Source organism: Microbacterium trichothecenolyticum (assembly GCF_041938625.1).
Lineage (GTDB): Bacteria > Actinomycetota > Actinomycetes > Actinomycetales > Microbacteriaceae > Microbacterium > Microbacterium trichothecenolyticum_D.
The window spans coordinates 912,818-969,523 of sequence record NZ_CP169427.1; the positions used below are offsets into that span (position 1 = coordinate 912,818).

General features: G+C 70.8%; 51 protein-coding genes (2 of these 51 only partly in view). 21 read left to right on the top strand and 30 right to left on the bottom strand.

From position 1 onward, the window contains the following. The 3 genes from ACEYYH_RS04160 to ACEYYH_RS04170 all read left to right on the top strand — a co-directional run. Positions 1–467 carry the 3' portion of a mechanosensitive ion channel domain-containing protein gene (locus ACEYYH_RS04160; RefSeq protein ID WP_374977007.1) on the top strand. Its footprint begins 967 nt before the window's first position, so 467 of the gene's 1,434 nt are visible here — the last part of the coding sequence; its start codon lies off the left edge, out of view; its stop codon occupies positions 465–467. 194 nt (positions 468–661) lie between these two features. Beyond that, complete coding sequence (truA, locus tag ACEYYH_RS04165) at positions 662–1,522, top strand: tRNA pseudouridine(38-40) synthase TruA (protein ID WP_374977008.1); 861 nt, start codon at positions 662–664, stop codon at positions 1,520–1,522. Positions 1,523–1,603: 81 nt separating this feature from the next. Continuing rightward, the gene (locus ACEYYH_RS04170; protein ID WP_374977009.1) at positions 1,604–2,170 is read left to right on the top strand and encodes a hypothetical protein; all 567 of its coding nucleotides are present in this window, start codon (positions 1,604–1,606) and stop codon (positions 2,168–2,170) included. Here ACEYYH_RS04170 and ACEYYH_RS04175 read toward each other — a convergent pair. Together ACEYYH_RS04175 and ACEYYH_RS04180 are read right to left on the bottom strand one after the other, a co-directional pair. Further along, positions 2,148–3,323, bottom strand: a complete 1,176-nt coding sequence (locus ACEYYH_RS04175; protein WP_374977010.1) for a hypothetical protein — start codon at positions 3,321–3,323, stop codon at positions 2,148–2,150. The two genes, ACEYYH_RS04170 and ACEYYH_RS04175, sit on opposite strands and share 23 nt — an antisense overlap. Beyond that, entirely contained in the window at positions 3,320–5,002 is a 1,683-nt protein-coding gene (locus tag ACEYYH_RS04180) for a sensor histidine kinase (RefSeq protein ID WP_374977011.1), read from the bottom strand. Before ACEYYH_RS04180 ends, ACEYYH_RS04175 begins: the two co-directional genes overlap by 4 nt. Positions 5,003–5,261: 259 nt before the next feature. Between ACEYYH_RS04180 and ACEYYH_RS04185 the strand changes: the two genes are divergently transcribed. Further along, positions 5,262–6,674 (top strand): glycosyltransferase, encoded by a 1,413-nt coding sequence (locus tag ACEYYH_RS04185; RefSeq protein WP_374978155.1) that lies wholly within the window; start codon positions 5,262–5,264, stop codon positions 6,672–6,674. Between the two features lie 182 nt (positions 6,675–6,856). Here ACEYYH_RS04185 and ACEYYH_RS04190 read toward each other — a convergent pair whose 3' ends face one another. The 3 genes from ACEYYH_RS04190 to ACEYYH_RS04200 all read right to left on the bottom strand — a co-directional run bounded on the left by ACEYYH_RS04190 (position 6,857) and on the right by ACEYYH_RS04200 (position 9,386). Then, positions 6,857–7,762, bottom strand: a complete 906-nt coding sequence (locus ACEYYH_RS04190) for a response regulator transcription factor (protein WP_374977012.1) — start codon at positions 7,760–7,762, stop codon at positions 6,857–6,859. A gap of 128 nt (positions 7,763–7,890) precedes the next feature. Continuing rightward, positions 7,891–8,889, bottom strand: a complete 999-nt coding sequence (locus tag ACEYYH_RS04195; protein WP_374977013.1) for a glycoside hydrolase family 6 protein — start codon at positions 8,887–8,889, stop codon at positions 7,891–7,893. A 53-nt stretch (positions 8,890–8,942) separates the two neighbouring features. Continuing rightward, on the bottom strand, positions 8,943–9,386 hold the full coding sequence (locus ACEYYH_RS04200) for a hypothetical protein (RefSeq protein WP_374977014.1): 444 nt from the start codon (positions 9,384–9,386) through the stop codon (positions 8,943–8,945). Positions 9,387–9,534: 148 nt separating this feature from the next. Here ACEYYH_RS04200 and ACEYYH_RS04205 point away from each other — a divergent pair, with 148 nt between their 5' ends. Continuing rightward, positions 9,535–10,278, top strand: coding sequence for an endonuclease/exonuclease/phosphatase family protein (locus tag ACEYYH_RS04205; protein WP_374977015.1), 744 nt, complete (start codon positions 9,535–9,537; stop codon positions 10,276–10,278). Positions 10,279–10,450: 172 nt separating this feature from the next. Continuing rightward, entirely contained in the window at positions 10,451–12,223 is a 1,773-nt protein-coding gene (locus ACEYYH_RS04210; RefSeq protein ID WP_374977016.1) for a DUF4012 domain-containing protein, read from the top strand. Positions 12,224–12,485: 262 nt separating this feature from the next. Here ACEYYH_RS04210 and ACEYYH_RS04215 read toward each other — a convergent pair whose 3' ends face one another. The 4 genes from ACEYYH_RS04215 to ACEYYH_RS04230 all read right to left on the bottom strand — a co-directional run bounded on the left by ACEYYH_RS04215 (position 12,486) and on the right by ACEYYH_RS04230 (position 17,199). Further along, positions 12,486–13,331, bottom strand: a complete 846-nt coding sequence (locus tag ACEYYH_RS04215; protein WP_374977017.1) for a hypothetical protein — start codon at positions 13,329–13,331, stop codon at positions 12,486–12,488. Positions 13,332–13,405: 74 nt separating this feature from the next. After that, positions 13,406–13,975 carry an LPXTG cell wall anchor domain-containing protein gene (locus tag ACEYYH_RS04220; protein WP_374977018.1) on the bottom strand — a complete coding sequence of 190 codons (570 nt, stop codon included), beginning with the start codon at positions 13,973–13,975 and terminating at the stop codon, positions 13,406–13,408. Positions 13,976–13,985: 10 nt separating this feature from the next. Then, the gene (locus ACEYYH_RS04225; protein ID WP_374977019.1) at positions 13,986–15,773 is read right to left on the bottom strand and encodes a DUF4012 domain-containing protein; all 1,788 of its coding nucleotides are present in this window, start codon (positions 15,771–15,773) and stop codon (positions 13,986–13,988) included. A 43-nt stretch (positions 15,774–15,816) separates the two neighbouring features. Then, positions 15,817–17,199: a polysaccharide biosynthesis tyrosine autokinase gene (locus ACEYYH_RS04230; protein WP_374977020.1), complete on the bottom strand. Its 1,383-nt coding sequence runs from the start codon at positions 17,197–17,199 to the stop codon at positions 15,817–15,819. 33 nt (positions 17,200–17,232) lie between these two features. Here ACEYYH_RS04230 and ACEYYH_RS04235 point away from each other — a divergent pair, with 33 nt between their 5' ends. Further along, on the top strand, positions 17,233–18,612 hold the full coding sequence (locus ACEYYH_RS04235; RefSeq protein ID WP_374977021.1) for a PqqD family peptide modification chaperone: 1,380 nt from the start codon (positions 17,233–17,235) through the stop codon (positions 18,610–18,612). A gap of 139 nt (positions 18,613–18,751) precedes the next feature. After that, positions 18,752–18,904 carry a hypothetical protein gene (locus tag ACEYYH_RS04240; protein ID WP_374977022.1) on the top strand — a complete coding sequence of 51 codons (153 nt, stop codon included), beginning with the start codon at positions 18,752–18,754 and terminating at the stop codon, positions 18,902–18,904. Here the strand turns inward: ACEYYH_RS04240 and ACEYYH_RS04245 are convergent. Together ACEYYH_RS04245 and ACEYYH_RS04250 are read right to left on the bottom strand one after the other, a co-directional pair. Further along, complete coding sequence (locus tag ACEYYH_RS04245; RefSeq protein ID WP_374977023.1) at positions 18,894–19,853, bottom strand: nucleotidyltransferase family protein; 960 nt, start codon at positions 19,851–19,853, stop codon at positions 18,894–18,896. The two genes, ACEYYH_RS04240 and ACEYYH_RS04245, sit on opposite strands and share 11 nt — an antisense overlap. A gap of 20 nt (positions 19,854–19,873) precedes the next feature. Beyond that, positions 19,874–21,304, bottom strand: a complete 1,431-nt coding sequence (locus tag ACEYYH_RS04250) for a DUF222 domain-containing protein (protein ID WP_374977024.1) — start codon at positions 21,302–21,304, stop codon at positions 19,874–19,876. A 233-nt stretch (positions 21,305–21,537) separates the two neighbouring features. On the opposite strand from ACEYYH_RS04250, the gene ACEYYH_RS04255 reads away from it, so the two are divergent. From ACEYYH_RS04255 to ACEYYH_RS04265, 3 genes are all read left to right on the top strand, one after another. Continuing rightward, positions 21,538–22,032, top strand: coding sequence for a VanZ family protein (locus ACEYYH_RS04255; protein WP_374977025.1), 495 nt, complete (start codon positions 21,538–21,540; stop codon positions 22,030–22,032). A gap of 469 nt (positions 22,033–22,501) precedes the next feature. Continuing rightward, a complete protein-coding gene (locus ACEYYH_RS04260) occupies positions 22,502–23,347 on the top strand; it encodes a hypothetical protein (protein ID WP_374977026.1) in 846 nt (281 codons plus the stop codon). 7 nt (positions 23,348–23,354) lie between these two features. Continuing rightward, on the top strand, positions 23,355–24,149 hold the full coding sequence (locus ACEYYH_RS04265; protein WP_220292339.1) for a caspase family protein: 795 nt from the start codon (positions 23,355–23,357) through the stop codon (positions 24,147–24,149). A 25-nt stretch (positions 24,150–24,174) separates the two neighbouring features. Here ACEYYH_RS04265 and ACEYYH_RS04270 read toward each other — a convergent pair whose 3' ends face one another. The 3 genes from ACEYYH_RS04270 to gmd form a co-directional block, all read right to left on the bottom strand. Beyond that, the gene (locus ACEYYH_RS04270; protein ID WP_374977027.1) at positions 24,175–24,537 is read right to left on the bottom strand and encodes a hypothetical protein; all 363 of its coding nucleotides are present in this window, start codon (positions 24,535–24,537) and stop codon (positions 24,175–24,177) included. Positions 24,538–24,731: 194 nt separating this feature from the next. Continuing rightward, positions 24,732–25,715, bottom strand: a complete 984-nt coding sequence (locus ACEYYH_RS04275) for a GDP-L-fucose synthase family protein (RefSeq protein WP_374977028.1) — start codon at positions 25,713–25,715, stop codon at positions 24,732–24,734. After that, positions 25,712–26,755, bottom strand: a complete 1,044-nt coding sequence (gene gmd / locus ACEYYH_RS04280) for a GDP-mannose 4,6-dehydratase (RefSeq protein WP_374977029.1) — start codon at positions 26,753–26,755, stop codon at positions 25,712–25,714. The genes ACEYYH_RS04275 and gmd overlap by 4 nt, the downstream gene beginning before the upstream one ends. Before the next feature lie 207 nt (positions 26,756–26,962). Between gmd and ACEYYH_RS04285 the strand changes: the two genes are divergently transcribed. Next, positions 26,963–27,238, top strand: a complete 276-nt coding sequence (locus ACEYYH_RS04285; protein ID WP_374977030.1) for a hypothetical protein — start codon at positions 26,963–26,965, stop codon at positions 27,236–27,238. A gap of 54 nt (positions 27,239–27,292) precedes the next feature. Here ACEYYH_RS04285 and ACEYYH_RS04290 read toward each other — a convergent pair whose 3' ends face one another. The 6 genes from ACEYYH_RS04290 to ACEYYH_RS04315 are packed head-to-tail and all read right to left on the bottom strand — an operon-like array spanning position 27,293 to position 34,182. After that, positions 27,293–28,603, bottom strand: a complete 1,311-nt coding sequence (locus ACEYYH_RS04290; RefSeq protein ID WP_374977031.1) for a UDP-glucose dehydrogenase family protein — start codon at positions 28,601–28,603, stop codon at positions 27,293–27,295. A 23-nt stretch (positions 28,604–28,626) separates the two neighbouring features. Then, positions 28,627–29,316, bottom strand: coding sequence for a 4'-phosphopantetheinyl transferase family protein (locus tag ACEYYH_RS04295; RefSeq protein WP_374977032.1), 690 nt, complete (start codon positions 29,314–29,316; stop codon positions 28,627–28,629). Then, the gene (locus ACEYYH_RS04300; RefSeq protein WP_159846759.1) at positions 29,309–29,563 is read right to left on the bottom strand and encodes an acyl carrier protein; all 255 of its coding nucleotides are present in this window, start codon (positions 29,561–29,563) and stop codon (positions 29,309–29,311) included. Before ACEYYH_RS04300 ends, ACEYYH_RS04295 begins: the two co-directional genes overlap by 8 nt. A gap of 19 nt (positions 29,564–29,582) precedes the next feature. Further along, positions 29,583–30,671 (bottom strand): acyl-CoA dehydrogenase family protein, encoded by a 1,089-nt coding sequence (locus ACEYYH_RS04305; protein WP_374977033.1) that lies wholly within the window; start codon positions 30,669–30,671, stop codon positions 29,583–29,585. Next, on the bottom strand, positions 30,668–32,410 hold the full coding sequence (locus tag ACEYYH_RS04310; RefSeq protein WP_374977034.1) for an acyl-CoA dehydrogenase family protein: 1,743 nt from the start codon (positions 32,408–32,410) through the stop codon (positions 30,668–30,670). Before ACEYYH_RS04310 ends, ACEYYH_RS04305 begins: the two co-directional genes overlap by 4 nt. Continuing rightward, on the bottom strand, positions 32,407–34,182 hold the full coding sequence (locus tag ACEYYH_RS04315) for a fatty acyl-AMP ligase (RefSeq protein WP_374977035.1): 1,776 nt from the start codon (positions 34,180–34,182) through the stop codon (positions 32,407–32,409). The genes ACEYYH_RS04310 and ACEYYH_RS04315 overlap by 4 nt, the downstream gene beginning before the upstream one ends. Before the next feature lie 218 nt (positions 34,183–34,400). On the opposite strand from ACEYYH_RS04315, the gene ACEYYH_RS04320 reads away from it, so the two are divergent. The 4 genes from ACEYYH_RS04320 (at position 34,401) to ACEYYH_RS04335 (ending at position 39,064) form a co-directional block, all read left to right on the top strand. Next, a complete protein-coding gene (locus ACEYYH_RS04320; protein ID WP_374978156.1) occupies positions 34,401–34,964 on the top strand; it encodes an acyltransferase in 564 nt (187 codons plus the stop codon). Next, positions 34,961–36,157 carry a glycosyltransferase gene (locus tag ACEYYH_RS04325; protein WP_374977036.1) on the top strand — a complete coding sequence of 399 codons (1,197 nt, stop codon included), beginning with the start codon at positions 34,961–34,963 and terminating at the stop codon, positions 36,155–36,157. The genes ACEYYH_RS04320 and ACEYYH_RS04325 overlap by 4 nt, the downstream gene beginning before the upstream one ends. A gap of 181 nt (positions 36,158–36,338) precedes the next feature. Next, positions 36,339–37,862 (top strand): sugar transferase, encoded by a 1,524-nt coding sequence (locus tag ACEYYH_RS04330; protein WP_374977037.1) that lies wholly within the window; start codon positions 36,339–36,341, stop codon positions 37,860–37,862. Positions 37,863–37,888: 26 nt separating this feature from the next. Next, positions 37,889–39,064, top strand: a complete 1,176-nt coding sequence (locus tag ACEYYH_RS04335; protein ID WP_374977038.1) for a glycosyltransferase — start codon at positions 37,889–37,891, stop codon at positions 39,062–39,064. A gap of 136 nt (positions 39,065–39,200) precedes the next feature. Here the strand turns inward: ACEYYH_RS04335 and ACEYYH_RS04340 are convergent, their stop codons facing one another. Genes ACEYYH_RS04340 through ACEYYH_RS04365 form a run of 6 tightly spaced genes read right to left on the bottom strand, consistent with a single transcriptional unit; the run spans position 39,201 to position 45,388 of the window. After that, the gene (locus tag ACEYYH_RS04340; RefSeq protein WP_374977039.1) at positions 39,201–40,184 is read right to left on the bottom strand and encodes a glycosyltransferase family 2 protein; all 984 of its coding nucleotides are present in this window, start codon (positions 40,182–40,184) and stop codon (positions 39,201–39,203) included. 41 nt (positions 40,185–40,225) lie between these two features. Then, a complete protein-coding gene (locus ACEYYH_RS04345; RefSeq protein ID WP_374977040.1) occupies positions 40,226–41,170 on the bottom strand; it encodes a glycosyltransferase in 945 nt (314 codons plus the stop codon). Beyond that, a complete protein-coding gene (locus tag ACEYYH_RS04350; protein WP_374977041.1) occupies positions 41,167–42,033 on the bottom strand; it encodes an SGNH/GDSL hydrolase family protein in 867 nt (288 codons plus the stop codon). Before ACEYYH_RS04350 ends, ACEYYH_RS04345 begins: the two co-directional genes overlap by 4 nt. Beyond that, positions 42,030–42,875 carry a glycosyltransferase gene (locus ACEYYH_RS04355; RefSeq protein ID WP_374977042.1) on the bottom strand — a complete coding sequence of 282 codons (846 nt, stop codon included), beginning with the start codon at positions 42,873–42,875 and terminating at the stop codon, positions 42,030–42,032. Before ACEYYH_RS04355 ends, ACEYYH_RS04350 begins: the two co-directional genes overlap by 4 nt. An 8-nt stretch (positions 42,876–42,883) precedes the next feature. Then, a complete protein-coding gene (locus tag ACEYYH_RS04360) occupies positions 42,884–44,461 on the bottom strand; it encodes an O-antigen ligase family protein (RefSeq protein ID WP_374977043.1) in 1,578 nt (525 codons plus the stop codon). Positions 44,462–44,491: 30 nt separating this feature from the next. Further along, on the bottom strand, positions 44,492–45,388 hold the full coding sequence (locus ACEYYH_RS04365; RefSeq protein ID WP_374977044.1) for a hypothetical protein: 897 nt from the start codon (positions 45,386–45,388) through the stop codon (positions 44,492–44,494). 228 nt (positions 45,389–45,616) lie between these two features. Here ACEYYH_RS04365 and ACEYYH_RS04370 point away from each other — a divergent pair, with 228 nt between their 5' ends. From ACEYYH_RS04370 to ACEYYH_RS04390, 5 genes are read left to right on the top strand one after another with little or no spacing between them, the layout of a single operon-like run. Next, positions 45,617–46,861, top strand: a complete 1,245-nt coding sequence (locus tag ACEYYH_RS04370; protein ID WP_374977045.1) for a glycosyltransferase family 4 protein — start codon at positions 45,617–45,619, stop codon at positions 46,859–46,861. After that, positions 46,848–47,774 (top strand): glycosyltransferase family 2 protein, encoded by a 927-nt coding sequence (locus tag ACEYYH_RS04375; protein WP_374977046.1) that lies wholly within the window; start codon positions 46,848–46,850, stop codon positions 47,772–47,774. Before ACEYYH_RS04370 ends, ACEYYH_RS04375 begins: the two co-directional genes overlap by 14 nt. Continuing rightward, entirely contained in the window at positions 47,771–49,120 is a 1,350-nt protein-coding gene (locus tag ACEYYH_RS04380; protein WP_374977047.1) for a wax ester/triacylglycerol synthase domain-containing protein, read from the top strand. Before ACEYYH_RS04375 ends, ACEYYH_RS04380 begins: the two co-directional genes overlap by 4 nt. After that, on the top strand, positions 49,117–49,692 hold the full coding sequence (locus ACEYYH_RS04385) for an acyltransferase (RefSeq protein ID WP_374977048.1): 576 nt from the start codon (positions 49,117–49,119) through the stop codon (positions 49,690–49,692). Before ACEYYH_RS04380 ends, ACEYYH_RS04385 begins: the two co-directional genes overlap by 4 nt. 4 nt (positions 49,693–49,696) lie before the next feature. Continuing rightward, positions 49,697–51,397 carry a S8 family serine peptidase gene (locus ACEYYH_RS04390; protein ID WP_374977049.1) on the top strand — a complete coding sequence of 567 codons (1,701 nt, stop codon included), beginning with the start codon at positions 49,697–49,699 and terminating at the stop codon, positions 51,395–51,397. Positions 51,398–51,661: 264 nt separating this feature from the next. On the opposite strand, the gene ACEYYH_RS04395 is transcribed toward ACEYYH_RS04390, so the two are convergent. The 4 genes in view from ACEYYH_RS04395 to ACEYYH_RS04410 are tightly spaced (at most 14 nt apart) and all read right to left on the bottom strand, a layout consistent with a single transcriptional unit that may run on beyond the window. Continuing rightward, a complete protein-coding gene (locus ACEYYH_RS04395; RefSeq protein WP_374977050.1) occupies positions 51,662–53,239 on the bottom strand; it encodes a lipopolysaccharide biosynthesis protein in 1,578 nt (525 codons plus the stop codon). Between the two features lie 10 nt (positions 53,240–53,249). Next, on the bottom strand, positions 53,250–54,797 hold the full coding sequence (locus ACEYYH_RS04400) for a hypothetical protein (RefSeq protein WP_374977051.1): 1,548 nt from the start codon (positions 54,795–54,797) through the stop codon (positions 53,250–53,252). Positions 54,798–54,811: 14 nt separating this feature from the next. Continuing rightward, positions 54,812–56,098 (bottom strand): hypothetical protein, encoded by a 1,287-nt coding sequence (locus ACEYYH_RS04405; protein WP_374977052.1) that lies wholly within the window; start codon positions 56,096–56,098, stop codon positions 54,812–54,814. Next, positions 56,095–56,706, bottom strand: partial view of an acyltransferase family protein gene (locus tag ACEYYH_RS04410; protein ID WP_374977053.1) — the 3' portion only. 438 nt of this gene lie beyond the right edge of the window; the window shows 612 of its 1,050 coding nt (coding positions 439–1,050); its start codon lies off the right edge, out of view — the gene reads right to left on this strand; its stop codon occupies positions 56,095–56,097. Before ACEYYH_RS04410 ends, ACEYYH_RS04405 begins: the two co-directional genes overlap by 4 nt.

The window sequence follows — 56,706 nt, forward strand, 5'->3', positions numbered from 1 at the left end:
CCGCGCGCCTGCAGGACGCGCTGCGGCAGATCGCCCCGTCGCTGAGCCTCGCGCCCGGTGAGGCCGAGTCGCTCGCCGCCCACGCGCGCCTCGAGCGGTACTGCGCGGGTGAGTCGCTGATGCGGCCCGGCATCGTGCCCCTGGAGACGCGCTTCATCCTCGCCGGATCCGTCGTGCTCGGCATTCCGACCGAGGACGAGGGATTCGTGCAGGTGGGAGTCTTGGCTGCCGGTGACGCCGTCGGCCTCACCGCCCTCTCCCGCACGCCGACCATCTCGCGGGCACTCGCGACGAGCGAGGTCGATGTCGTGGTGGTGCCGGTCGCCGCGCTCGACGACATCGTGCGCGCGCACCCGGTGGTCGCGCGCGAGATCGTGCGCGAGAGCGAGAACCGGCTGCGCCAGGCCGCTGCCGCGCTCGCCGCGGTCGGCGAGACGCTGCCTCGCGGCCGCTTCGTCGTCGGCTGATGCCGGGACCACCACTTGCGGTGACGCTGGCTCTCCGCCGGTGCCGACGCGCGTCCCCGGCCGACGGAATGCTCTCACATCGTCAATGAACTTCCGGCTCACACGAGGACTGCTCGGGCCGAGAGTAGGTCGTGTGAGTCGGAAGTTCATCGTGCTTTTCGGCACGTTCCGGCCCCCGCAATAGGCTGGAGTCCGTGCGGATCCGCCTCGACATCGCCTACGACGGCACGCATTTCCGTGGGTGGGCGCGCCAGCCGGGGCTGCGCACCGTCCAGGAGACGCTCGAGGCCTCCCTCGCCCGCGTCGTCGGCGGAGAGACCCGCCTCGTGGTCGCCGGGCGCACCGACGCGGGCGTGCACGCCACCGGCCAGGTCGCGCACGTCGACCTCGACGACAGCCAGCAGCAGCGCATGCTCGCGCGGCACGCGCGTCCGGCTGCCGGTGTCCCCACCGCCGAAGACCGCGCCGCCGCGCTCGCCGCGCGCATGACCGGCGTGGTCGGCGCCTACTCAGACGTCGCGGTCACCGGGTCGCGCATCGCTCCCGAGGGTTTCGACGCCCGCTTCTCGGCCGTGTGGCGCCGCTACGAGTACCGCATCGGCGACACCGTGACCGGCTACGACCCGCTCGAGCGCCATCGCACCACCTCGGTGCGGGCGGCCCTCGATGCGGAGGCGATGGATGCTGCGGCCCGGGCCCTCATCGGACTCCACGACTTCGCCGCCTACTGCAAGCCGCGCGAAGAGGCCACCACGATCCGCACGCTGCTCGAGTTCGACTGGCATCGCGACGCGGCCGGCGTGCTCATCGCGAACGTCAAGGCCGACGCGTTCTGCCACAGCATGGTGCGCGCGCTCGTCGGGGCCTGCGTCGCGGTCGGCGAGGGCAGACTCGATGTCGAGGACGTCGTCGACATCCGCGATGCGCAGGAGCGTGTGCCCGAGGTGAAGGTGCTCGCGGCACGCGGACTGACGCTCACCGAGGTGGGCTACCCGGCCGACGACCTGCTCGCGCAGCGTGCGGAGCAGACCCGCGCGCGGCGCGACCGCGAGTGACCCCACCCGCTAGACTGACCGGACGTTTTTCCGGCGCGACTCGGGGGTTTTATGCGCAGGTGGAACCGGTACGCCGGTGTCGTGACGATCTCGCTCGTGGGCATGGTGGCGCTCGCCGGGTGCGGGCCCGCGCCGTGGGAGGAGGGCGCCGGAGGCAGCACCCCGACCCCGACGTCGACCACGATTCCGACTCCCGTGCCGAACGACCTCTCCGGCGGCGCGACGCAGCGCGAGCTCACCGCAGGTGCGGTCGCCGCGACGATCGACTACTGGTCGACCCTGTCGATGGACCAGTGGACGCCCGAGGCGATCAAGCCCGTCAGCATCTCGTTGATCGCCACCGTCACCCCGGACGACGGCCAGAAGGTGTACCTGCAGCGCGCGACCATGACGGCGATCCCGTCGACGCCGACGGGTGCGCTCGACGCGCTCGAGCCGCAGATCGACGCCTCCACGGTGAGCCCCGGGTACCTCGTGCTGGATCCGTACAGCTACTCGCAGACGTTCAACGTCGGGCCGGTACCGGCCGAGGCGACCTTCGTGACGCTGCAGTTCAGCTACGACTTCCTGGTGCAGACCACGCCGACCTCGAGCGAGTACGCCAAGCAGACGGCGACCGACACGCTCACTGTAGCTCTGACTCACTGATCAGGCGGTTGACGATGGTGGCGCCGACGCGCTCCCATCGGTCGCCGCCCTTGCCGCTCGCGACGCGCGCGGCCTCGCGGCCGGTGTACACGAGGGTGTCGAGATCGTACCCGAGCACCGAGACCGGTGCCCAGCCGGCGCTCGCCGTCGGGCGGATCGGCAGCGCCCCGTGCACGTCGAGAAGTGTCACCCGCTCGAGGGTGGTGCGCAGCAGGTCGCGCACCACGGCATCGGGCCGGGGCACGAGCACGACGACCGCGCCCGCCGAGGGCGATCCCACGTCGGACTCGGCCGGGAACGCGGCCCGCACCTCGTCCTCGAGCCGCTCCGACAGGGTCGCGAACGCGGCCGCCCCCGCGGTCTGGCGGATGTCGGCGGCATCGTCGAGGCCGAGGTAGACGACCGACCATGGCTCCGAGGTCTTCTGCGCCCGCGCCAGGCGGTCGCCGGCGGTGCGCTCGAACTGCTGCCACGCCGTGGAGACGGTCGCGGCGCGGCCGAGCCCGCTGTCGCGTGCCGTGGTGCCGACCACCGCGATCAGCGCGCAGGCCACGTACACCAGCATCCCGATCGACGAGATCAGCCGCACGAGCTCGAAGTCGTCGCCGCCCGACGGCGGGTAGACGAGTCCCGCGAGCAACGTGCCGACGCCGGTGACGAAGAATGCGATGGACACGATCACGAGCGGAAGCAGCAGGCGGTCGTTGCGCCGTGACGAGGCGCGTGCCCAGTCGAGGACGAACAGACCCGCGAACACGGATGCCGCGAAGAAGACCGTGCGGTACGCCACCGTGAACCACGCGAGGTCGCCGACGATCGCGAGCGAGAACGCCGATGCCGCGGCCATGGCCGCACCAGCCCAGACGTGCGGACGCAGCCCCCACGCGGCGCGGAAACCCGACCACAGGAACGCGGGAGCGCCCATCAGCGCGCCGAGCGACGCACGCCTGAGTGTCTCGATGCCCGTGACGTCCCCGGCGACGACGCCGTACGTGGCGAGCATCGCGAGAGTGAAGGCGATGCTCCAGTAGAGCGTCGGGAGACCGGGGCGCACGAGGAACGCGATGCCGATGGTGAGCATCGTCGCGAGCGTGGTGATCACCGCCTGCGCGATGCCGAGGTCGACGCCGGCTCCGGCGATGAGGTCGGTCATGCTCGTCCTTCTTCGTCACGCCGGGCCTCCGGCACAGCGGCGGAGTCCCCGGCCAGCTCGCCCGCCAGCGGGAGGCGGATCGTGACGGTCGTGCCCACGCCCGCCTCGCTGTCGATCGAGAGCGTGCCGCCGTGGGCGAGCACGATGTCGTTGCTGATGCCGAGCCCGAGGCCGGTGCCGCCGGACTGCTTCTTGGCCTCGGCGGTGCGGAAGTACGGAGTGAGGATGTGGGGCAGGTCCTCAGAGGCGATGCCGATGCCGGTGTCGGCGACCGACAGCACGACGAGGTGGTCCTCGACGGCGCCCGTGATGCGCACGCGGCCGTCTCGCGGGGTGTATTTGATGGCGTTGCTCACGACGTTGTCGACGACCTGCCGCAGCCGGAAGCCGTCCGCCGTGATCGGCAGCGTCTCGTCGGCCCGCACGTCGATCGAGATGTCGCCCGAGAGCGCGGTCGGGCGGAACGAGGCGACCGACTCGAGCAGGATCTGACGCAGGTCGATGTCGTCGACCTCGTCGCGGAACGAGAAGCCCCGCTTCGAGGTCGTCCCCAGCGTCTGCACCATCGTCAGCATGCGGTCGCTCGCCGCGACGATCGACTCGAACCGCTCGCGCGTCCGCGGCGTGAGGTCGTCGAGCTCGAGAGCGAGTTCCGCGTTGCCGATCATCACGGTGAGCGGGTGCTTCAGCTCGTGCGAAGCCATCGCGGTGAAGCGCTCCCGCTCGCGTTGCGCGTAGGTGAGGGCGGTCACGTCATGGACCAGGAGAAGGACGCTGGAGCTTTCGCCTCCGCCCGCAGCGAGGCGCTTGGCGGTCACCGAGAGCGCGCGCCACTCGCCGTCTGCGGTGAACAGCCACACCGAGGCATCCGTGAAGGTCTCACCGCGTGCGGCGCGGGCGAACGGCCGCTCGGAGAACGGCACCGGCATGCCGCGCCGCCCGGTGTACTCGACGGAGCGGGCGGGCAGTGTCGGGTCGAGCGGGTCGAGGCCGTACAGGCGCGAGTACGCGTCGTTGACGGCGAGCACGGAGCCGTCGTCGGAGATGCGCGCGATACCGGTGTCGACGCCGTTGAGGATCTCGCTCGTGCGCCGCTCCTGGTCGGCCCTGCGCATGTAGGTGGCGGTGAGGCGATCGGCCTGCCGTTTCAGCAGCCGTCGGAGCGACCGGGTGCGGCGCAGCGCCAGGTGGGCGGTGATGCCGATGAAGGTCAGCGACAGCAGGACCACGAAGGCGCGCAGCGGGGCCAGGCTGCCGGTCGAGAGCGCCGAGTCGACCAGGAGGATGATCCCCACCGTGGCGAGCAGGGCCGCAAGGGCGGCCGCCCGGAAGTGCATCGCGACCCACATCACCGGGAAGCCCCACAGGTAGCCGAGACGCAGCTCCGTACCGCTGGACATCAGGCCGATCGCGAGCGCGTCCGCGAACGGGATTCCGAGCACCGCGGCGGAGGGAAGCCGCGACCATGGTAGCGCCAGGGTGACGATCGTGAGGACGACGACCCCGAACATGCCCACGAGGAAGTTCCACCGTGCGAAGAGCGCCGGCTGCAGGGCCATCACGAGGATCGTGGTGATCAGCACGCTCGCGGCGAGGACCAGCTGCGTGAGCCAGATCGACCGGGTGCGACCGTCGGGCGCGCCCACGGCCAACGTGCCTTGTGCAGCCCCGGTAGCCATAGGCCGATTCTATTGGCCCTGCCATCGGGCATTTCGGCGCCGAGCCGAAAGGGGCAAGCGCTCTCTTGCGAATGCCTTGCGCAAACCTTGCGGTTCCGTTCGCGGTCTCTCGGAGGGGCCTTGCGGTCGGTGGGAGAAGCTCTTCATGTGCCGGAGACACCGGCCGAGAATCCGAAAGGCGAGGATCGTGACCGACATCGTCCCCCTCACCCGCAGCAAGCGGACGCAGCACGGTGGCGCGACCGCTTCGCTCGAGGACATGACGACCGTTCATGCCGTCCACGGATTCGCCGACGACTTCGAGGCCGTCCTCGACGACACCTCGGTGCACCGCTCGACCATCGGCTGCGTCATCCCCGCGTACAACGAGGAGGAATCGATCGCGCAGGTGATCGAGTCGCTGCTCGGCCAGACCCGCGTGCCGGACGTCATCCACGTCGTGGTCAACAACACGTCTGACGCCACCGTCATGCTGGCGTCGCAGTACGCCGGCCCCCACGAGGTCGTGACCGAGCTCGGCGAGCAGTTCACCGAGGTCTTCGTCCACGACATCGGCAAGAACCCCGACAAGAAGGTCGGCGCGCTCAACTACGGCTACACGCTGGTCGAGGGTTACGACTACCTGCTCGGCGTCGACGGAGACACCGTCGCCGACCCGAAGGCGGTCGAATACCTCGAGGCCGAGGCGACGAGCGACACCCGCATCGGCGGCATCTCGGCGATCTACTCGATCGACGACAAGCCGATCAAGGGCGCTCTCGCGAAGTTCCTCACGACCGGTCAGCGCTCCCAGTTCGCGGCCTTCAACCTGCACAACCTGCTCCGCGGCCGCAACATGGCCGTGCTCGGCGGCCAGTTCTCCATCTTCTCGACGCACGCCCTGCGCGACGTCATGAAGGAGAACCACCAGTCGACGCCGTGGGTCAAGGACTCCGAGGTCGAGGACTCGTTGCTGTCGCTGCAGATCAAGAGCGCCGGCTACCTCACCAAGATCAGCCCGTTCGCCCGCGCCGATGTCGGCGGCATGACGACCCTCCGGGCGCTCGACGCACAGCAGGTCAAGTGGACCTACGGTGCGATCGAGCTCATGTGGCCGGGCCAGCGCGGCGACACCAAGGGGCAGCCGTTCCACCCGAACCTGCGCGTCCGCTGGCTCGAGCACTTCGACATGCTCATGAACATGTTCGTGCGCGTGGCGTTCATCACCCTGCTCGCGGCATCTCTGTCGATCGGTGCGTTCGTCTTCTCCCCCTGGTGGCTGATCCCGCCGGCGGTCGCGATCGCGCTCAACACCCGCATGGCCATGACCATGAACAACCGCAACTGGCGTGATGTCGTGTTCGGCCTGACGCTGGTGCCGGCCGAGGTCTACATGTGGATCCGCTGCAGCCACTTCGTGCGGTCATGGACGCGGTTCCTCTCGCGCAAGAAGGTCGACAACTGGGCCATGCAGGCCAAGGCCGAGCGCGGCGGCGGTTTCGGTCACTGGACGCCGCTCATCCTCGCGGTCGCCGTCATCGCCGCGATGGTCGCGATCTGGATGATGCTGCCCGTGATGGTGCAGTCCACGGTCCTCTGGATCGGCTGGCCGATCGTCGGCGTCGTCACGGTGCTGCAGACGCTGACCATGTTCTTCAAGCTCATCCGTCGTCATCACGGATACAAGGTCTGACCCGAACCCGAAACGGGTCAGAACTGGGGAAGCGCCGCGGCTGGGGAGCACGGCGCAGGGGGAGGAGGTGAGGGGCCCGCCTGGGGAGGGACGGGCACCCTCACCGCACACTGTGGAGGCATCCGCTCTGTCTGGGGCAGAGGGGATGCCTCCGCCGCGCGTGACGGTTCAGACAGGCCGGTTCACGCGTCCGAGGTGAGCCGGTAGCCTACGCCGCGCACGGTCTCGATGTACCGGGGGTTCGCGGCGCTCTCGCCGAGCTTGCGTCGCAGGTTCGTCATGTGGGCCTCGACGGCGCGCTTGTCGGCGTCGCCCACGAAGTAGCTCGTGACGTACGACTCGCCGCGCAGCACGAGCGTGAGGTCGGCCTTGCTGCGCACGCGCCGCTTCGACTCGAGCAGTGTCGCGAGCAGGTCGAACTCGGTGCGCGTGAGCTCGAGCTCGTCGCCGGCGATCAGCACGATGCGGTTCTCGGGGTGCAGTCGCAGGTCGCGGTGCGTCAGCCATTCGCCGTCGGTGTCGCCGTCCAGGGGGATGGCTACTGCGCCCGCGGGCACGATCACCGTGGCAGGTGTCGTGAGGTCGGGGTCCTCGATCGTGGGCGCGGTCGGCACGGCGGTGGTCGTCGGCCGCACACCGGGGAACGACGGACCGACGCTGCCCTGCGAGGGTGCAGCCGGCGCGGCGATCGAGCGCTCCGCGTCGGTGGTGCGGCGCCGCATGAGCGCCTCGACGCGGGCACGCAGCTCGCGCGGGCGGAACGGCTTGACGAGGTAGTCGTCGGCGCCCGCGCCGAGCCCGGCGATGACGTCGGCCTCGTCGGTGAGGCCGGTCAGCATGATGATGAACGTGTCGGACTGAGCGCGGATGCGCCGGGCCGCCTCGATGCCGTCGATGCCGGGCATGTTGACGTCGATGGTCGTGAGCACCGGCTTGTAGGTGAGCACCGCCCGCACACCGTCGATGCCGTTGCCGACCGAGACGGTCGAGAACCCCGACGACTCGAGGACCTCGGCCAGGACGTGACGGATCTCGGTGTCGTCCTCGATGATGACGGCTGTCTTCAGCTCGTCGGAAGGGGTGCTCATGCGTGCGTGCTCTCTAGGACGGTGGAACCGGATATGCGCCGATTACCGACCCCAGCCGCGGCCCCCGACGCATGCGCAAAGTACTCACGATGCTACACACAACCGGTTATGCCTGGTCGGAGATCAGATCAACCCGTGACGACGTCCCGCGTGAGCTCGACGGCGGCCTCCGGCCACCACCGTCCGGCGGCGGGTCCGCCGTTGCAGTCGCCGTCGCTCTCGCCGGGCGGCTTGATCCAGAGGTTCGTGTCGACGACGTCGTCGCCGATCGTGCCGCCGGCCTCGCCGACGAGTCGGCCGGGCGGGTTGCACCACTCGCCGTTCGAGCCGGCACCATTGCGTCCGGTGTCGATGATCGCGTGCAGACCGTCGAGGAGCCCGGCGACGTCGTGGGCGTACGCAACCTCGTCTTCGGTCGCCTCGTAGTTCGACACGTTGGTGGCGAATCCGCGGATGCCCGGGCCCCCGTCACCGCGGGACGCGCTGTCGACCTGCTCGATGAGGGCGGCCATCTCATCCGGGGCGAGCCAGTTCGAGTGCCCGCCGTCGACGTAGATCCACGTTCTCTCGGCGGCGATCGCCTGGACCGCGGCGCTCAGCTGGTCGACCCGCTCATCGACGTTGCCGCACTCGGGCGCGAGGGCGAGGCTGTCGGGCTCGAGGATCACCACGGGCGCCGTGTCGGCGGCCTCACGCAGCGCGTCCCCGATCGCGCGCGTCCACTCGACGTACGCGTCGCCGTCGAGGCCACCCGCCGAGTGGCCGCCGCAGTCGCGCTCGGGCAGACCGTAGACGACGACCGCGATGCGTGCGGACTGGTCCCGTGCCTCCGCCGCGAGGTTCGCGATGCGCTCGCCGACGACGTCGGCGGGGTCGCCCTCCGGCGTGAGCCACACCGCCGTGGGCTGCGCGCTCAGATACCTCGCCGCGGCCTGCTCGGAGCTGCCGTCGGCGGCGCGGGACGCGGCATCCGTCGCCTTCGAGAGCTCGGAGGCGACGATCTTCGTCCCTCGGCCGGGCGGCTCGGGGGCCTGCCCACGCAGGAGCGCGATGGCCGCCACGACCGCGACCACGGCCACGACGCCCGTGATCGCGAGGATCGTGATGGTCCGTCGCGAGGTGGGCACGAAGGCGAGCCTACGAGACCGGCGCCGGGGCGCGGGCGCCCCGGCGTGTCGCGTCAGGCCGTGCGGGGGCGCGGGCTGCGCACGCGGGCGGCCGGAGCGGTGCGTCCGGTCGCGAGGGAGCCGCGCCGGGCGGTGCTGCCGCGCTTCGACCCGACGAGCTGCAGCAGAGCGGCCGCGAGCGGGCTCGCCGAGGCGGCCTCGGTCTCGAAGGCGCCGGCGACGACGGATGCTGCGCGCTCGAATTCCTGCGCCTTGTCGACGGCCGCGCGGCGCTCGGCGACGACGCGGTCGGCGGCGGCGTACTCGGTGCGGAGGCACTCGCGCTCGGACTCGTCGAGTCCGGGCCGGCGCGCGGTCCGCTCGAGCGCCTCGGCGGCGCGGGAGCGCAGGGCGACGCTGCGGTGGAGCTCCCGCTCCGCCTCTTCGCGGGCGGTGCGGCTCGCGTCGAGGGCCTCGGCGAGCTCGGCGCGGACGGTCTTCGGGGATGCAGCGGTCATGGGGTCCTCCAGGATCGGGGTGCGGGTTCACGCTCGGATGCCGTGAGCCGGCACACCACTCCAGAGGCGCGGCATCCGGTTTTCGTACATAGGGACTTCCTGTCAAGGCCATCCGCTCGAAACGTCCACGGCATAGGCTGTCGTCGTCATGAAGGTCATCTCGTACAACCTGCGCAAGCACCGGGCGGCGGGGGAGCTCGCCCACCTGGTGGAGCGGCATGGCGCGGATGTGCTGTGCCTCCAGGAAGCCGACACGTCCGACATCCGCGAAGAGATCTCGGGCCTGCGGCTCGCGGATTCCACGCAGCGCAACCGTCTCGGGCTCGCCGTGTACTACCGCGAGAACACGTACCGTGCGGTCGAGGTGCGGGCGCTCGCGCTCAAGAAGTCGCTGCACGACCGCGTGCTCAAGCCCGCCGAGGAGCGGCTGCTCGGCGTCCGGCTGCACGACATCGACGAGAACACCGACCTCATCGTGGCGTCGTTCCACGCCGCGCCTCTGACGGCACTGAACTCGCTGCGACGGCACCAGATCCGCACGGCGCTCGGCGAGCTGCAGCAGCTGGGCGAGGGGCTGCCGGCGCTCATGGTCGGGGACTACAACTACCCCGTCTTCAAGGAGCGGCTGGGCCAGCACATCCGCGAGCAGGGGTACGAGCTGAACCTGTCGGACTCGCGCACGTACACCCGTTACCGATTCTTCCGCGGCCACTACGACTTCGCGACGTCGGTCGGGTTCGAGATCGACCGCGTGCGCACGCTCCCGCAGGGCCTCAGTGATCACCTGCCGATCCTGGTGACCGCCCACCCGGCTCCGGGCGTGGGTCGCGTGGTCGAGATCCCCGACCCCGAAGCGGCCACCGCGCCCGCCGGAAAGTTCGGCGCCGCCTGAGCTCGCCCCGCTCGTCTGGCCCCTGACACCAGGGGGTGCGAGGAGTACCATTGGGCGCGTGACGAGGGGGATCGTCACGCGCTCCGAACCCGAGGGTGCGCAAACTGGGGTCGTTCTCGATGTTGAGGCGACGCCTGTTCCGACGCGCCACCGGCGCGCGTGGCCGTGGATCGTGGTCGCGTTGCTCACCGTGCTGCTGGTGGGCGGCGTCGTCGCCGGCGCCTTCGCGATGCAGTTCTGGGGGGAGGCGCAGCGCGCCCGCGCCGCCGTCGAGCGGGCGGCGGCCGGGATCGAATCGCTGCGCGCCGATTTCGATGCTGCCGACACGGCGCAGCTGCGCGCCGTGACCGACGAGATCCAGGCGAATGTCACGCTCGCCGTCCGCACGGTCGACGGGCCGCTGTGGGACATCGCGACGAACGTGCCGTTCGTCGGGCAGAACGTCGACGCGGTGCGGCGCGTGACGCATGCCGTCGACGTGCTCGTCGACCGCGCGCTGCCGGCCGGGCTGCAGTTCATGGCCGCCACCGACTTCGACCAGCTCGCCGTGGCGGGCGGCGGGATCGACCTGGAGCCCTTCCGGCAGGTGCAGAGCTCGATCCCCGAGATCGCCGCGGCCTTCACCGACGCGCAGGCGATCGTCGCGCCGATCGACACGTCGACGCTGCTGCCCGAGGTGAGCGAGTCGATCTCCGACATCCTCGGGTTCATCGAGGTCGCGACGCCGGCTCTCGGCGTGGCCGAGAAGTACCTGCCGACGCTGCTCGACATGGCCGGCTCCGCGGGCACCAAGACGTACCTGCTGATGTTCCAGAACAACGCCGAGATCCGTGCCACCGGCGGCAATCCCGCCGCGAGCATGATCGTGACGCTCACCGATGGCAAGCTGGGCTACGTCGACCAGGGCAGCTCGCAGACGTTCTACGACGCGGGCACGCAGGGCAACGAGTACGTGGCGCTGCCGGGCGAGACCAGGGGGCTCTACCTGCCCACGCTGACCCGGCACTCGCAGGACTTCACGTTCACCCCCGACTTCCCGACGACGGCGCAGCTGTTCCAGGCGCTGTGGACGCATACGACGGGCGCGACGTTCGACGGTGTCATCTCGATCGACCCGGTGGTGCTCTCGCACATGCTCGCGGTGACCGGGCCGGTGACGCTCGGCACCGGTGAGCTGCTCACCGCCGACAACGCGGTCAAGGTGCTGCTGAGCGACGCGTACGAGCGCTATCCCCACGGTGCCGACTCCGACGCGTTCTTCGCGGATGCTGCGCGGCAGGTGTTCACGCACCTCACGACGTCGTCGTGGGATCCGTTGCAGATGCTCGCGGCGCTGGAGCAGTCGGCGAAGGAACAGCGCGTGAACCTCGCGTTCACCGACCCGGCGGCGCAGGCGCTCGCCGTGGAGTTCGGCCTCGACGGCGCGCTCGCCGGGGACACGACGACGCAGACGCAGGTGGGGATCTACCTGAACGACTCCGCGGTCAGCAAGCTCGACTACCACCTCGCGACCGCCGTCACCGCGACCTGCGATGCCGCCGCGCGCACCATCACCACCACGATGACGATGCACAACGGGATCACCGACAACATCTCGAGCTACTACACGCTCGGGTACCGCAACGCGCGGCTGGGAGTGCCGCGGAACACGATGATCCTCGACGTGCTGTTCTTCGCGCCGCCCGGCGCGCAGATCACCCAGACCGCACCGGCACGGGGGGACGTCGCGCAGTGGGAGCGCAGCGGCGTGGAGAAGGGCAACACGGCGGTGAGCAAGACCGTGTTCATCGGCAAGGGGGAGACCGAGACGGTCTCGTTCACCGCCGTGCTGCCCGCCGGCGAGCTGGGTCCGCTGCGTCTGCGCCACACCCCGACGGCGACCGCGACGCCCGTCACGATCGATCCGAGCTGCAGCGGCCTCTTCCCCGCGCCCTCCGAGCGCTGAGGGAGCGAGTCACAAGCCAGGCGGAACGTCCCCGGACCCTCCCGAACCCTCGGGGGCGTTCCGTCCTTCCCAGGCAGACATCCGTAAGCCCGCTCGTTGAGCGAGCTTGCGAGTCGAAACGCGCCGCGCCCGCCGCAGACCTTGGTACTCCGCTCGTTGAGCGAGCTTGCGAGTCGAAACGCGCCGCGCCCGCCGCAGACCTTGGTACTCCGCTCGTTGAGCGAGCTTGCGAGTCGAAACGCGCCGCGCCCGCCGCAGGACCTCATCCCGCGATGATCGACGGGTCGGGGTCGCTCCACTTCTCGATTCCCTGCACCACCCAGAACGCGAAGAACAGCGCGAGCGCGATCGCTTCGACGATGAGCACGATGGGGATGCCGCTTCCGCTCACCTGTGGCAGCAGCACGACGTACGCCACGAGCACGAGCACCAGCCCCACCGCGATCGCGGTGTACAGCACGCGGAACACCGGCGCCGGAGGCGGACCCTGCCGGGGGAAGGCGCCCAGCACCGCGACCGCCGCGAACAGCGCGAAGAACGCCGTCGTGGCGATGAAGTGGGCGTTCTGCAGGAACGCGTCTCGTGCGAACGCCCATGTGAGCCCGGTCGTCGCGATGACGACGCCCGCGATCAGCAGCGACGGCCAGACTGCCGCGAGCGAGACCTGGCCGAGCGCGCCGAGCAGCAGCGCGACCACCAGCAGCAGCACGCCGAGCACGAGGTAGACGACGACGCCGTTCGCGACATCCGCCTCGTACTCGGGCGGGAAGCAGCGTCCGCTGCACGTCACGCCGACCCCGGGCACGGTGCCGGCGACCACCGTGGTCGGCACCAGTGCGATGAGCGGGGCGAACAGTGCGGCGGCGTCGAGGAGCGCCCGCTCGGTGCCGCGTCCCGACAGGGCGAAGAGTGCGAGGGAGACCGCGATCAGGGCCCCGACGAAGACGTCGCGGGCGGGGGTGTAGTAATAGTCGCTGATCGACGTCAGCCACCCGTACGTCGCCGCGGCCTGGAGGATCGCGACGAAGATCGCGACGACGGTGCCGGCGAGCCCGATCCGCAGGTAGCGGTAGGTGCGCTCGAGCGACGTCGACGCAGCGGATGCCATGGCGATCACGATAGCGGCCGGCGCCGACGGCGGCGCCGACCGGAGTCGCGGGTCAGCGGGAGTCGCGGTCCGGGTCAGCGCGTGTCGCGGGAGCGGCGCACCGCGGCGACGACCGCCAGCGCGGCGCCGGCGAGCAGCAGCGCCCCGCCGCCGATCCAGAGACCGATGGTCTGGCCCTGGTCGAGGCCCGTCGCGGGCAGTCCGTCGGCGCCGGTGATGGTGACGGCGGCCGTGCCGCCGGCCGACGTCGACGACACCGCGGCGATGTTGTAGGTGCCCGTCGCGTTCGAGGGGAGCGAGATGTCGACCGCGGCGAGCGAGCCGTCCGCGGCGGACGACACCGTGCTGCTCGCGGTGGTGATCGCGAACCTCACCATGCCGATGCGCGCGGCGGCGCCGTTCTCGCCGGTGACGGTGATCGTGATCTCCTCGTCGGGCGAGAAGGTCTCCGCAGCGCATTCGAAGGCGATGGTGCCGCCGGCCTGAGCCGTCGCGGGTGTCGTGGTGCAGGACCCCGAGGGCGGGTAGATCGTGGAGGCGTTCGCCGCCGCAGGCACCGCGAGGAGCGCTCCGAGGGCGAGCGCCGAAGCGAGTGCGATTCGGGGGAAAAGCCTGGACGTGGGGATATTCGCGATGTGGGGCATCGCGAGCAGTCTAACCGCTGCAGACCGCGGCGCCGTCGGCCGGGGGAGTCAATGTCGGGGTGGTGACCGCTTCCAGTGTCGCGGCGACGGGTTCGCTCGCCCGTGCGGTGACCGTTGCGGTCGCCGACCCGCCCGGCGGCAGGTCGATCGCGAAGCTCACGACCCGGCGTCCGTTGTGCGTGCCGCCGCCGAATCCGGTGCCGTCCGACATGGTCGCGTCGACCAATTCGAACCCCTCCGGCAGGTACAGGTAGCCGATCGTGCGGGTGATGCCCGCGGGCACGCCGAAGGCGCTGTCGCCGGTGATGTACGCGGGAAGGGATGCCGCGTCCGCGGGCGCCGTGTTGCCCACGGTGACCGTCAGCACGGCGTCGCCCGTCGCGGTCCCGGCGGCGTCGAGGGCGCAGCTCGACCACTCGAGCGCCGTCGTCGTGTTCTGGTAGAAGTCCATCTTCGAGCCGGTGCCGTCGTTGACGTAGACGCCGAAGCGCGAGGCTTCGTCGTCCGAGACCGGCAGCCCGCCTCCGAGGGTGGTGTCGGCGAGCAGGGTCTGCTCGTTCTCGTGCGTGCTCCACAGCAGCAGGCGGTCCTCGTCGCCGGCGCGGGTGAGGGCGCCGACGAGCGCGGCCGGGTCGGCGTCGCCGCTCGAGAGCCGCTCGAACACGGCGGCCGCCGCCATGGCGAAGAAGTCGTCCTGGTCGGCGGGGCGCGTGTACCGCGAATAGACGTCGTTGAGCAGGAGCTGCACGGCGTTGTCGGGCGCGAGCACGTCTCCGGTGGGGAGGGTGATCGGCCCGGTCGCCTCGAGCAGGTACGACAGCGCGACCGGGTCGAGCGAGATCACCCCGTCGACCTGCTGGCCGCCGTGCTGCCGCGCCCACATCTCGCGGGCGAGCGCACCGCTGACGGCGAAGTCGGGCACCTGCGTGACGTTCTGGATCCACCGGCCGGGCCGGTCGCCGTAGATCGCGGTCACCTCGTCGCCGAGCGGCAGCACGGACTCGTCGTACCGCGGGTAGTCGCTCGAGGATTCCTGCGCGGCGAGGCTGAGCGCGCCGCCCTCGGTGTGGATGAGCGCCATCGCGCCGGGGATCCCGCCCAGCGACCGCCACTCGGCGTTGTTCTGGAACAGCACGAGGTAGTCGCGCGGCGCGTCGGCGCCGAGCATCGACGGCAGCAGCTGCGTGGCGCGGGCGAGCGCGTCGGTGGCGACCCCCGCCTCGGTGAGCAGGCCGTCGACCTCGTCCACCGCGTCGCGGACGGGCGCGACGAGCGGGGCACGATCGATGGAGGAGACGGATGCTGCGGCCGCACCGACCCCGTCACTCGCGGTCTGCGCGGCGCCGCTGATCTGCTGCAGCGGTGCGAGGTCGAGGCGTCCGTCCTGGGGGCGGAGTGCGTCGACCTGGAACGAGGCGGCGACCTCCGACAGCGGCCGAAGCCCGGTGCTGGTGACGCCGTCGAGCGACTCGGCGACGGTTGCGACCGCGGCCAGCTGCGGTCCGACCCACGGGAGACCCTCGGCCAACGACCACACCGGGTCGGAGGTCAGGGAGTGGGCAGCGCCGGTGTCGGCGGCGAGGGCGGCGATCGCGTCGCTCGCGGCGGCCGCGTCGGAGAGGTTCTCCCGCACGGCGGCGGCCGTCTGCTGGGCGTCGCGGAGGTGGCCGTAGGCGAGGGCGCCGCGCGCCCCGATCCACACGGTCGCGACCACGGCGGCCACCAGCAGGCCGCCGAGGACGATCGCGAAGACGAGGCCCCCGCGGCGCACGGAGCGGGGCAGGGGGGAGTCGGTCACCGCTCCACCCTACGGGGCCGGTCTGAGCATCCGCTTTCCGAAGTCAGCGGGTGTCGGCTGCGGCATAGTCGCCCTGGTACTGGTAGCCGTAGTACCCGCCGTTCTTGCGCGGCACGCGGTTCAGCACTACTCCGAGCACGCGGGCGTTGGCCTTTCCGAGGTTCGCGAGCGCCTTGTGCAGCATGTCGTAGGTCGTCTTGCCGGCACCGACCACGATGAGCGCTCCGTCGGCGGCGGTCGTGAGGACCGCAGCATCCGTCACCGGAAGAAGGGGCGGGGAATCGATGATGACGAGGGCGTGCTCGGTGAGGCTCTGCACGAGCGCCTGCATGCGGTTCGAGCCGAGCACCTCGCTGGGGTTCGGCGGGATGCGCCCGGCGGTGATGACCGCGAGGTTGCGGCTCGTGCCGACGTTGTGCACGACCTCGTTGAGCTCAGCGCGTCCGGCGAGCACGTCGGTGACGCCGGCGCCGTCGGGCAGGCCGAACACCGTCGAGACCATGGGGCGGCGCAGGTCCGCGTCGAGGAGCACGACGTGGCGGCCTGCGGCGGCGAGGCTCACGGCGAGGTTGGCGGCCATCGTGGACTTGCCGTCGCCGGGGAGCGGGCTCGTGACGACGATCGCGCGGGGCGGGTTGTCGACGTCCATGAACTGCAGGTTGGTGCGCAGCTCCCGCATCGCCTCGGCGAGCGGGGCGGACGAGGAGTGCTGGCTCTCGAAGTCGGCGAGGCCGCGCTCGACGCTGAGGCCCTTGTCGACGGGCAGGGTTCCGACGACGGGCACGCCGGTCTCGCGCTCGATGTCGCGCGGGTCGCGCAGGCGCCGGTCGAGCACGTGGCGCACGACCGCGTAGCCGATGCCGAGGGCGAGTCCGACGAGCGCGCCGAGGGCGAGCGCGAGGCGCACGTTCGGCGACGACGGCGCGGTGGGCAGGCGGGCCGAGTCGCCGGTGACGAGCGTGACGGCGGCAGTGCCGGACTCGTCGGTGCCCTCCACGGTGTTGATCTGCTGCACCATGCACCCGAGCCACGACTCGGCGAGGTCACGCGCCTCTTCGGGACTCGATGCGCTCGCGGTCACCCGCACGATGACGGTGTCGAGCGGGTTCGAGACGTCGACGCGGGTGACCAGGGATTCGGGCGTCGTCGAGAGACCGAGCTCGTCGATCGCGCATTCGGCGACGGCGCGCCACGACCCGAGCTCGACGTACGACGTCACCTTGCTGCGGGCGAGCTGGTCGCCGACGAGCGACGCGCCGGTGTCGGATCCGGCATTGGTCGCCGTGACGATCCCGCTCGCATTCGCGGTGTAGACCTTGGGCTGCAGGGCGGTCCATCCCCACGCCACGGCCACGCCCAGGAGGGTGAGGATCACGATGGCGAGCCAATGCGCTCGCACGATGCGCAGGTAATCCCGCAGCTCCATGGGCGCCTCCCAGTCCCCCGTACACTACCGCCTGTGCCCCGCAACCTCGTGATCGCTGCCCTGGGAGTGCGGGCGGGCGTCGTGTGCGACGGCCTCGACGCTTCGGCGCGGGGCGCGGTCGAAGAGGCCTGGCGTGATGCGCGGACGGATGCTGCGGGGCCGGGTGACGCCGACATCGAGGTGGTTGCGGCCGCGGGTGGCAGCGTCCGTGCTCTGCTGTCGTCGCTGTCTCAGCGGGTGACGCTCGCGGCGATCGAGGCGCAGCGCGGACGGCTGTGGATGCTGCACGCCGCGGGCATCGCGCTGCCGGATGGCCGGGTGGTGGCGCTCGTGGGCCCGAGTGGTCGCGGCAAGACGACGGCGTCGCGCGTGCTGGGCGAGGAGTACGGGTACGTGTCGGACGAGACGGTGGCGATCGACGCTTCGGGCCGCGTTCTGCCCTACCGCAAGCCGCTGTCGATCATCGAGCCGGGTGAGCGGGAGAAGGCGCAGCGCTCGCCGTCGGCTCTGGGGTTGCGTTCGCTGCCCGACGCGTCGCTTCGGCTTGCTGGCATCGTGCTGCTCGATCGGCGCGAGGGCATTTCGGGTGCGATCGTCTCGGACGTCGACCTCGGCGACGCGCTCGAAGAGCTTGTGGCGCAGTCGAGCTACCTCACGAACCTTCCCGCGCCGCTCCGTACCATCGCCGCGCACGTCGCGTCGGTCGGTGGCGTGCGCCGGGTGTCGTATACGGATGCTGCGGCCCTCGTCTCCGTGATCCCCGAGCTCGCCGCGGAGTCGCCGTCGACGCCGCGGCTCTCGAAACCGGTGTCGCTGCCGCACGCCGCCGTGCATCCCGCGGGGGACCCGGTGTTCCGTCGCGTCGCGCCGCTGGATGAGCTGCACCTCGCCGATCCCGATCGCGTGGCTCTGCTCCACGTCGACGCCGATCACGTGGGCACCGTTCGCGTTCTCGCGGGCGTCGCGCCCGCCCTGTGGCGCGCGGCGGACAGTGTGGGGTTGGAGGCGTTGGTGGCCGCTGCGGTCTCGGTCTACGGCGCTCCTGGGGGTGAGGACGCCACCGTCGCCGTCGAAGCCGCCGTCGACGAGCTCGTTGCGGCGGGCGTGCTGAAGGTCGCGTCTCCGGTCAACGCTCCGGCCTCCACGCTCTGGCGGATCCACGACGACGTCGCCTGGACGGGGGAGGCACCGCGTGTGGTGGTGCTGGCGCTGGCGAATCCCGCCGCGTCGCCCCTCGCGCTCGAGGGTTCGGCTGCCCTGATCTGGTCCGCCCTCGCCGCCGGACCTGGTTGTTCCGACGACATCGTTGCGCGTGTCGCCGAGTCTGCCGAGGTGGATGGCGCCGCGATCCGGGATGACGTCGAGTCCTTCCTCGGAAGCCTCCGAGATCAGGACCTCGTCTTCACCGGCTGAAGAGCTGCATCTGGCGCTTCTTTACGTGATCCTGAGCGTCCCGCGACGAGCACGAAACAACGGCGTCGCCGATCGGCAACCCTGCGCGCATAGCGTGAGCTCGTGACGACGGCGTCGCGTACTGGGGAAAGGGTGCGAGATGGCGGGTTCACGACGACGTCGGCGGCGGCGCTACGAGATCGGGCAGGAGCCGTGGCTCCTTCGCGAATACGGCGGGGCGCCGATGTGGCTCATCTGCGGGGCGGTCGCGTTCCTCGCGGGCGTCTGCGTGCTCTGGCTCGTCATGAGCTGACGCGGCCGCGATGGGTCCAGACGGCCCGCAGTCCCGCAGGGGCGGAGCGGATGCCGCGCCCCCACCGCGCGAGCCGCGCCCGCGTGCGCCCGCGAAAAGTGTCGCGGGTCTCGGGGCGAGCGACGAGCAGGTCGCGTCGGGTGGGCCAGACCGCGCGCCACAGGATTCGGGGGCGCTCGCTCCATCGCGACTTGCGGAGCGCCAGCATCCAGAAGTAGGCGCCGTGGGATCCTGCCGTCACCCGCTCGCGCCAGTCCCGCAGGTCGCGTGATGCCAGCTCCGCGGCAGTCGGCTCCACGTGCACGCCCAGTCGGGGGAGCACCGTCTCGAGGGTGGCGACGCAGCCGGTCTCGCGGGCGAGTGCGCCGAGGTCTTCCCGCTCCTGGTCGGTGAACGGCGTGCGCACCAGCTGCTCGAGCTCGGCAAGGTGGCGCGACTGGATCGTCGCTCCGCGGAGGGAGTGCAGCCCGAGCACGAGCGCCCCGGCGACCTTGTCGAGCGCGAGGCAGTCGTGGTGCGCCAGCGGCAGCACCCACCGGTGGCGCCAGAGCGCCTCGAACACGTCTGCGGGGTCGGCGAGGAAGCCCGGAAAGAAGCTGTGCACATCGAGGTCGCACGGCCATCCATCGCGCAGGAACGTCACCGAGTGCACGGTCGTCAGTTCGCCGAGGAATCCCGACGGTCGCTTCGTCCAGCCGGATTCCGCGATCGCCTGGCACAGTTCGTCGAACCGTGCCGGCTCGACGAGCAGGTCGACGTCGGCCGACACCCGCTCTCCACGCAGCCCATGGAGGTGCAGGGCCGGCCCCTTGATGAGAAGGGCACGGATGCCGCGCCTCTCGGCCAGCGCGGACACCCAGGCAGCGGCGAGCTCGTCGGCTTCGTCGAGGCGCAGCAGTACCGTCGCGTCGGTCGCGGCCGTCGCGTCGGTCGCGGCATCGGTGGGCACGGGCCCACGATAACGGGGGTTCATGCGGCGAAGTCGTAGCGGGCGCGCCCGCCGAGGCGCGGGGTGCGCGCGGGGTCGATGTAGGCGGGTGGAATGAGCCACACTTTGGCTCGTCTGCCGGTGCCTTCGACCTGTATGTCCCACCCGTTGTCATGAACGCGGTGGTGGCACGATTCGCACAGCAGCACCCCGTTATCGAGGTCGGTGGGGCCGGCGTCTCGCGACCACCAGCGGATGTGATGCACCTTCGTGAACTGCGGCGGAAGCGCGCACCCGGCGCACCCGCCGTCGCGCTCGCCGAGGGCGAGTTTCTGGGACGTGGAGTAGAGCCGTCGTTCGCGGCCCCAATCGAGGATTTCGCTGTCGCCGCCGAGCACGGCGGGGATGATGGAGGCGCTCGACGCGAGCTTGCGGGCGGCGGATGCGGATATCGGGGCGTCGATGCCGTCGATCTCGGCGGTGCCGGTGCCTTCGCGGAGCGTCTCGAGGTCCATGCGCACGACCACCGTGACGCCGTTGAGGGGAAGGTCTTTCTCGTCGCACCCGAGGGCGTGCTCGCAGATGCTCACGAGTGCGTCGGCCTGCAACTGCGGGATCGTGCGGCGCTCAGCATCCGTCGTCTCGTCAAGAAGGGGTGTCGCGGGCGCGTCGGCTGCCGACGTCGCGCGGGCGGCTCCGGCGTCGCGGCCGGACTCGGCGGCGTCGTCGGACTCGGCGTCGCGCTGGGCGCGAAGTCTCGCGGTGACATAGCCCTCGATCGCCGCCTTGACGGGCGCGCCGCTCACGGCGTCGAACTTGCCGTTGACGATGATCATGCCCGTGCGATCCTGGCGGACGGTCAGCGCCGTCTCGGCGGCCAGGTCTGCTTCGCGTGGCTCGACCCCATCGGGATCGAGCCACGCCTCCGCGCGGAGGATGAGCTTCGAGAGCGCATCGAGGGGGAGTCCGGCGGCCTGCTCGACCAGGAGCTTCTCAGCCTGATCGACCTTCTCTGCGCCGGCACGGATCGCGACGCGGTCGAGCATCGCGATGATCGCCGACGCGGCTTGCGCTCCGATGCGGCCGTCGCTGAGACCCTGGCCGACGTGAGGGTGCCGGGCGGGTGCCTTGTCGCCCGACAGCAGCGTGCGCGGGGTCGTGGCCTCGCCGACCTTCACGAGCCGCGCGGCGTCGCCGGTGGTCGTGCCCATCGTCGCCGCGATGAACTGCGTGGGATTGCGGAAGCCCTGGATCTTCGCGAGGCTGTCGGGCCCGAGCTCGGGCCGTGACTGCCGCTGGATCTCGGACGCCACCAGCGCCTGCACACTCTCGGCGAGGCGTTTGCCGCGCCCGATCTGCTCGTTGAGAGCGAGCAGCTCCGCAGGTGTGAGCGACGCGATATCGCGTCCGTCGGGCAGGATTCCCCGCGCAACGTCGATCGCCTCGGCGAGGGACGACAGTGCGCTGGTCATGCAGCCAGAATATCGAGGACGGGCGCGAGTGTCAAACATTTATTCGAATCTATTGTTCGCGTACCAGCCCTGTCCGGGCTCTTTGTAAGCCGGAACTTCAGTAGCGAATCGGCGGTTGCTGAGGTTTCACGCGGTCACTCAAGCACGTCTGAAACATTCGAACAAAAATCGCACAGTCTCGATTGTTCTGCGCACACACCACCTCGCGAGTAGAATCGCCGCACTGCGCGGCAGTGTCGCCGGCGCCCGATCGAGGGGAGCCCGCCATCGCCGATGCACCCTCGCTCGCGCCCGCGCCGCCCTCCACCGCGGCGGTCGCAACCCTCCATCTGCGTCGCACGCAGGGGCGCGGCATCCGTCTGCTCGTCATCTACGGTGTGATGCTCGCGCTCATCGCATTCTGGCCGACACCGGTGGATCGCGGCGCATCCGACTTTCTCGATGCGATCACGCGGGCGGTGCCGTGGCTGACGTACGACGTCATCGAGACGATGGCGAATGTCGCGCTCTTCGTGCCGTTCGGGGTGCTGCTGGCGCTCGTGCTTCCGCTGCACCGCGGACTCGTCGTGCCGATCGCCCTCGCCACCACGCTGGTCATCGAGTCGGGGCAGGCGCTGATCCTCGCCGAGCGCACGCCGAGCCTGCGCGACATCGTCGCCAACGTGCTGGGCGCCACCATCGGCCTCGCGATCGTGCACCTGAGGGAGCGGCGCAAGATCCCGGATTGACGGATGCTGCGGCGCCCGCCATTTGCCGCTCCGAGCGCGTCCTGCGGCCCGACAGTCGAGAGGGATTGCCCCACTCTGTGCGGTTCGGTGCCCGCTCACGCTCTTGTGGCAACTTCGATGCGTCGCTACGATGCGGCCATCGGTCGCTGGGGCACTGAGCGGCTGAGGGGGTATGGCGCCGTGACGACGGGTCACCGGTATTCGGCGCGCCTTCGTCAACGACGACCGGGGGCGAGAAGTGACGGACGACGACACCCGAGCACCGCAGGACCATCCCGCGGAGGGCGTGCCACCAGAGCAGCCGCCGCCAGAGGAACGACCGGCGCAGCCGCCGCAGGCGCCTGGCCAACCGACGTCCGGACAACCGGCAGCGGGGCGGCCTGAACAGACCCCGCCGGCGATTCAGCACACCCAGGGTCAACCCGCGTCAGCCCAGGCTGTATCAGGCGGTGGGCAGCCGACACCGCTGGTGCTGTCGGCCACGCCGGAAGGCGGCACGGCGACGGTGGCGCCCAAGCCGCTCACCGACCTTCCGCCTGGCAAGAAGGTGACGTTCGTCGTCGCGCATCCGTCGCCGATTCCCGTTCCGGCGCTGTTCGCCGGCACGCAGAAGCTTGATTCGGTGAACTTCACGAACGACGCCAACGCCGCGACCTCGACGACATGGCAAGCGACGACGTCATTCACCGAAGCGCCCGAGCACGACCTCTACGCAAGCGTCACCGTCGGCAGCGTCATCCACCGATCGCCGCCGATCCGCGTCGCGCTCGCGAGCACTGCACCCGCCCCTCCTGCGGAGAACCCACCGGGCGCGCCGGCCGAGATCCAGATCGGCGAGTACGATCCTGAGTTCGCCAAGTGGACCGGCGGCGTATTCCGCGCACTGGCGTTCGTCGTGTTGGCGTTGGGCGGTTGGATCATCCTGTGGACCCTGCCGATGGGCGGATCGGGGTGCTGCACCGAGGTCGACTTCCAGGAACGGATCATCGCGGCCGGCAGCGTGCTCGCTCTGGTCGCGGGTGCCGTCGCCGTGTTGATGGGCGTCTGGCTGTCGGTCTTGGAGGTGAGGGGGAGGCAACGTGCGCGCGCCTTGCTCGCCGCCGAGACGACGCGAGGCGGCATCGGGCTGCCCATCCAAGACATCGAGAAGCTCGCCGCCGCGCTGAGCAAGGTGCGGGGGACGATCGCCGCCTACGTCGTGGGGGTCATTCTCATCGTTCTGGGGCTCGGAGGACTATTGGGCGGGGACGCGCTGGTGTCGTCGGGGGCGACTACGCCTGACCCGGCGGTCTCCACCCCTGCCCCACGGGATTGAGCACGCCATGACCACGCACGCGGTGCTCATCGGTGTCGAGGCGCCACAGGCACTCCGCTGGTCGTCCGGTCAGAGCCGTTTCGAGCCCGCGGCCGGCGCTCTGCGAGAGGGCGACATCGCGTTCGCGAGGCTCGACGGCGTGGCGAACGACCTCGATGCGTACGCGCGGATTCTGGAGAACTCCGAGGTCGACAGTGGTGAGCTTCAGGTCGAACGGCTCGACGAACCGGCCCGGGCAACCTTGGAATCCGTCACGACCGAGCTCTCGCGGCACGTCGATACGCAGCATCCATGCACGTGTTCGACGCTGGTGATCGTGATGGTTGGTCACGGCTTCCGGTGGATGTCGTACGACGACAGCGAGCCGGATCGCATGGACGAGCTGTTCGCGCTCTCGGATCTGCCGCTCATCGACGACTGGTGGGTGCCGTTCTGGAAAGGTGCACGGGCCGACATGAAGGCGGTCGTCATCGTGGACTCCTGCCATTCCGACTCGATCGCCTACCGCGCGGCGCCGATCGAGCCTGTCATCCACTACGACACCACGAGCGCGGGGCCGCGTCGTGTGCTGATCTCGGCGTCGATGCAGGAGCAACAGGCGCGCGAGCGTTCGTTCGGTAACAAGGTGCAGGGAGTGCTCACACGGGAGTTGCTGCGATCGTGGGACACGCCGGCGAATCGCGGAAGTTACAGCACGTGGTACGACTATGCGTCGCGATTCGTCAACAACCCGTATCAGACTGCCGTCATGCGCGTCGTGGATCCCTTCGCGAGCATGGAGCGCGAGCTTCCCTTCGTGTGATCGCTGGATCGCCGCCGGCCGGATGTCACGACCCGAAGTACTCCCGCGCCGACCGCGTGTAGAGCAGGATCAGGCCGATGATCGACAGGATGCTGCCGCCGATCGCCGACCAGAGGCTCTCGCCGTTGAACATCCCGAGCACCTCGAGCACGATGTTCGCGATGAACACGATCGTCGCGATCGTGCGGGCGGTGTGGTTGCCCCGCCAGAGGCCGACGCCGACGGCGAGGGTCACGATGCCGATGATGAGGCTGATCCACCCGACGATCGCCGGCCACGTGATGAAGAGGCCGGCGGTGATCACGAAGATCGAGCCGATGATCTGCAGGAAGCCCGAGATCCAGGCGATGATGGCGACGAGGGTGACGCCGAGCGGGCGCTGAGCCATGTGTGTCCTCCGTGGCGAGACAGAAGTCGTCTGTGTGGCTCCACCGTAGCGCTACAGGCGCGGCGAAGGGGCTGTCAACCCCGGCACAGGGATGATGCCGTCCACTCTACGGTGACCTGTGCAGCGGCTCTCAGAACCAACTCTCCCCCGAGCCTGAGGGCCGCTGCCGCGGGCCAGGTACAGCTGCACGCGAGCTACACGCGGATCGCGCCGGCGTGGTCCCGGTACCAGGCCACGGTGCGCTCGAGTCCCTCCTCCAGGGGGATCTTGGACGTCCACCCGGCCTCGGCGAGCTTCGACACGTCGAGCAGCTTCTGCGGAGTCCCATCGGGCTTGGACGTGTCCCACTCGGTCTCGCCCACGAACCCCACCACCCCGGCGATCGAGTCGGCGACCTCCCGGATCGTGACGTCGGATCCGGTGCCGACATTCACCTGCTCCGGTCCGTCGTAGTGCTCGAGCAGGTGCAGCACGGCATCGGCCATGTCGTCGGAGTGCAGGAACTCGCGCCGAGGCGTTCCGGTGCCCCAGTTCGTCACCGACGACGCGCCCGACCTCACCGCTTCGTCGTATCGGCGGATCAATGCCGGCAGCACGTGCGACCCCTGCGGCGAGAAGTTGTCGTTCGGCCCGTAGAGGTTGGTGGGCATCGCCGAGATCCACGGCAGCCCGTACTGGCGACGCACGGCCTGGATGTTCAGGATGCCGGCGATCTTCGCGATCGCGTACGCGTCGTTGGTCGGCTCCAGGCGTCCGGTGAGCAGCGAGTCCTCGCGGATCGGCTGCTCCGCGAACTTCGGATAGATGCACGACGAACCGAGGAACGCGACCCGTTCGACCCGATTCGCCAGCGCTGCGTCGAGCACGTTCGATTGGATGCGGAGGTTGTCGCTCAGGAAATCGACCGGATACGTGCTGTTCGCCAGGATGCCGCCCACCTTGGCCGCGGCGAGCACGAGGTATTGCGGCCTGATCTCGCCCAGGTACTCGAACACGTCATCGCGGTTCTTGAGGTCGAGTTCGGCGGACGTCTTGCCGACGATGTGCGTGAAGCCCGCAGCATCCAACCGGCGCACGATGGCCGAGCCGACGAGCCCGCGGTGACCCGCCACGTAGAACGTCGCGTCGCGGTCGAGCTCGCCGGGTGCGTACGAGACACCGTCGGCCGCGATGGTCATGGGCCTACCAGCGACGGCTCGGGCGTCCAGGAGGCGAGGTTGACCGAGTCGATCCACTCCGGCCGCTGGTCGAGCGCCTCGATGTCGGCGTCGACCATGAGCTTCGCGAGGTCCTTGCCGTCGAGCGTGGCCTCCCACCCGAGCTTCTCGGCGGCCTTGGTCGGGTCGCCGATGAGCGCGTCCACCTCGGTGGGGCGCAGGTAGCGTTCGTCGAACTTCACGAACTCCTGCCAGTCCAACCCCACGTGCCCGAAGGATGCTTCGAGGAAGTCGCGGATCGTGTAACCCCGGCCCGTCGCCAGCACGAAGTCCTCGGGTTCATCGACCTGCAGCATCCGCCACATTCCTTCGACATACTCGGCCGCATAGCCCCAGTCTCTGATCGAGTCGAGATTGCCGAGGTAGAGGTCCTTCTGATCGCCCGCCTGGATGCGGGCGACCGCGCGGGTGATCTTGCGCGTGACGAAGGTCTCTCCGCGCCGCGGCGACTCGTGGTTGAAGAGGATGCCGTTCACGGCGAACAGGTCGTACGCCTCGCGGTAGTTCTTCGTGATCCAGAAGCTGTACAGCTTGGCGGCCGCGTACGGCGAGCGTGGATAGAAGGGCGACATCTCGCTCTGCGGCGGCGGCGTCGCGCCGTAGAGCTCCGACGTGGAGGCCTGGTAGAACTTCGTGTCGATGCCCGACGAGCGCACGGCCTCGAGCAGGCGGACCGTGCCGATCCCCGTCGTGTCGGCCGTGTGCACGGGTTCGTCGAACGACACCCGCACGTGCGACTGGGCAGCGAGGTTGTACACCTCGTGCGGATGGATCTTCACGAGGAGGCTCACCAGCCCGGCGCCGTCGCTGAGGTCGCCGTAGTGGAGGAACAGCCTGGCGCCCGGATCGTGCGGATCGACGTAGAGATGGTCGATGCGATGGGTGTTGAAGGTCGACGCCCGGCGTATGAGGCCGTGGACCTCGTAGCCCTTTCCGAGCAGAAGCTCGGCGAGGTAAGAGCCGTCCTGACCGGTGATACCGGTGATGAGTGCACGCTTCACGTCGTACTCCGTCCCCCAGCGACGCGCGGAGGACGTTCGGGCGTCTCCGCGCAAGTCACGGATTCCGCGACGCGGGCAGCCAGGCTCTCGGTGAACCTGTCGGGAGCTGTCTCACCGTCGAGAATAGGGCGACGATACCGCAGGCTGCCCGCGGAAAACAGGCCGGGATCGATCAGCGTCACCGCAGATCGCTCTTAGGATCGAGCCATGCTCATCGGCCGCATCCGCCCTGTCGAAACCCGAACCGTCGATGTGGAAGGCCCCTCGCTCGAAGCCCTGAGCGCCGCCGTCGCCGCGCAGCTGCCCGCGGGGTGGGTCGCGACGGACATCCCGGCCGCGATGCCGAAGGGCTCGCAGCTGCTCACTTCGACCGCGACAATGGGTCGCCGTGACGGTGTCGAGCAGATCGAGGCCGACGACATGGCCGCGCTCGAGGCGAAGGTTCCGGAGGGCTGGCAGCTGCTCAGCGTCCACTCTCTCTGACACAGCGAACGCCCCTCTACGACCGACGTCGTGGAGGGGCGTTCCGGTGTCGCGTCAGGGCCGTCCCATGCCGTGGTAGGCCCAGCCGGCGCCCCGCCAGGCGGCGGCGTCCCAGCCGTTGCGGCCGTCGATGGCGACTTTTCCGCGGGTGAGGGTGGCGGCGTGTTCGGGGGTGAGGTCGCGGCGGTATTCGTCCCATTCGGTGACCATGATGATGGCGTCGGCTTCGCGGAGGGCTTCGTCGCGGTCTTCGACGTAGTTCAGCTGTGGGTGCAGGCGCCGCGCGTTCTCGATCGCGGCGGGGTCGGTGATGGTGACCCAGGCGCCGAGGCCGTGCAGGCGGACGGCGACGTCGAGGGCGGGGGAGTCGCGGATGTCGTCGCTGTGGGGTTTGAACGCGGCGCCGAGTACGGTGATGTTCTTCTTGAACACCGATCCGCCGAGCGCGTCGATCGCGAGGTCGACGGCGCGGTCGCGGCGGCGCAGGTTGATCGCGTCGACTTCGCGGAGGAACGCGACCGATTCGCCGCGGCCGAGTTCTTCGGCTCGGGCGGAGAACGCGCGGATGTCTTTGGGCAGGCACCCGCCGCCGAAGCCGATGCCGGCGCCGAGGAAGCGGCGGCCGATGCGCACGTCGTGGCCGATGGCGTCGGCGAGCTGGGTGACGTCGGCGCCGGTGACTTCGGCGATCTCGGCCATCGCGTTGATGAAGGAGATCTTGGTGGCCAGGAACGCGTTGGCGGCGACCTTGACGAGTTCGGCGGTGGCGAGGTCGGTGACGATGAACGGGGTGTTCTTCGCGACGGACGGGTGGTACACCTCGCGCAGCGTGTCCGCGGCGGCCTCGCCGGCGTCGCCGGCGGGCACCCCGACGACGAGCCGGTCGGGGTCGATGGTGTCCTTGACCGCGAACCCTTCGCGGAGGAACTCCGGGTTCCACACCAGCGTCGCGCTGGTCGCCTCGACCCGGGGGGTGAGGTCGGCGGCGGTGCCGACCGGCACGGTCGACTTGCCGGCGACGATGTCACCCGGGCTCAGGTAGGGCAGCAGTCCGTCGATGGCGGCGTTGACGTAGGTGAGGTCGGCGGCGTACCCGTCTTTCTGCTGCGGGGTGCCGACGCCGACGAAGTGCACCTTCGCGCCTTGCGCGGCGGACATGTCGGTGGTGAACCGGAGGCGTCCGGAGGCGATGCCTTCGGTGAGGATCTCCGGCAGGCCGGGTTCGAAGAACGGCGCCTCACCCTTCGACAGCGACGCGACCTTGCGCTCGTCGACGTCGATACCGACCACGTCGTGACCGATGGAGGCCATCGCGGCCGCGTGGACGGCTCCGAGGTACCCGCAGCCGATGACAGACAGACGCATGAATGCACCCTTCCGGGATGGGACTAGATCGCCCGAACAGGCGACGGAGAACAGGAAGGGGCGGCATCGACCCAGCTGACAGCGATCTTCGCATGACTCGCACCCGATGCGGGAGTCAGCACACCGCGAACGGCCACTCTGTGACGCAGAGCCGCACCGTCCACCCGCCGGAAGTCGAGCGACAGACCCGCCCCCAGCGCCTTCGCGTACGATTCCTTCACCGCCCACAGCTGCGTGAGCCACGCCCTCCGATCGGCCGGCTCCAGCCCGTCCGCCCAGCGGCGCTCGGCAGATGTGCAGAGGCGACGCGCGAGCGAAGGCTGATCGAAGACGGATGCGACGAGCTCGATGTCGACGCCGATCCGCCCGTGCTCGACCACCCCGACGACGAGCCGGTCGCCGGCGTGGGCGATGCTGACATCCAGCGTCGAATCGGCGAGCCGCGGCTTCACCCCGCGCGGAGTCGCTTCGAACCCGCTCCAGGCGCGCCGCAGGCGCACGGTGACGATGTCGCGCACCCACCGGCGCGCCGTCAGGTACGACGCGACGCGTGTCTCGTCGAGCGCGCCGAGGGTGGCGGCATCCGTTCCGAGAAGCTGCTCGACCTCGTCGACGTCGAAGCGGGACCCGACAGCGGGGATGCGGCCCGCCACGACGTGCACGCCGCGCGCGGAGACGAGCGTCCGCCGGACGTCGCCGCCGGGTTCACTCATCGGCACGCTGCCGGATGCCCTCGGCGAGCTCGCGGATCGTGGGGTGGTCCCACACGATCGTCGGGTCGACCTCGAGCTGGAACTCGTCCTCGATGTCGCCGCAGAGGGTCAGGGCGTAGACGGAGTCGAGTCCGAGTTCGGCGAGCGGTGTGTCGACGGTGAAGGCGTCGGCCTGGATCTTGCCGTAGGCGACGACGCGTCCGACGAGCCACTGCTCGATCTCGGTGGTGGTCAGCTGTGCAGGCATGCTGTCGTCCTTTCTCTTCTCACATCGGGGGGACGGTCGCGCGGGCGGGTCCGATCGCCATCTCGTCGCCGCTCGCAGCGCGGGCTTCGGCGTGCGCGACAAGGCGTGCCACGAGGTCGGCGGGAAGCGGCGGCTGCCGCCGCACCACGCGCCCTCGGATGCGCCGGAGGCACGCCTCCATCGCGAGCGGGTCGCCCGCGATCGCCTCCGTGCCGCGCGCCTGCATCCATCCGGCGACCACGGCCGCGGCCGCGGTGAGCAGCGACACCCGGTGCGCGAGCTCGAGCGCCGCGTGCGCGTCGACCGCCTCCGGGTCTCCGGCCTCCGCCGCGGTCTCGGCCGCCGCCGCGGCGAGTGCGACGTGCACCTCGATGGCGCCCGGGGCGTCCTCAGCGATCGCCGCCATGACGTCGGGCCGCAGCAGCGAGCCCGGGGCGGCAGCATCCGTATCCGAGCACCACGCGCCGAGCCCGTCGAGTGCCGCGGGAAGCGGATCCGCGAGCTCGGGCACGAGGACGGCCAGAGCAGAGAGATCGCGCACGTGCTGCTCGATGAGCTCGAACGGCGCGATGCGCGCGTAGAACGTCGAGCCGGCAAGCACCGACACCTGCTGAGCCGCCTCGGCGAGCAGCAGGCACGAGAGATGCGCGCTCAGGGCGGCGGAGACGGATGCTGCGGGGGCATGCGCGTCCGCGAGGCACACTGCCGCGCTGCTCAGTGCGTCGGCGGTCAGCGCGTCGGCGAGCGCCGCGGCGAGGAGGTTGCGGGCGTGCGGGATGTCGAGCACCGTCCCGCCGTAGAGCTCGCGGGCATGGGCGTACCGCACGGATTCGCGCAGGGCGGCGTCGAGCGCGCCGAGGGCCGCGGCGGGCACGGTGGCCCGGACGACGGTGGCGTCGGCCTCCGGCGGGGCCTCGAGCTCCGCGCCGGCCGGCGCCTCGAACCGGTACGTCCGCAGCGCGCTCGTCACCACACGACCACCCTCGGGTGCGACCACCCCGGCGGTGACCCCGATCCGCCCGATGAGCGGCTCGAGGGCGTCGAGTCCCGCCGAGACATCGCGTCCGAAGGCGGGACGTGCCCGCTCCACGCTCTCCGCGATGCTCATGAGCGCTCCGTCCACGAGTCCAGCAGCGTGACGGTGGCGCCCGCCTCGTGCACCCTGACGGCGGCGTCCAGCAGCGCATCGGCGACCGGAGCCTGCACCGGATCCGCGCCGAGGCGGTTCGCCACCCGCTGCAGCACGGCCGCGAGCCACGCGTCGCTCTCGCCCAGCGGCCCGGGGATCGCCCGCGCCCGCGCCAGGTGCACGGCGAGGGCGCACGCACCGCCGAAGACGAGCGCGAACCGCTCGGCGAGGTGGAAGGCGAGCGGGTCGGGCTGCGACTGGCGGGGCAGATCCTCGGCCTCGGCGAGCAGCGCCGCGTACTCGTCGCCGATGCGCCGCGCCGCGTCGACGGCGGCGCGCGATGTGCGGCCGTCGTCGATCGCGTCGACGAGCGCCGGCAGCGATCGCAGCAGCCGTGAGCCGTGCCGTGTCACCAGACGCAGCGCGGTCGTATCGAGCGCCTCGAACTGCGCGTCGGCGCGCAGTGGCGCGAGCACCTCCGCCAGCGGCGGAGGTGCCGCCGGGCGCAGCTGGTTCGGCAGCTCGTTGACGATCATGTTGAGGTTGACGACCGAGTTGCCGTCGAAGATGCCGACGACCCGGCTGTCGCGTGCGGCCTTCTGGAACGCGCCGAGTTCGGACGGATGCAGCGCGCCCGCGCCCTCCGTGCCCACGACGAGCGCTCGCGCCCCGAGCAGCCGGGTCAGATCGCGGAACAGCAGGTCGGCGGTGTCGGGACCGAGGAACTTCACGAGCGCGCTCACGAGCGCCATCTCCCCGGGGAACGCGTGGGCCGACCTTACGCCGACCAGCATCAGGCACTCGACCAGGAGGGCGTCGGCGACGGCCACACCGAGCGCCCGGCGTGCCACCGGTGCGTCGAGCAGGCGTCCGCGCGCACCGTCCGGCACCGCGGCGGCATCCAGCGCGGTGTTCAGCGCCCGGTCGACGGCGCCCATCGACAGCCCGGTCGTGAACGGCCGGGTCAGCTGCAGGCTCTTCAGCACGAGCTCGAGGCCGTGGCCTTCGGGGCCGACGACGGCGTCCGAACCCACGGTGGACCCCTCGAACCGGATCCCGGCGAGGTTGGCGCCGCGCAGGCCGTGGGACGAGACCTTCGGCTCGTACCCGATCGTCGCGGGATCGGCCTCGTCCTTGTCGACCAGCACGAGCGACAGCGAGCGGGGTCCGCCCCGTTCGTCGGAGCGGGCGAGCACCGTCATCGCGCGGCAGCGGATGGCGTTGTTGATCGGCCACTTCCCGCCGTCGACCCGCACGGAGCCGGCGCCGATCTGCGCGGTGGTCGCCGATCGCGACAGGTCCGAGCCGCGGCCGCGCTCTGTCAGTCCCCACGAGACGGGTCGGCCGGTCTCGACGAGGCGGGCCATGCGCGTCGCGATGGAGCCGTCGGCCACCCATGCGCAGATCCCCCCGAGGAAGGTCTTGCCGTGCGCGGCGGCGACGGTGAAGTCGCGGCGCGCGAGGTGGCGGATCATGAGGAGCGGCACGAGCGCGTCGGTCAGCGCCCCGCCGTGGGCGGCGGGGATGTACCAGCGCTGCAGGCCGAACGAGGTCACCGCGGCGAGCTCGTCCTCCGGCAACGCCGATCGCTCGTCGAGCAGCACCGATCGCCGTGTCGAGATGACGGCGTCGTCGTCGGCGGGGTCGCCGAGGAACGCGTCGAACGCGCGGACGGGTGCGAGCACGCCGAGGTCGGCGCCGGTCACGACCGCGGTCATGCCGGGACCGCCTCGAACCCGTCGACGTGCACGAGCTGCAGCCGCTGCTCGTGCAGGAGCCGGCGGGTGAGGGCGCGCTGCACCTTTCCGCTGGTGGTACGCGGCAGCGTGCCCTTGCGGATCAGCGCCACGCCCAGCGCCGGGAGCGTGAACTCGCCGCTCACCCGGGCGCGCAGCGCCGCCGTCAGGGAGTCGAGCTCCTCCGCGGTCGTCGAGGGCTCCACCTCGGCGACGATGCCGACTTCCGGCGCCGCGCCAGGGCGCTCGAACGCCGCGCTGAGGCATCCGGCTCCCAGCAGCGCGGCGGCGCTGTGCTCGAGGTCCTGCGGGTAGATGTTGCGCCCGCGCACGATGATGAGGTCCTTCAGGCGGCCGGTGATGACGAGCTCGCCGTCGATCATCGCACCGAGGTCGCCGGTGCGCAGGTACACCTCGTCGGGGAAGCCGGCAAGGGTCGCGCCGAAGTCCTCCGCCGTCTGCTCCGGGCGGCGCCAGTACCCCTGCGTCACGCTCGTGCCGCGCACCCAGATCTCGCCGATGCGGCCGTCGCGCAGTTCCACCGCCTCGGCCGGGTCGACGATCGCGATGTCCATGCCCGCGCCGGGAGCGCCGCATGGCACGAGCTGCGCGCTGCGCTCGCCGTCGGTCGCGGGGGCGATCTCGTCGCGCTCGAGCGCGTCGGCGCTGACGACGATCGCCTGCGGCGGCACGCTGTCGCGATGCGCGGTGATGAGCAGCGTCGTCTCGGCCATGCCGAACGCGGGCACGAACGCCTCGCCCCGGAACCCGGCCGGCGCGAACCGCGCCGTGAACGCCTCCAGCGTGTCGATCCGCACGGGCTCCGCGCCGGTGATCACGGTCTTGAGTGACGACAGGTCGAGCTCGGTGAGCTGCTCGTCCGTCACCAGGCGGCTGCACAGCGCGAAGGCGAAGTCCGGCCCGACGGTGTGCGTCGCGCGGTGCTCGGTGATCAGCCGCAGCCACAGCACCGGGCGCCGGAGAAACTGCGACGGCGAGGTCATGTGCAGGCTCGCGCCGGTGAAGATCGGCTGCAGGATCTGCCCGATGAGGCCCATGTCGTGGTAGTGCGGCAGCCAGCCGACGGCGACCGAGTCGGCCGTCATGCCGACGATCCCGCCGATCGCCTGCTGGTTCGCGTAGAGGTTGCCGTGCGACACCATGACGCCCTTGGGCAGCCCGGTCGAGCCCGACGTGTACTGCAGGATCGCGAGCGCCGACTCGTCGATGCCGGGCATGCTCCACTCATCCGGCGAGGCCGACGAGGGCCCGTCGACCGGGATCACGACGGCGTCCGCGATCGACGTCTCACCGGCCAGTCCGAGCCCGTCGAGGGCCCCGGGCTCGGTGAGCACGGCCTTGGCGCCGGCGTCGTGAAGGATCGCGAGCAGGCGCTGGCGCACAGCATCCGCGTTCCGCATCGCCGTGATCGGCACCGGCGCGGCCGCGACGCCGGCGTAGAGGCACGCGAGCAGCGCCCGCACGAACGGCAGACCCGGCTCGAAGGCGAGGATCGCGACGTCGCCCGGCACGAGTCCGGCCTCGGCGAGTTCGACCGCGCGGGCGCGCGCGTCGGCGTCGAGCTGCGCGTACGTCGCCTCCGAGAAGTCGGTGGGCGAACGATAGAAACGGATGCCGCGTCCCGCGGCCGTCGCGGCCGTCAAGCGCAGCCGGCGCACGAACTCGCTCCCCGGCGCGCTGCCGCTCTTCACAGGCGTTTCAGCCCCCGGCGCGTTCACTTCGCTTGCGGTCATCACGGACTCCCCTCGGCCCTGACACCGTCGGCGCCCCCGCGAGTCCGTCGTGTAATTCCCCATAGCCGTGCCGGCCGACGGATTCAGCGGCGACACTGCGGCACCTTCGTGGTCCAGAGTGGCCGATGCAAGCGACGCCGCTGTTACACGCGCGTTAACTCTCGGGCACCCTCCTGGCGCCGCGGATCGCGGCGGCTAATCTGAGCCACGTGGGGCGGATGAATGGGTTTGGGGTGCTGCTGGGGGCCCAGCGCCTGCGCGATTCGGTGTACAGCCGGCTCGTCGCCGGCGGCTTCCAGTCGTTCGGCGCGGGCTCGCGCATCCTGCTGCCTACGCGCATCGCGAACCCCGACCGGATCTCGGTCGGCGCGGGCGTCCTCATCGGCGCCGGGTCGTGGCTCATGGTCCCGTCGCGCGACGAGCCCGGGCCCGTGATCGAGCTGCACGACCGCGTGCGCATGCGCGGTGCGTCGATCTCGGCGGTGCGCAGCGTCGTCATCGAGGAGTCCGTCGGCATCGCGGCGGGGGTGTACATCTCCGACCACAGCCACGGCTTCGACCGCATCGACATGCCCATCCGCGACCAGCCGCTGACTGAGCCGCGCCCGGTGCGGATCGGCCGCGGCGCCTGGCTCGGCCAGAACGTCGTCGTGATGCCCGGCGTCACGATCGGGGAGCAGGCGGTGGTCGGCGCGAACGCGGTGGTGACGCGCGACATCCCGCCGCGCACGGTCGCGATCGGGGCACCGGCGCGCGTGGTGAGAGAGGTGGTGCCGGGGTGACCGAAGCGGAGTCGCGCGTCGGCCGCGCCGCGGTCGGAAGCCCAGCCGAAGGCACCGATGACTTCGTCTTCACATTCTCGTTCGAGACCTACGCGGATGCCGTCCGCCGCGGGATGATGCGCCCGCCCGACCGCATCGTCTCCAGTCTCATGCGCAGCCCCCACGTCGGCCGCATGGTGGTCGCGAACCCGTTCCGCTGGCTGCCTCGCGTGGCGATGTCGCCGATGCTCGACAGGGACGCCAGGTTTCCGGCATCCGATCGGATCTGGCTCCACTCGCCCGCCCGCCGCCGGCGTTCCGACCGGCTCGACCCGGCGGAGGTCGCCGCCGAGTACGCGGTGTACGACGCGTCGCTGCGGCGGGAGGCGCAGCGACGGGGGCTCAGCGACCCGGTGGCGCTGACCTGCAACCCGCTCGTCGCGGGCTTCTCGCCCTTCGACTGGGCGCGGCAGGTGACCTTCTTCGCCCGCGACGACTGGCTGAGCTCGCCGGGGCGCAGCGAGTACTGGCCGGCGTTCCGCGAGGCGTATCGTCGCATCTCGGCCTCCGGGCGCGGCGTGGCCGCGGTGTCGGCACAGATCCTCGAGCGCATCGCGCCGACGGGTCCGCACGAGGTCGTCCCGAACGGCGTCGAGCCCGCCGAATGGCTGCAGGCGCCGCCGCCGGAGCCCGACTGGCTCCGCCGAGTGCCGCGGTCGCGTGCCGTCTACGTGGGCACGCTCGACAGCCGGCTCGACGTCGAGGGCATCGCCGCATTCGCGCGCGCCCGGCCCGACATCCACACGGTGCTGCTGGGGCCGCTCCCCGATGCGGGCTACATCGCGCCGCTGCGCGCACTGGCCAACGTGCACGTGCACGGCAGTGTCGGTCGCGCCGAGCTGATCGCGACGCTGCGCAACTGCGACCTGGCGCTGGTCGCGCACCGGCGCACGCCGCTCACCGAGGCGATGAGCCCTTTGAAGCTCTACGAGTACCTCGCGGCGGGACTGCCGGTGCTGTCGATCGACCTGCCGCCCGTCCGCGGCATCAGCGACCGGGTGTGGCTCACGGCCGCGGTGTCGGACTTCGTCGACGTGGTCGACGCCGCGCTCACGGCGGGGCGAGCAGACGAGGCGGCGCGCGTGGCGTTCGTCGAGGCGAACTCGTGGACCGCCCGCCACGAGCGTGTCATCGCGCTCGCCCGTGGTCTCTGACGCCGGGGTGTTTCGCGCGTGTCACACGCGCCCGAAGCCTGTGTAAACAGGTGGTGACGAGGCTGGCTTCGGTGCCGGCGCGCGGCTAGCGTGGCCTTCGCGAGCGGGGATCGCATCGACAGGGCACTGGGGCCGATGGCCCCGGCATGCGTGTTCGGTTGCGTTCTTTGGGGGTACGCCCGTGTCATCTGCTTTTCTCGATCTTCGCTCCACCGCCCGTCCGGCGTCGCCGGTCGAGCTCTTCTCGACGGTCGCCGAGATCGCGCCGCAGCCTCGTCGGCTGGGCTGGCGACGCCGCCTCGCGTGGGGCATGGTCGCGACGGATGCTGCGGCCATCGCCGTCGCCGTGTTCACCGCGCAGTTCCTGAGGTTCGGCGACCCCGTACGCTCGGCGGGCGGGTGGACGGCCGATGCGGCCTACGCCCTCACCAGCCTCGCGCTCATCGTGGTGTGGCTGGTTTCGCTCGCCGCCACCCGCAGCCGGCTGCTGCGCAACATCGGCACCGGCATGGTCGAGTATCAGCGCGTGCTGCAGTCGACGCTGTTCACCTTCGGCGCCTTCGCGGTCGTCGCCTATCTGCTGCAGCTGCAGACCGCCCGCGGCTATCTCGCGATCGCGCTGCCGCTGGGCCTGGTGCTGCTGATCGTCGCACGCGGCGCGTGGCGCACGTACCTCCATGCGCTGCGGCGCGTAGGGCGCTGCATGACAGGGGCGATCGTCGTCGGTGGGCGGGAGGACGTGCTGCGCGTGCTGTCGCAGCTGCGCAGCCACTACCGCATCGGGTATCGCGCCATCGCGGTGAGCATGCCGGGGCAGCCTGGTGCGACCGCGCAGGAGGCCGAGTCCACTGCCGAGGTGCTGCCGTTCATCCCGCTCGAGGACGTCGCCCGTGTCTCGAAGCATCGCCGGGCGCGCGCCGTCATCGTGGCGGGCAGCCTGCCGGGCGGCAACGACGCGATCCGCCGGCTCGGGTGGGACCTCGAGAACTCGCAGGTCGAGCTGATCCTCATGTCGCGGCTGACAGACGTCGCAGGCCCGCGCATCCACATGCGCCCCATCAACGGCCTGCCCATGGTGCACGTCGACCTGCCGAACTACTCGGGCTACAGCCACGCGGTGAAGCGGATCTTCGATGTGTCGATCGTCACGGTCGCGCTGGTGCTGCTGTCGCCGGTGTTCGCCGCCATCGCGGTGGCCGTGCGCCTCGACAGTGAGGGTCCGGTGATCTTCCGTCAGGAGCGGGTCGGCGCCCACGGCACGCGGTTCACGATGCTCAAGTTCCGCTCGATGGTCGTCGACGCCGAGGCGCGCCTCGGGCAGCTGCGGGCGCTCGACGAGGGCAACGGCGTGCTGTTCAAGATGAAAGACGACCCCCGGGTCACCCGGGTGGGCCGCTTCCTCCGCGCGTACTCGCTCGACGAGCTGCCGCAGCTGTGGAACGTGCTGCGCGGCGACATGAGCCTGGTCGGCCCGCGCCCTCCGCTGCCGAGCGAGGTCGAGCAGTACCAGGGGCCCGTCAGTCGCCGGCTGCTCACCCGCCCCGGCATCACCGGCCTCTGGCAGGTCAACGGCCGCTCGAACCTCTCGTGGGAAGACAGCGTGCGGCTGGATCTGTACTACGTCGAGAACTGGTCGATCACCGGCGACATCGTCGTGCTCGCCAAGACCGTCAAAGCCGTGCTGCACAGCGACGGCGCCTACTGACTTCCACCCGACAGGTCGGAGAACTCATGTCAGGTCTCATCGTTCAGGAATGGATCGAACGCTCGGGCGGCGCCGAACAGGTGCTCGACGCCTTCCGGGTGGCACTGCCCGACTCTCGGCTGTTCGCTCTCTGGAGCGACGACGGCGAGCGGTTCCCCCGCAGCATCGTGGACGAGTCGTGGATGGCGCGCACCCCGCTGCGCAACCACAAGGCGATGGGGCTGCCCCTGATGCCCGCCACGTGGCGGGCCGCGAAGGTCGCCTCGACGCCGGACTGGGTGCTCACCAGCAGCTACGTGTTCGCGCATCACTGCGACTTCGGCACGCGCCACGGCGGCGTGCCCAAGTTCTCGTACGTGCACTCGCCCGCCCGCTACCTGTGGGAGCCCGAGCTCGACGGGCGAGGCAGCTCCGCCGCATTCGCGGCCGCCCGCAGCGTGCTCAAGCGCGTCGACCGTGACGCGGCCCGGCACGCCGGCGATCTGGCGGCCAACAGCGAGTTCGTGCGGCGGCGCATCCTTCGCTCGTGGGGGCGCGACGCCCGGGTGATCCACCCGCCGGTGAAGGCGCGGGAGATCATCGAGGGGGGCGACTGGGCCGAGGCGCTCACCGCTGAGGAGCAGGCCGTGCTCGAGGCGCTTCCCGTGCGCGGCTTCCTGATGGCGGCCTCGCGCCTCGTGCCGTACAAGCGCCACGACGCGGTGATCCGAATGGGAGACCGGCTCGGCATTCCCGTGGTCGTCGCGGGCACCGGGCCAGAGCGGGACTATCTGCGGGCGCTCGCCGCCTCGGCGTCGGTGCCCGTGCACATGCTGGGGTTCGTGTCGGACGCGCTCATGCGTGCCCTGTTCCAGCGCGCTCTCGCCTTCGTGTTCCCGCCGGTCGAGGATTTCGGCATCATCCCCGTCGAGGCCATGGCCGCGGGGTGCCCGGTGATCGTGAACCGCGTGGGGGGCGCCGCCGAGTCGGTGGTCGACGGCGTGACCGGCTTCACGGTCGACCCTGACGACACGGTCGAGTTCGCCGCGGCCGTGGCGGGTCTCGACCGCATCGACCCCGCCGCCGCGCGGGCGCGCGCTGCCGAGTTCGACATCTCCCGCTTCATCGGGTCGGTGCGCACGTGGGTGCTGGGGGCGACGGATGCTGCGCCTTCGGCGGAGGAGGCGCAAGTGAAGGCACCCATCCCTCTTCTCGGTCGTTGAGCGAGCGAGGGATTCTGCGCCTTCGGCGGAGGAGGCGGAAGTGAAGGCACCCATCCTTCTTCTCGGTCGTTGAGCGAGCGAGGAACGAGCGAGTCGAAACGCCCCGGCGATCTCGCAAACCCCGGCCGCGCTCCGCTCAACGGGCGGGAGCAGGAGTGCCGGCGGCCGGCTCCGGCAGCCGGCGGCCGAACAGTGCCGCCTCGGCGTGGGGGTAGCCCGAGCCCCAGTCGGCCCGCCGGCGCCAGACCGTCGACCACGGCCGGTTCGGGCGCCGCGTCACGGCCTCGAGTGCGGCGCGCACGGCGACGCCGGCCTTCAGCAGCAGCACCCCGACGGCGGCCCGTCGTGGTGTCCAGGTCTTCTCGAGGTAGGTAACCTTGCCGGCCAGCACCATCGAGCCCTTCGACGAGCCCGCCGACGACCCGCCCACCGTGTGGACGATCGCGGCGGGGGGATACACGACCCGGGCCATGCCCCGGGCGGCGGCCCGCATGCTGAACTCGGCGTCCTCGCCGTAGAGGAAGAAGTCCTCGTCCATGCCGCCGAGCTCGACGAAGTCGTCGCGGCGGATGAGCAGCAGGCATCCCGTGATGATCGGCACCTCGCGGATCGTGTCGCGCTGCCACGAGCCCAGCGACTCGGGGTCGAACAGGCGCGAGCGCTTGAACACGGTCGACAGCATCGTCGCGTACATGGTGAGCGACCACAGCGTCGGGGCGCCCCAGCACGATGACGGCTCGAGGGTCAGATCCTCGCGCAGCGTGCGCCCGCCGACGATGCGGTACTGCGGGTTCTCGCGGGCGAAGGCGATCAGCCGGGGGAGCGAGTGCTCGAGCATGACCGCGTCGGGGTTGAGCAGCAGCACGAACTCGCCGCGCGCGAGCGCGGCCCCGCGGTTGACCGCGCGCGCGAATCCGAGGTTCTCGCCGGCCTCGACGACGTCGATGCCCGGGTGTGCGGCGCGCAGCGCCGCCGCACTGCCGTCGCGCGAGCCGTTGTCGACCACGACCACCTGCTCATTCAGGCTCCCGGCGTGCTCGAGCACCGACGCGACGCACGCGATGGTGTCGTCGCGGGTCTCGTAGTTGACGATGACGACGGTGACGTCAGTGCTCGGCACGTGCGGACCTCCAGGTTGCTGTCGCGATGGGATGCCGCGGCTCAGAGCGGAACGGGCGCCAGGTGTTCTGACTGCACGGCGCGCCACCGCCGGGCGGTGTCGAGGGTCGATGGGCGGATCGCGTCCGCTTCGCACACCACCGCGAGCCCTCGGTCGCCCAGGAACCGCGCCAGATCCCGCTGGTGCGCGTCGACGTGCTCGCCGTGCTCGACCGCCCGCGGGGCGAGCACCGGCACCTTTCCGGCCGAGAGCGCCGCGAGCGCGGTGCCCGTGCCGGCGTGGCCGATCACGACGTCCGCCTGCCGCAGCGCCGCACCGAGCTCGCTCGACGGCAGCGACGTGACGGCGTCGATCGGCAGGTCCGACACGTCGGTCGCACCGACCTGCCACAGCGTCTCGACGGAGCCGTCGAGGTCGTCGAGCGCGGCACGGGCGCCGTCGACGAGCCGGCGGTACCCGAAGTCGCCGTTGCCGCCGACCGTGACCACGGCTCGGCGGATCGGTGCGGGGTGGTCGACGGGCTCGACGCGGAAGCCGTCGAACACCGACAGCGCGTACCGCCAGCGGGCGTTCACGGCGTGCGGGTATTGCACGTACCGGTCGACCCAGGGCACCCGCTCCATCACCTTGCCGGTCGCCGAGATGCCGGTGACGCGCGTGGCGCTCTCGATGTACGTGAACGGCAGGCGCCGTGCCGACGCGGGCACGAGCGCCGACAGCGCGATCTGGGCGCCGGTGCTGATGACGCGGTCGACCTTGTGGGCTTTCATCGCCTGCAGCGCGATGCCGGTGTCGCGCATGACGCCGGCGTAGTCGCGGGGCGGCCGGGTGGGAACGTGGTACACCGTCTGCCCCTCGAGGAGCGACCGGCTCTGCGCGGTGTCGTCGGTCAGCCACACGACGTCGTCGCCGTCGGCGACGCGCGGGGCGAGCATCGTGAGTTGCGTGAGGTGGCCGCCCGAGATCGCGACGAGGAGCGTGGTCATGATGCGGCCTCCACGAGGGTGTTCCAGGCGATCTCGGCGATCACCTGCTGGCCCGCCACGGACGGGTGGAAGTGGTCGATCGCCGAGATCTCGGCGGGGGAGAACTCGTAGTCGAAGACGGCGCCGCCGTCCGACGTGCAGGTGGGCACGGCCGCGCAGACCTCGGCGATGACGGCGTTGAGCTCGACGGTGCGGGCCGCGACCGCGTCGCGTCGCTCGGTGGACGCCGCGTCGGTGGCTGCGGCGTCGCCCAGCAGGTTGCTGCACGACGGGCTGCTGTCCCAGATCTGCCGGGTTGCCGCGTCCTGGCTTCCGACCTCCCATAGGTGGTACAGGTCGGGGATCGACAGCGCGAGCACGCGAGCGTCGGGGAGGCCCTCGCTCAGCGCGGCGAGAAGCGCGGTGTACGACGCGCGGAAGTCCTCGACGCTCGTCATGCCGTCGACGTCGGCGTCGCACACGTCGTTGCCGCCGAGGAGCACGAGTACGAGCTGCGGCTGGGCGGCGATCACCTCGTCGACGCGTGCGACCGCGTCGGCGACGGTGCCGCCGTCCTTCGCGGAGTTGACGGTGTCGGGAACGCTGCCCGACGCCGCAGCGACACGCATGGCGATCGAGCCGACCGCGGGGTCGTCGCCGGTCGCCCAGCTCGCCGCCATGCAGCGGCCGGGCTCGTCGCACGCGTTCACCCCGAGGGTCATCGAGTCGCCGAGGGCGCCGATCGTCGTGACGTCGCCGATTCCCGGACTGGTCTCGATATCCGCGAGGTCGACCGGCTCCGGCACGGGGGCCGCCGCGCAGGCGGTGAGCACCCCCAGGAGGAGCCCGATCGTCGCGATCGTCGCTGCACGTCGTCTTCTCATGCCATCACCCGGCTCGTGTCGTCGCGGTTCCAGGTCGAGGTGCGCGCGCGGGCGATGTCGCGGCGGGCGAGCACGTTCGGGAGCGTCCAGCTGACGCAGTACACGGCGAAGGGCACCCACAGGCGCGGCCTTCCCGCGACCCGCCGGACCAGCCCACCGCGAGTACCCGCGGTGGGCTGGTCGGCGTCCGAGTGCTGCGCGCCGTCGGGCAGCTCGCGGTTTCCGCGCGCGATGCGCACCGAGCGGCGCAGGTGCGTGCGCATGTCGGCGGCTGAGCGCACGCTGAAGGAATGGTCGGCGAGCGTCGCGCGCTCGGCGGGGGCGAACAGCTGCTGCACGAACCGGTCGTCGGCGATGATGTCGGGCCACGTGTCGAACCGCGCGCGGCCGGCCGCCGTCATGGCGTAGACCCCCGATCCGATGTGACCCTGGCGCCGGTAGTCGCTGAGCTCCCAGATGCGGTAGTGCTGGCGCACGAGCCACGACGCCGCGGAGGTGTCGACGTGCAGCCGTGGCGAGGCGACCTCGACGCCGGGCTCCTCGAGCGCGTCGGCGAGGGCGAGCAGCGCGTCGGGGTCGATGCGCACGTCGGCGTCGAGATAGACACGCGGGAAGACGGATGCTGCCTCATCGCCCGCTTGCAGAGCCGCGATCTTCGACGCGCGAGGCGTCTCGACCACGCGCACTCCCTCGTACGAACGGGCCCGAGCCACGGTGTCGTCGGTGCAGCCGTTGGCCGCGACGACGATCTCGAACTCGTCCCGCCGGTCGGACGCGCACAGCGCGCCCAGCGCGCGGTCGATGACCGCGCCCTCGTTGTGAGCCGGTATGACGACGCTCATCCTCGCGCTCACCGCACGGCCCCCGCGCTCGCCGGCTCCGGGGTCCACGCCGGCTTCGGCGCGGAGGCCTTGCGCGAGCCCTCCGTGTACACCCACGCAGCCACCGCCAGCAGCATCATGTGCACCAGGAACGACTGGAAGAACCCGAACGCGTCGAAGAAGAAGAGCGCCGCGCTGTACCCCGCCATCGAGACCGCGAGCGCGAACGCGAGGAGCGCGTGCCGCGGCTCGGCTGCCCAGCGCAGCGCGTAGACGAGGAGCATGACGACGGGCGCGAGCATGAAGATCGCATAGCCGATGACGCCGAGCGCGCCCGCCTCCATCAGGATGCCGAGCACCTGGTTGTCGAGGATGAACGAGTTCGCGTCGTCGCCGACGACGATGCGGCTGCCGTACCCCTGCCCGAAGAAGGGGAACTGCCGCACTTCGACGAACGCGGGTTCCAGGTCGGCGAGACGCCCGGCGCCGGTCATGCCCGCCGAGGTGTACTGCGACGCGATGAGCGTGTCGACATCGAGGAACGACAGCAGCATCGACTCGACCTGCGCCGGCACGACGAACATCGCCAGCAGCAGCCCCGGCACCGCGAAGGCCAGCAGCAGCAGCGCGACCTTGGGCCGCAGCACCAGCGCGATCAGGAACATGACGCCCATCACCACGACGGCCGTGCGCGAGATGGCGGCGATGATGCCGCCGAACACGATGAAGGTGCCGATGCCGTAGGCGATGCGCCGGTTCCAGATGTTGCGCGGCCAGATCGCGTACTTCGCGAGGTAGATGAGGATCGGCAGGAACATGCAGAGCATGACGGCGAGGGCGATCGGATGCTGCGCCGATCCGTACGCACGATTCACACCGGCCCGCGTGGCGTCGCCGCCGTCGTCCCGGAGCACGATCAGCGGCAGGAAGTTCGCGAGCATGAGGAACACGTTGGTGCGCGCCACCCGCTCGAGGACGGCGAAGAAGGCGACGATCACGGCCATCCACGAGAGCACCGTGAGGAAGCCCATGACCATGCGCTCGCTCGTCAGCATCTGGCGCACCGAGTAGAACACCGAGAGCAGGACGCCGAGCTGGAAGAAGCCCGACAGGGAGGTGTTGGCAAGTCCCAGGTTCGCCAGGCGCATGCCGTTCACGATGAACGAGACCAGGAGGGTCGCCAGGAAGATGCCGATGGGCCAGCCGAACGCGACGGGCCGCCACCGGCGGGACCGGTCGAACAGGAACGCGAGCCCGAGCGCGAAGATCGCGATGAAGATCATGAGGCGGTACGCCTCGAGCGCGAACGGCAGCGGGATGGGCAGCGCGTAGCGCCGGGCCGGGATGAACATGACGGTCGCCGCGAGCAGGAACAGCAGGGCCGGCCACGTGAACAGGATGCGGCGCAGCAGCACGATGAGGGCGATGCCGAGGAGGGCCGCGCCCATCGCGATCGGGGGGAGGAAGATCACCCCGACCACCACGATGGCGGCGAACAGGATCGCGACCCCGGCGACGGTGGCCCAGTGTGCTCCGCCGCCGGGTGCGGTCTCGTCGGGTGGCGCGTCGGTCTCGTCCGCGGGTGCGTGCGCGGTGCGGGTCGACATGTCGGTGCTCCGAGGAGAGGTCGTCGTCGCCTACGCGGTCTCGTCCTCGCGAGCGGCTCGGCCGGATCGGCGCGACGGCGGCCCTGCGCCGACCAGCTCGCCGACTTCGACCTCGGGCACGACGTCGTCGGCGTTCTCCGCGGGAGTCGCCGGCGCAGCATCCGTCTCGTCCACCGGCTCTTCCGCCGCTGCGGCAGCCTTCTTCTCGGCGCGAGCGGCCTTGCGCTTCGCGGACCGCGAGCGCAGGCCGGCGATGATGAAGACCAGCACGACGAACGCGAGGAAGACGCCCACGAACGTGACGACGACCGGGATCGCGGGGTTGGAGGACTCGCCCTCCACCGCGGGGCTCGCGCCGATCGGCTCGAGCATCACGCGGAGCTCGGGCGCGAGCTGCTGCTCGTCCTGCTGGGCGACGACGTAGGTCGTGAAGGCTGCCGCCGCGGCGCGCGAGATCTCTTCGGCGCGGTCCGCGGTCTCGGCGGTGCCGACGGCCTCGAGCACCGGCAGGCTGAGCCGGCCGGGGAAGCGCTCGTCGCCGGTCGGCTGCGTCGTGCGGCGCAGCGCGGTGATCGACTCGGTCTCGTCGTCGAGCGGGCCGATCTCGGCCTCGACGGCGTCCTGGATCATGTCGCCCGACAGGATGTACGCGTACACGAGAGCGGTCGAGGCCAGGTCGATGACCTGCGGGTCGGAGGTGCCCTGCTGGATCGGCACGCCCGGCACTTCGGCCTGGTACAGCCGGTCGGCCGGGCTCGTGACCAGCATCGTGGTCGCAGCCGACCACGTCTGCTGAGCTCTCGAGACGACCTGACCGTTGACGATCGCGAAGCCGGCGAAGAACGCGGCCACCGCGGCGACGAGGGCGCCGAAAACCAGCACCCACTTGTAGTTCCACAGGACTTGCAGGTACTTCGGAGTCTCCATCAGACACCTCTCTCCGTGTGCTTCCGGACGCAGACCGCCCGAACCCCCAGCACGCCATCGGGCCGCCCACGTCGCGCACCGGACCCAGAATTGTGGTGACGCGACAAGACTTGCACTGCCATGGTCGCGCCGGATTGTTAACGGCGCCCTGTGCGTTTGTTGCACGGGTGTAAAGACTGGGCGACATTCGGCGGCCCGGGTTGTGCCCGTCCGAAGGGCTCCCACAGAGTGTTGAGCGAGAGCCTGCAGCGGCTCCTATGGAGGCGGGCTCGTCCTGGGGGAGGTGGCGTTCTGGCAGTCCTGTACAGCTTCCCGCATGCGCTCGGTGCCCCGGGCATCGGCTGGACGGCATGGAACCAGGTGAACGAGCTGGTCCGCGCCGGCGTCGACGTGCATATCGTCGCGGCGTCCGTCGCCAAGCCGGTCGAGGGTGCGGCGTCCGTGCGGACGACCCTCGCCTTCCGTGGCCGGCGCGTTCCGCACCGGCTCCTCGGGCGCGACCGCGCCCGGCGCTTTCATGATGCCGTCGCCGCGGGTCTGGTCGACCGGCTGCTGAGCGCCGGGTCCGACGGCGATGTCGTGCACGCCTGGCCGCTCGCGTCGGTGCGGACTCTCCAGGCGGCGCGCCGGCTCGGCATCCCGGGCGTGCGCGAGGTGCCCAACACCCACACCGCGCACGCGTACGACGTCGTGGCGCGCGAGTACGAGGCGCTCGGCCTCGAGCCCCGTCGCGGTGAGAGCCACACCGCCGATCCGCGCCGGCTTGCCATCGAAGAGAGCGAGTACGCGGCCGCGGCCGGGCTGCTCGTGCCGAGCGAGGCCGTCGCCGACACGTTCCTGGCGCGCGGGTTCGACGACGACCGGTTGCTCCGCCACCGCTACGGCTGCACGGTGACCACACCGCCCGCGCGTGCGAGCGAGGGACCCTTCACCGCCGTGTTCCTCGGCCGGGGCACGCCGCGCAAGGGACTGCACACCGCGCTTCAGGCGTGGACGGCCTCGAAGGCTTCGATCGAGGGCCGGTTCCTGGTCTACGGCCTGCTCGACGACGACTATGCCGAATACCTCGCGCCCCTGCTCGCCCACCCGAGCGTCGACGTGCGGGGCGTCACGTCCGAGCCGATGCACGTGCTGGCCTCGGCGGATGTGATGCTGCTGCCGACCGTCGAGGAGGGCAGCGCCCTCGTGACGTACGAGGCGCAGGTGGCCGGGTGCGTCCCGCTCGTCTCGGTCGCCGCCGGCGCGGTCATCGACGAGGGTGTGACCGGCATGACGCATGAGGTGGGCGACGTCGGCGTGCTGACGGCGCAGCTCGACCTCCTGGTGGAACGCCCGGAGGTGCTCGCCGGAATGTCGAGCGCCGCGATGGCGCGGGCCGACCAGCTGAGCTGGGCGGCGGCGACGCAGGCGACTCTTGCGGCCTACGGCGAGGCCGCGCGGCTCGTGAGGAGATCGACGGATGCCGCGGCCTGAGGATGTGACTCTCGCGATCTGCACGCGCGAGAGGCCGGAGATGCTCGCCGCGGCGCTCGCCTCGTTCACCGCGGTGACGCCGCCGGGGGTGCAGATCCTCGTCATCGATTCGGCGTCGACGACGCCGGCGACGTGGCAGGTCGCCGAGGCGGCGGGCGTCGACTACGTGCGCAGCGACATCAAGGGGCTCTCGATCGCCCGCAACCTCGCGCTCGAGACCAGCCGGCGGCCGATCGTGGTGTTCACCGACGATGACTGCGCCGCCGTCGAGGGCTGGATGGCGCCGATCCTCGAGGGGTTCGACGATCCGGCCGTCGGGGCGGTGACCGGACGGATGCTGGACCACACACTTGTCGGCACACAGCAGGCGCCGCCTTCCCGTCGATTCACGCGGACCATCGAAGGCATCGACGCCGGGCACGGCGCGATCATGGCCTTCCGGCGCGAGCAGCTCGTCGCACTCGGCGGGTTCGACCCGGTGCTGGGCGCCGGGCGCACGCTCGCCGGGGCGGAGGATCTCGACATGTTCTGCCGTGTGCTCGACGACGGCGCGCACATCGTCTACGACCCGGCGTGCGTCGTGCATCACGTGCACACGCGCGCTGACGACGCCTACACCCAGCTCCATCACGGCTATGGGCTCGGCCTTGGCGCACTCACCGCGAAGTGGGTGCGGCTGCGGGCGCGGGTGGGCGTGCGTCTGTTCGCCGTGGTCGCGAAGCGCACGCTGTCGCGCGCGGTGCACAACCGGCGCGAGCACCGGCGACGGGACGCTGACATCGCGCTGTTCCGCGGGTTCCTCGGCGGGTTCTTCACGGCCGTGCGCTTCGCGCTCGACGGGCGTGTGTTCATCGACGAGGACCCGCCCGCGCCGATCACGCTCGGCGTCGCGACGCACGGAGGAGAGCAATGAGCGCGCACCCCGAACTCGCCCGCCGGGCGCAGCTGATCAGCTCGCTCGACGAGAAGTACGTGTCGAACGCGGTCACATTCGCCGCGATGCACGCCGCGGGCACGATGATCGTCGACGGAGCGTCGCTGCGGGGGCCCGACGGCGCGCTCGACCGTGCCGCGATCCGCCATCGGGTGGAGCGGCTGAGCTGGTTCGCGCCGGCGATGCGGCAGCGACTGGTGCCGACGCCGCTGCGCCTCACGACGCCCGCGTGGGTGCCCGTGACGAGCCTCGACCTGGACTATCACGTCCGCTTCCACGACGGCGTTGAGCCCGACGACCCGACCCGGGTCGAGCGGTTCACCGGGCGCCTGAGCCCCACGATGGACCCGACGCGGCCGCTCTGGGACTTCGAGTTCGTCGAGCTCGATTCCGGGCGCGTGGCGATCGTCATGCGCTACCACCACGTGGTGGGCGACGCGATGTACGGCCTGCGGATCGGCGACGTGATCGCCGGCACGACGCCGACACCCGAGCCGCCGAAGCCGGGCGAGGCCGAGTACGCCGAGCTCGGCATCGCGCCCCGCAACGGACTCGAGGTGCTCGCCCTCGCGTTCGCGCAGTGGCGCGAGCGCAACCCGGGCCTGCGGCAGGCGTGGCACGCGTACTGGCGCAAGTCGTTCCGCATGCGGCTGCGCCGCTGGGGCGGGCGGCTGCTGCGCCCGGTGAAGAACGCGCGCATCGCGCGGACGGGCCTCCTCGCCGACGTGCGGGAGGGTCGCCGCTCGGCGTACGAGGTGGCCGATCTCGCCGCCGCCACGCGCCGCGCGTACAAGCTGGGTGGCACCGTCAACGACCTGGTCACCGCCGCCACGCTCATCGCGATGGCGCGTCAGCGCCCCGACGCCGAGACCCTGTCGATCCTCGTGCCGATCTCGCGACGCGGGGCCGGTGACGGCGGGGTGCGCAACGACATCAGCGTCGTGAAGGTGTCGGTCGCGGCATCCGCTCCCCTGGAAGAGATCGTGCCGAGCGTGCGCGCGCAGGTGCAGGCGGCCGTGGAATCGGGTGGCTCGGTGGTCGAGGGCGCCGAGGACTGGGTGGGCTACGCGACCTCGGTGACCTGGGGTCGCGACGAGCGCTTCTTCGGCACCGCGCCGGTCGAGACGGTCACCGGGTGGCCGGCGGGCGACCCGCGCGACGAGGTCGCGTGCCTGGCCTGCTCGTACCGGCGCGACCTCGTGATCAGCGTGACAGTGCGCGAGTCGGTCGATCTCCCCGCGCTCATGGCGGTCTACCGCGAGCTCCTCGCGCCGGCGCCGGCGCCGGCGCCGGTGGCGGCGGCGACGGAAGGTGCCGCGCGATGAGCCGCCTGCGAGGTGCGCTGGGTTCGGTGCTCGACCCGCGCACGCTGCTGCACGGGCTGAGACTGGCGCATTTCCACGGGTACTCGTTCGTGCGGCAGGTGCCGCTGATCCAGATGGGCGAGGGGGTCTCGATGGCTCCGAACGTGTCGTTCCGCAACGGGGAGCGCATCTCGATCGGCGCCGGCACGCACATCGGCGAGTTCAGCCTGATCTGGGCCGGCAACGAGTCCGGTCGCATCGAGATCGGCGAGAAGTGCCTGTTCGCGCCGCACGTGATGGTGACGGCCTCGAACTACGGCGTCGAGATGGGACCGGTCGCGATCATGGACCAGCCCAAGATCGAGAACGATGTGGTGATCGGCGCCGGATCGTGGTTGGGTGCGAACGTGGTGGTTCTGGCGGGCGTGACGATCGGCGAGGGCGCCGTGGTCGCGGCCGGGGCAGTGGTGACGAAGGACGTTCCGGCGTTCTCGATCGTCGGAGGGGTTCCGGCACGCGTCATCGGCGAGAGGCCTTCGGGCCAGGAAGTGGGAGTGAGCAGTGGGGAAGCTCAGAAGGAGACAGTCCAGTAGGGCGATGCGCGTCGCCGGGATCGCGGTGGGGACCGCGGTGGTGGCGTCATTGCTGGGCGGCGGGATCGCCTCGGCCTCGTTCGCGGCCGGCGACGAGGCGGGTGTGTACACCGTCAGCTTCCGGTCGACCGAGGGGCTGGATGCTGCGCTGGAGGGCATCGCGGCAGAGCCCGACGCCGTCTACGACAGCGTGGTGAAGGGCTTCACCGGGTACCTGACCGCCGACGAGGTCGCCCTGCTGCGGGTGTCGTCGACGGTGCGCGGAATCTCGGCGAACAAGGTCGTGGTCGGTGCCGCGCAGACGACAACGCCGGCCGTGGGAACGGTCGAGGCCGACCTGCCGCCGACGAGCGCCACCTCGGCAGGCGCGTGGGACGGACCCGGTCTCGCGATCATCGACTCGGGCGTGAGCGTGCACACCGACCTCAACGTGGCCCGGCAGATCAACTGCTTCGGCAGCGGCGACGGCACCGACGCGAACGGCCACGGCACGGGCGTCGCCGGTGCGGCCGCGGCCATCAACAACACCGTGGGGCTCGTCGGCATCGCGCCGGGCGCGCCGATCACGTCGGTGCGTGTGCTCGACAGCAAGATGCAGGGCACGTCGGCGACGCTGATGTGCGGACTCGAGTGGGTCATGGAGAATCATGAGCGCTACGACATCGCCGTGATGAACATGAGCATGCAGTTCGGCCAGTCCGACGACGGCAACTGCGGATACACGAACGGCGACGTCATCCACCAGGCGATCTGTGCGCTCGTCGAGGACGGCGTCGTCGTGGTCGCGGCCGCGGGGAACTCGACGCGCGACCTGGCGCAGTACTCGCCGGGCAACTTCGACGAGGTGATCACGGTCACCAACGTCGCCGATTACGACGGCAAGCCCGGTTCACGTGCAGCGAAGCTCTGCAGCGAGTCGTCCGCCCCGGTCGACGACACGATCAACCCGAAGAGCAACTGGGCGGTGAGTGCGGCCGACAAGGCACACACGATCGCAGCCCCCGGCACGTGCCCGTACACGACCAAGAAGGGCAACCGGTACGGCTACATCGCGTCGGGCACGAGCATGTCCGCCGCGGTGATGTCGGGCGTCGTGCTCGCGTGCTTCGCCGAGGGCACGTGCGAGGGCCGCACTCCGCGCGAGGTCTTCCAGATCCTCGAGGGGCAGGCGCAGGCCGCCGCCACGACGCGGGGCAAGCGCTTCACGGGCGACCCGCTCAGCCCGATCTCGGGCCGGTACTCGGGTTGGCTCGCGTCGACGGTGCCGACCGGCACCACGCCCACGCCGACGCCGACTCCGACTCCGACTCCGACTCCGACTCCGACGCCGACGCCGACGCCGACGCCGACGCCCACTCCGACGCCGACGCCGACGCCGACCCCGACTCCGACCCCGACCCCGACTCCGACGCCCGATACGCAGGCGCCGACGGCGACGATCACGACGCCGGCCTCGGGTTCGACCGTCTCGGGCAGCGTCACGGTGCGGGTGACGGCCACCGACAACGTGGCGGTCACGGGGGTAACGCTGTGGTCGGGCGCGACAAGGCTCGGCACGCTGACGAAGCAATCCGACGGCTCGTGGGCGGGCACGCTGCCGTCGAGCAGCTACCCGAACGCGACGTATCCCGTCCACGCCCGCGCGGTCGACGCGGCAGGCAACACCGGCTACAGCCCGACGATCTCGCTGACGCTCCGCAACTGACCCGCCCCCTCGCTCGTTGAGCGAAGCGCGTCGCACCCGCGTTCTGCGCCGGGTGCGGCGCGTTTCGACTCGCAAGCTCGCTCAACGAGCGGGGGAGGAGGCGCCGGCCCACCTCCCCGCTCGTTGAGCCGAGGGCGCTCCAGCGCCCGCAGTCGAAACGCCCTGGGTCTTCGGGAGTGCCCGGCGCGTTTCGACTCTGCGTTTCGACTCGCAAGCTCGCTCAACTCAATGACCGAAGAAGGCTCCCGCCCCCCGAGCCCGGGGTCAGCGGTTCTGCTTGAGTTGGCGCTTCTCGATCTCGGCGTCGAGCACGTCGCCGGGGGTCGCGGCCTCCTCCAGGAGCACGGCCTCGACTGCCTCCGCAGCCTCGTCCGTCGCCTCGGCACGGGGCTTTGGCTTGCGCATCTGCTTCACGAACCCCATGATCTGCGCCACGTCCCGCCGGTACGCGGGGATGAGCAGCAGCGGCCCCATCACAACCGCCCCGGCAACGCCGCCGACGAGGATCTCGAGGATCGGGATGAGATCCACAGCGCGGGTCGCGGCGAATGCCGCCCCGAACGCCAGCAGCGCGAACGCCAGCGGGCGCAGCACCGGGAAGACGATGTCGCTGCCGCGCACGAACGTGCCGCGGATCGCGAACGCGAAGCCGGGGATGAGAAGGAGGGCCGACAGGATGCCGTAGGTCAGGGCGAGTCCGTAGATCCCGCCCCACCAGATCCCGACGAAGAAACCCACGACTACGAGTGGCCGAGCAACGAGGTCGTAGAGCAGCTGCTGGTGCGAGCGGCCCATCGTGATGAAGAGCCAGCCGCGCACCTTGCCGATGCCCTGGGCGATGCCGGCGATCGCGAGGATGCTGAACAGCATGGCGGCCTGCTCCCAGCCGGGTCCGAGGAGGATCGCGAACAGCGGCTCCGAGATCGTCGCGAGGATCGCGTACGTGGGGAGCGTGAGGTAGCCGATCACCAGCAAAGCGCCCCGGATGTACCGGCGGTACCGGTCGCCGTCGTCCTGCAGCTTGCTGAGCACGGGAAGGGCGACGCGCCCGATGGGCCCGTTCAGCTGCTGCAACGGCATGAGGAACAGCGCGTACGCGCGCGAGTACTGGCCGAGCACCGCCGGCCCGAGCTGCTGGCCGATGATGACGGTGTCGGCGTTGCGCTCGACGTAGTTGAGCAGCTCGGCGCCGAAGATGCTGCCGCCGCGCGAGACGAGAGGCACGACGTCGCGGTGAATGCGGGGCCAGCCCGGGTGCGGCTTGATGGCGACCCAGAGCATGACGAGCCGCACCACGAGTCCCGTGCCGACCATGAGGATGAGCGCCCAGTACCCCCACCCCAGCAGGCCTCCGGTGATCGCCGCCGCGACCCCGCCCACCATCGACACGACGTCGATGCGGGCGAGCAGCGCGAACTTGAGCTCGCGCGTCGCCCGCGCCTGCAGCGGCATGGTGAGCCCGTTGACGATGAGGCTCGGCGCGATGACGAGAGTGATCAGCACGAGCTGGGGTTCGTTGTACAGGTCGGCGATGAGCGGCGCGCACGCCGCAAGAATCCCCCCGAGCAGAACGCCGAGCCCCAAAGCCAGCCAGAACAGCGACCGCCACGCGCGCTCCGTGATCTCGCGCGCCTGGATGATCGCGCCGGTGAGCCCGAAGTCGCGGACGAGGTCGATGATGCCCGAGATGGCCGTCACCATTGCGACGAGACCGAAGTCCTCGGGGCTGAGGAGCCGCCCGAGCAGCATGATCGCGGCCATCTGGATGAGGGTCTTGCCCCACATCCCGCCCATGGTCACGACGATGCCGCGCGAGGCGCGATGGGCGAGGTTCGTATCCACGTTCACGGGGTCACGACCAGATCTGCGCGAGGTAGCCCTCGGTGGGCTCCGGTGTCAGCTGGTCGAACTCGGCCGCGCCCCACTGCTCGAGCGACGGATCGGCGGTGAAGGCGCCGTCGTTCGCGGGGCGCACGGTCGACGACGCCAGCGTGTTGCGCACAGTGCCCCACGTAGATTCGTAGATCGTGCCGAAGACATACGAGTCGTAGGCGTGCAGCTGCCCGGCCTCGCCGGAGCCGTTGATCGCCTGGTTGATCGTCGGCGGCTCGGTATCCGCCGGCTGCGGGTACCGCACGCGCACCGCGGTCGCCTGCGAGGTGATCACGCTGTGGTCGATCGTGACGAACGGGGTGCCCCTGCGGGGATCGGATGCTGGAGAGCCGCCGATCTGCAGACCGCAGTTGCGCGAGCCGAAGAAAGTGGAATCCCGCACGGTGAGCCCTCGGTACCAGCCGTTGCCGTACATCTGGAGCGTGTCGAGGTGATCGGTCGCCCCCACCGGCCGGAAGACGGGTGCGACGTAACAGCCTTCGAACACGCTCTTGTCGAGCGTGGAGCCGGCGCCGGCGGCGTAGCCGAGCGGGTCGGTGATGCCCGTCCTCGGCTCGAGCACCACGATCTCGTACGCGCCGCAGTTCTCGGTCACGGCGTTGTACGACGAGGCCATGCTGAAGCCCGCCGTGAAGCGCGACTGCGCCCAGGCGCTCCGCGTGCCGTTGGTGAGCAGCATCCGGTCGCCGTTGATCCGCGCGAAAGTGACGCCGTGCACGTCGCGCAGCCGCGCCGGCGTCGAGATCGTGACGCTGCCCCAGCCTTCGAGCGGCGAGACGAGCACGTTCTGGCCCCAGTTCGCGTCGCCCATGCCGCGCAGCACCGGCGTCGAGCCGCTCGACGATCCGTTGCCGGGCAGCGTCCCCGGCCGCACCCGGATGTGCACACCGGCCGCCGCCTGCTCCGCCGTGACAGCGCGAATCGCCGCGCCGATCGCCGCCCACGTACAGTCGACGTCGATGGTGTGCGGCGCGACGGCGCCGATCCACGGCGTGTGCGCGGGCCAGTGCGTGCCGTTAGGGCCGAATGACCGTACAACCGCGGGCCGCGTCTCGCCGTACCCCGCGATGACCGCGTTCGCACCGCCGACGGCGGTTCCCGATTCGAACAGTGTCGCGCTCGCGACGCTGCCGTTGGGCAGCGGCTGCACGTCCGCGCGCAGGCTGATGGTGGCCCCGGCCCCGGGCGCCAGCACGCCGACGGCGGTGGCCGTGCCCGTGGGGCTGATCGTGGTCGTCCAGCCGTCCAGCGGCTCGGCGTCGATCAAGGTGGTCGCACCCGACGCGGTCACGACCAGCATCACCTCGCTCGCGATGCTCGCGGGGGTGGGGTTCGTCACCGTGAAGGTGAGCCACTGCTCGCCCACGGCCGACACCGGTTCGACGGTGAGCGTCAGCGGCACCGGTGTCTCCTCGCTCGCCGCCGCGAGCGGCGCCTGCACGGCGACCATGATCACCGGCGTCGCCCACGCGCCCGCCCTCAGTACCGTTCGCCGGTCCAGCTCCATTCGCGGTGCTCCTTCTATTTCCAGATCGACTTCAGGTACGCGTCAGTGGGAATGGGCGTCAGCGAGTCGAACTTGGACGCGCCCCACGAGTTCATCGAGCTGTCGTACGTCCATTTGCCCGAGGCGACCGGGTTGCGGGTCACCGCCTGGTCGTACGACACCTTCGTGTTCGAGACGGCCCCCCACTTGCTGCGGTACATCGAGCCGAAGATGTACGAGTCGTTGGCGTAGAGCTGGAAGTCCTCGCCGATCCCGTTGATGGCCTGCGCGAGCGACGGCGCGTCGGCGCCCGAGGGCTTGGGGTACCGCACCTTGATCGCGGTGGCCTGCGACGTGATGATGCTGTGGTCGACCGTGAGGAACCGCGTGCCCTTGTTGGGGTCGTCACTGCGCATGCCGCCGATCTGCAGGGCGCAGTTGAGGGACCCGAAGAACGTGGTGTCGCGCACGGTGAGCCCGCGGTACCAGCCCGACCCGTACATCTGGATCGTGTCGACGTGGTCGGTGGCGCCGGTGGGGCGGAACACCGGGGCTGAGTAGCATCCGTCCCACACGCTGTCGGTCATGACGGAGCCGGAGCCGGCGGCGTACCCGAGCGGGTCGGAGATGTCGGCCTTCACGTTGCTCATGACGATCTCGTAGGCGCCGCACTCCTTGGTGGTCGCGCCGTACGACGAGGCCATGCTGAGGCCGTCCGACATGACGGACTGCGCCCAGGCGCTGCGCGTGCAGTTGGTGAGCAGCACGTCGACGCCGTTGATGCGCGCGAATGTCACGCCGTACACCTCGCGCAGGCGCGCGGGCTCGGTGATGACGACCGAGCCCCAGCCGTCGCGCGGCGACACGAGCACGTTCTTCGCCCAGGTGGCGCTGCCCAGTCCCTGCAGCACGGCCTTCGATCCCGACGAGGCGCCGAGGCCGGGCAGGGTGCCGGGCCGCACCTTGATGTGCACGCCGGCGGCCGCCTGCGACGCGGTCACCGCGAGCAGCGCCGTGCGGATCGCCGCCCACGTGCAGGCGACTTCTACGGTCGTGACGGTGTCTTTGATCCACGGCGTGTGGGCGGGCCAGTGGGTGCCGTTGGGCCCGAACGAACGCACCACCGCCGGCCGGGCGGCGCCGACGATGGCCGCGGGCGTGCCGGTCGGTGCGACGCCGGTCGCCGATGCGGAGGGGACGGATGCTGTCGCCGAAGGCCCGCCCGAAGTCTGGGCTGGCGAGCACATGGCGGTGGCCGCGGCGGGCGCGGCGACGGCGAGGAGGCGGACGAACGATCGGCGGCTGAACGGGCTGGTGGTCATGGTGCGGGCCTTCCGTCGGTGGTGGAGAACGTTCCGGTGGGGTGCGCAACGGTTCCCGAACGGCGGGCGGGCCACGCGAACAGCAGATCGAGGGCGGGCAGGACGCGCAGCAGGTGCACCATGACGACGCCGGCGCCGAGTCCGAACACGAACCCGACGGCGAGGGCGATCCATGAGTTGCCGGTGAGGGCGCCCAAGGCGACGCCGGCGCTCGCCGGCCACCAGTGCACGATGTAGTAGACGAGCGAGTCGCGTCCGACGGCGCGGAGGGGACGCAGCATCCGTGCCGATCCGAACCGGCGTGCGATGACGATGGCGATGCCGATGCCACCGGCGGCGAACGGTGCCGACAGCGCGGTGTAGCGCAGGCCGACGCCCACGGCTGCTGCGGCGACGGTGGCGAGGGCGAGCGCCGCGCACGCCCAGACCACCCAGCGGCGGGCGAGTGTGCGCTCGAGGGCGCCGACGTGCTGCGAGAACCAGACGCCGATCATGAAGAACACGAGCAGCAGGAAGAAGCGCCGCATGCCGAAGTCGGGCACGAGGGCGGCGGCGACGAGTGCGCCGCCGGCGATCCACAGCGGCGGTATTCGGGGCGTGACGAGCGC

Excerpts from the sequence above, each read along its gene's own strand:
- ACEYYH_RS04355 (WP_374977042.1), bottom strand. The coding sequence starts at position 42,875 with ATGAGCGTCGTCATACCGGCTCACAACGAGGGCGCGGTCATCGACCGC.
- ACEYYH_RS04360 (WP_374977043.1), bottom strand. The coding sequence starts at position 44,461 with ATGTCGACCCGCACCGCGCACGCACCCGCGGACGAGACCGACGCGCCA.
- ACEYYH_RS04205 (WP_374977015.1), top strand. The coding sequence starts at position 9,535 with ATGAAGGTCATCTCGTACAACCTGCGCAAGCACCGGGCGGCGGGGGAG.
- ACEYYH_RS04190 (WP_374977012.1), bottom strand. The coding sequence starts at position 7,762 with ATGAGCACCCCTTCCGACGAGCTGAAGACAGCCGTCATCATCGAGGAC.
- ACEYYH_RS04375 (WP_374977046.1), top strand. The coding sequence starts at position 46,848 with ATGCCGCGGCCTGAGGATGTGACTCTCGCGATCTGCACGCGCGAGAGG.
- ACEYYH_RS04305 (WP_374977033.1), bottom strand. The coding sequence starts at position 30,671 with ATGAGCATCGCGGAGAGCGTGGAGCGGGCACGTCCCGCCTTCGGACGC.
- ACEYYH_RS04345 (WP_374977040.1), bottom strand. The coding sequence starts at position 41,170 with ATGACCACGCTCCTCGTCGCGATCTCGGGCGGCCACCTCACGCAACTC.
- ACEYYH_RS04380 (WP_374977047.1), top strand. The coding sequence starts at position 47,771 with ATGAGCGCGCACCCCGAACTCGCCCGCCGGGCGCAGCTGATCAGCTCG.
- ACEYYH_RS04185 (WP_374978155.1), top strand. The coding sequence starts at position 5,262 with ATGACGACCGTTCATGCCGTCCACGGATTCGCCGACGACTTCGAGGCC.
- ACEYYH_RS04285 (WP_374977030.1), top strand. The coding sequence starts at position 26,963 with ATGCTCATCGGCCGCATCCGCCCTGTCGAAACCCGAACCGTCGATGTG.
- ACEYYH_RS04290 (WP_374977031.1), bottom strand. The coding sequence starts at position 28,603 with ATGCGTCTGTCTGTCATCGGCTGCGGGTACCTCGGAGCCGTCCACGCG.
- ACEYYH_RS04180 (WP_374977011.1), bottom strand. The coding sequence starts at position 5,002 with ATGGCTACCGGGGCTGCACAAGGCACGTTGGCCGTGGGCGCGCCCGAC.
- ACEYYH_RS04250 (WP_374977024.1), bottom strand. The coding sequence starts at position 21,304 with ATGACCAGCGCACTGTCGTCCCTCGCCGAGGCGATCGACGTTGCGCGG.
- ACEYYH_RS04240 (WP_374977022.1), top strand. The coding sequence starts at position 18,752 with ATGGCGGGTTCACGACGACGTCGGCGGCGGCGCTACGAGATCGGGCAG.
- ACEYYH_RS04365 (WP_374977044.1), bottom strand. The coding sequence starts at position 45,388 with ATGGAGACTCCGAAGTACCTGCAAGTCCTGTGGAACTACAAGTGGGTG.
- ACEYYH_RS04220 (WP_374977018.1), bottom strand. The coding sequence starts at position 13,975 with ATGCCCCACATCGCGAATATCCCCACGTCCAGGCTTTTCCCCCGAATC.
- ACEYYH_RS04315 (WP_374977035.1), bottom strand. The coding sequence starts at position 34,182 with ATGACCGCAAGCGAAGTGAACGCGCCGGGGGCTGAAACGCCTGTGAAG.
- ACEYYH_RS04300 (WP_159846759.1), bottom strand. The coding sequence starts at position 29,563 with ATGCCTGCACAGCTGACCACCACCGAGATCGAGCAGTGGCTCGTCGGA.
- ACEYYH_RS04295 (WP_374977032.1), bottom strand. The coding sequence starts at position 29,316 with ATGAGTGAACCCGGCGGCGACGTCCGGCGGACGCTCGTCTCCGCGCGC.
- ACEYYH_RS04390 (WP_374977049.1), top strand. The coding sequence starts at position 49,697 with ATGCGCGTCGCCGGGATCGCGGTGGGGACCGCGGTGGTGGCGTCATTG.
- ACEYYH_RS04265 (WP_220292339.1), top strand. The coding sequence starts at position 23,355 with ATGACCACGCACGCGGTGCTCATCGGTGTCGAGGCGCCACAGGCACTC.
- ACEYYH_RS04175 (WP_374977010.1), bottom strand. The coding sequence starts at position 3,323 with ATGACCGACCTCATCGCCGGAGCCGGCGTCGACCTCGGCATCGCGCAG.
- ACEYYH_RS04405 (WP_374977052.1), bottom strand. The coding sequence starts at position 56,098 with ATGACCACCAGCCCGTTCAGCCGCCGATCGTTCGTCCGCCTCCTCGCC.
- ACEYYH_RS04385 (WP_374977048.1), top strand. The coding sequence starts at position 49,117 with ATGAGCCGCCTGCGAGGTGCGCTGGGTTCGGTGCTCGACCCGCGCACG.
- ACEYYH_RS04320 (WP_374978156.1), top strand. The coding sequence starts at position 34,401 with ATGAATGGGTTTGGGGTGCTGCTGGGGGCCCAGCGCCTGCGCGATTCG.
- ACEYYH_RS04230 (WP_374977020.1), bottom strand. The coding sequence starts at position 17,199 with ATGGAGCTGCGGGATTACCTGCGCATCGTGCGAGCGCATTGGCTCGCC.
- ACEYYH_RS04200 (WP_374977014.1), bottom strand. The coding sequence starts at position 9,386 with ATGACCGCTGCATCCCCGAAGACCGTCCGCGCCGAGCTCGCCGAGGCC.
- ACEYYH_RS04270 (WP_374977027.1), bottom strand. The coding sequence starts at position 24,537 with ATGGCTCAGCGCCCGCTCGGCGTCACCCTCGTCGCCATCATCGCCTGG.
- ACEYYH_RS04310 (WP_374977034.1), bottom strand. The coding sequence starts at position 32,410 with ATGACCGCGGTCGTGACCGGCGCCGACCTCGGCGTGCTCGCACCCGTC.
- ACEYYH_RS04350 (WP_374977041.1), bottom strand. The coding sequence starts at position 42,033 with ATGAGAAGACGACGTGCAGCGACGATCGCGACGATCGGGCTCCTCCTG.
- ACEYYH_RS04215 (WP_374977017.1), bottom strand. The coding sequence starts at position 13,331 with ATGGCATCCGCTGCGTCGACGTCGCTCGAGCGCACCTACCGCTACCTG.
- ACEYYH_RS04400 (WP_374977051.1), bottom strand. The coding sequence starts at position 54,797 with ATGGAGCTGGACCGGCGAACGGTACTGAGGGCGGGCGCGTGGGCGACG.
- ACEYYH_RS04335 (WP_374977038.1), top strand. The coding sequence starts at position 37,889 with ATGTCAGGTCTCATCGTTCAGGAATGGATCGAACGCTCGGGCGGCGCC.
- ACEYYH_RS04275 (WP_374977028.1), bottom strand. The coding sequence starts at position 25,715 with ATGACCATCGCGGCCGACGGTGTCTCGTACGCACCCGGCGAGCTCGAC.